This window comes from Pseudomonas sp. MD330_10 (assembly GCF_042610415.1).
GTDB classification, from domain to species: domain Bacteria; phylum Pseudomonadota; class Gammaproteobacteria; order Pseudomonadales; family Pseudomonadaceae; genus Aquipseudomonas; species Aquipseudomonas rhodesiae.
Genome location: NZ_JBHGZU010000003.1, coordinates 337,209 through 392,227 on the forward strand (window position 1 = coordinate 337,209; position 55,019 = coordinate 392,227).

The 55,019-nt window shown below is 58.1% G+C and carries 58 protein-coding genes, 1 tRNA gene and 2 pseudogenes (1 of these 61 only partly in view); 41 read left to right on the forward strand and 20 right to left on the reverse strand.

What is annotated here, in order from left to right:
- Both ACFZPT_RS07040 and ACFZPT_RS07045 read right to left on the reverse strand, forming a co-directional pair.
- On the reverse strand, positions 1–116 hold the 5' end (the start) of the coding sequence (locus ACFZPT_RS07040; RefSeq protein WP_379555017.1) for a hypothetical protein. Its footprint begins 502 nt before the window's first position; 116 of the gene's 618 nt are visible here — the first part of the coding sequence; the start codon lies at positions 114–116; the stop codon falls past the left edge of the window.
- A gap of 54 nt (positions 117–170) precedes the next feature.
- Positions 171–398, reverse strand: a complete 228-nt coding sequence (locus ACFZPT_RS07045) for a helix-turn-helix domain-containing protein (protein WP_379555016.1) — start codon at positions 396–398, stop codon at positions 171–173.
- A gap of 43 nt (positions 399–441) precedes the next feature.
- On the opposite strand from ACFZPT_RS07045, the gene ACFZPT_RS07050 reads away from it, so the two are divergent.
- The 9 genes and pseudogenes from ACFZPT_RS07050 to ACFZPT_RS07090 form a co-directional block, all read left to right on the forward strand.
- Positions 442–1,149 (forward strand): LexA family protein, encoded by a 708-nt coding sequence (locus tag ACFZPT_RS07050; protein ID WP_379555015.1) that lies wholly within the window; start codon positions 442–444, stop codon positions 1,147–1,149.
- A 327-nt stretch (positions 1,150–1,476) separates the two neighbouring features.
- Entirely contained in the window at positions 1,477–3,246 is a 1,770-nt protein-coding gene (locus ACFZPT_RS07055) for an AAA family ATPase (RefSeq protein WP_379555014.1), read from the forward strand.
- Between the two features lie 66 nt (positions 3,247–3,312).
- A complete protein-coding gene (locus tag ACFZPT_RS07060; RefSeq protein ID WP_379555013.1) occupies positions 3,313–4,191 on the forward strand; it encodes a DNA adenine methylase in 879 nt (292 codons plus the stop codon).
- Positions 4,192–4,414: 223 nt separating this feature from the next.
- On the forward strand, positions 4,415–4,927 hold the full coding sequence (locus ACFZPT_RS07065) for a hypothetical protein (protein ID WP_379555012.1): 513 nt from the start codon (positions 4,415–4,417) through the stop codon (positions 4,925–4,927).
- Between the two features lie 168 nt (positions 4,928–5,095).
- Positions 5,096–5,347, forward strand: a complete 252-nt coding sequence (locus tag ACFZPT_RS07070; RefSeq protein WP_379555011.1) for a DUF1654 domain-containing protein — start codon at positions 5,096–5,098, stop codon at positions 5,345–5,347.
- 462 nt (positions 5,348–5,809) lie between these two features.
- Positions 5,810–6,571, forward strand: coding sequence for an SAM-dependent methyltransferase (locus ACFZPT_RS07075; RefSeq protein WP_379555010.1), 762 nt, complete (start codon positions 5,810–5,812; stop codon positions 6,569–6,571).
- 381 nt (positions 6,572–6,952) lie between these two features.
- Positions 6,953–7,390, forward strand: coding sequence for a hypothetical protein (locus ACFZPT_RS07080; protein WP_379555009.1), 438 nt, complete (start codon positions 6,953–6,955; stop codon positions 7,388–7,390).
- On the forward strand, positions 7,387–7,578 hold the full coding sequence (locus tag ACFZPT_RS07085) for a hypothetical protein (protein WP_104503097.1): 192 nt from the start codon (positions 7,387–7,389) through the stop codon (positions 7,576–7,578). Before ACFZPT_RS07080 ends, ACFZPT_RS07085 begins: the two co-directional genes overlap by 4 nt.
- Positions 7,575–7,766 (forward strand): annotated as a pseudogene (locus ACFZPT_RS07090) (hypothetical protein); the annotation flags it as partial. The gene ACFZPT_RS07085 and the pseudogene ACFZPT_RS07090, both read left to right, overlap by 4 nt.
- 105 nt (positions 7,767–7,871) lie before the next feature.
- On the opposite strand, the gene ACFZPT_RS07095 reads toward ACFZPT_RS07090, so the two are convergent.
- Positions 7,872–8,138: a hypothetical protein gene (locus ACFZPT_RS07095; protein WP_305436783.1), complete on the reverse strand. Its 267-nt coding sequence runs from the start codon at positions 8,136–8,138 to the stop codon at positions 7,872–7,874.
- A gap of 133 nt (positions 8,139–8,271) precedes the next feature.
- On the opposite strand from ACFZPT_RS07095, the gene bet reads away from it, so the two are divergent.
- From bet to ACFZPT_RS07120, 5 genes are all read left to right on the forward strand, one after another.
- Positions 8,272–9,078 carry a phage recombination protein Bet gene (gene bet, locus ACFZPT_RS07100; protein ID WP_379555081.1) on the forward strand — a complete coding sequence of 269 codons (807 nt, stop codon included), beginning with the start codon at positions 8,272–8,274 and terminating at the stop codon, positions 9,076–9,078.
- Complete coding sequence (locus tag ACFZPT_RS07105; protein ID WP_379555008.1) at positions 9,075–10,703, forward strand: YqaJ viral recombinase family protein; 1,629 nt, start codon at positions 9,075–9,077, stop codon at positions 10,701–10,703. The genes bet and ACFZPT_RS07105 overlap by 4 nt, the downstream gene beginning before the upstream one ends.
- On the forward strand, positions 10,700–10,942 hold the full coding sequence (locus ACFZPT_RS07110; protein ID WP_379555006.1) for a hypothetical protein: 243 nt from the start codon (positions 10,700–10,702) through the stop codon (positions 10,940–10,942). The genes ACFZPT_RS07105 and ACFZPT_RS07110 overlap by 4 nt, the downstream gene beginning before the upstream one ends.
- A complete protein-coding gene (locus ACFZPT_RS07115; protein WP_379555005.1) occupies positions 10,939–11,409 on the forward strand; it encodes a hypothetical protein in 471 nt (156 codons plus the stop codon). The genes ACFZPT_RS07110 and ACFZPT_RS07115 overlap by 4 nt, the downstream gene beginning before the upstream one ends.
- A 69-nt stretch (positions 11,410–11,478) precedes the next feature.
- Positions 11,479–11,961, forward strand: coding sequence for a hypothetical protein (locus ACFZPT_RS07120; RefSeq protein ID WP_379555004.1), 483 nt, complete (start codon positions 11,479–11,481; stop codon positions 11,959–11,961).
- An 88-nt stretch (positions 11,962–12,049) separates the two neighbouring features.
- On the opposite strand, the gene ACFZPT_RS07125 is transcribed toward ACFZPT_RS07120, so the two are convergent.
- Entirely contained in the window at positions 12,050–12,964 is a 915-nt protein-coding gene (locus tag ACFZPT_RS07125) for a hypothetical protein (protein WP_379555003.1), read from the reverse strand.
- 97 nt (positions 12,965–13,061) lie between these two features.
- On the opposite strand from ACFZPT_RS07125, the pseudogene ACFZPT_RS07130 reads away from it, so the two are divergent.
- Positions 13,062–13,623: pseudogene (locus tag ACFZPT_RS07130) on the forward strand (hypothetical protein).
- A gap of 11 nt (positions 13,624–13,634) precedes the next feature.
- Here the strand turns inward: ACFZPT_RS07130 and ACFZPT_RS07135 are convergent.
- Positions 13,635–13,937 carry a hypothetical protein gene (locus tag ACFZPT_RS07135; protein ID WP_253491452.1) on the reverse strand — a complete coding sequence of 101 codons (303 nt, stop codon included), beginning with the start codon at positions 13,935–13,937 and terminating at the stop codon, positions 13,635–13,637.
- Positions 13,938–14,017: 80 nt separating this feature from the next.
- Here ACFZPT_RS07135 and ACFZPT_RS07140 point away from each other — a divergent pair, with 80 nt between their 5' ends.
- Complete coding sequence (locus ACFZPT_RS07140; RefSeq protein ID WP_379555002.1) at positions 14,018–14,968, forward strand: phosphoadenosine phosphosulfate reductase family protein; 951 nt, start codon at positions 14,018–14,020, stop codon at positions 14,966–14,968.
- Here the strand turns inward: ACFZPT_RS07140 and ACFZPT_RS07145 are convergent.
- Complete coding sequence (locus ACFZPT_RS07145) at positions 14,950–15,789, reverse strand: hypothetical protein (protein WP_379555001.1); 840 nt, start codon at positions 15,787–15,789, stop codon at positions 14,950–14,952. The genes ACFZPT_RS07140 and ACFZPT_RS07145 overlap by 19 nt on opposite strands.
- An 86-nt stretch (positions 15,790–15,875) precedes the next feature.
- Positions 15,876–16,073 (reverse strand): hypothetical protein, encoded by a 198-nt coding sequence (locus tag ACFZPT_RS07150; RefSeq protein ID WP_379555000.1) that lies wholly within the window; start codon positions 16,071–16,073, stop codon positions 15,876–15,878.
- 238 nt (positions 16,074–16,311) lie between these two features.
- On the opposite strand from ACFZPT_RS07150, the gene ACFZPT_RS07155 reads away from it, so the two are divergent.
- The 3 genes from ACFZPT_RS07155 (at position 16,312) to ACFZPT_RS07165 (ending at position 17,970) form a co-directional block, all read left to right on the forward strand.
- Entirely contained in the window at positions 16,312–16,647 is a 336-nt protein-coding gene (locus ACFZPT_RS07155; RefSeq protein ID WP_379554999.1) for a hypothetical protein, read from the forward strand.
- Complete coding sequence (locus tag ACFZPT_RS07160) at positions 16,640–17,041, forward strand: hypothetical protein (protein ID WP_379554998.1); 402 nt, start codon at positions 16,640–16,642, stop codon at positions 17,039–17,041. Before ACFZPT_RS07155 ends, ACFZPT_RS07160 begins: the two co-directional genes overlap by 8 nt.
- A gap of 224 nt (positions 17,042–17,265) precedes the next feature.
- Positions 17,266–17,970 (forward strand): hypothetical protein, encoded by a 705-nt coding sequence (locus ACFZPT_RS07165; RefSeq protein WP_379554997.1) that lies wholly within the window; start codon positions 17,266–17,268, stop codon positions 17,968–17,970.
- A gap of 90 nt (positions 17,971–18,060) precedes the next feature.
- On the opposite strand, the gene ACFZPT_RS07170 is transcribed toward ACFZPT_RS07165, so the two are convergent.
- On the reverse strand, positions 18,061–18,636 hold the full coding sequence (locus ACFZPT_RS07170) for a hypothetical protein (RefSeq protein WP_379554996.1): 576 nt from the start codon (positions 18,634–18,636) through the stop codon (positions 18,061–18,063).
- Between the two features lie 113 nt (positions 18,637–18,749).
- Between ACFZPT_RS07170 and ACFZPT_RS07175 the strand changes: the two genes are divergently transcribed.
- From ACFZPT_RS07175 to xerC, 4 genes are read left to right on the forward strand one after another with little or no spacing between them, the layout of a single operon-like run.
- Positions 18,750–19,181 (forward strand): hypothetical protein, encoded by a 432-nt coding sequence (locus tag ACFZPT_RS07175; RefSeq protein ID WP_379554995.1) that lies wholly within the window; start codon positions 18,750–18,752, stop codon positions 19,179–19,181.
- Between the two features lie 42 nt (positions 19,182–19,223).
- A complete protein-coding gene (locus tag ACFZPT_RS07180; protein WP_285421710.1) occupies positions 19,224–19,451 on the forward strand; it encodes a hypothetical protein in 228 nt (75 codons plus the stop codon).
- Positions 19,448–19,657, forward strand: coding sequence for a DUF4224 domain-containing protein (locus ACFZPT_RS07185; protein WP_181079718.1), 210 nt, complete (start codon positions 19,448–19,450; stop codon positions 19,655–19,657). Before ACFZPT_RS07180 ends, ACFZPT_RS07185 begins: the two co-directional genes overlap by 4 nt.
- Position 19,658: 1 nt before the next feature.
- Positions 19,659–20,690 (forward strand): tyrosine recombinase XerC, encoded by a 1,032-nt coding sequence (gene xerC, locus ACFZPT_RS07190; protein ID WP_379554994.1) that lies wholly within the window; start codon positions 19,659–19,661, stop codon positions 20,688–20,690.
- A gap of 82 nt (positions 20,691–20,772) precedes the next feature.
- On the opposite strand, the gene ACFZPT_RS07195 is transcribed toward xerC, so the two are convergent.
- Positions 20,773–20,859, reverse strand: a tRNA-Leu gene (locus tag ACFZPT_RS07195).
- 276 nt (positions 20,860–21,135) lie between these two features.
- On the opposite strand from ACFZPT_RS07195, the gene ACFZPT_RS07200 reads away from it, so the two are divergent.
- Both ACFZPT_RS07200 and ACFZPT_RS07205 read left to right on the forward strand, forming a co-directional pair.
- On the forward strand, positions 21,136–22,629 hold the full coding sequence (locus ACFZPT_RS07200) for a basic amino acid/polyamine antiporter (protein WP_379554993.1): 1,494 nt from the start codon (positions 21,136–21,138) through the stop codon (positions 22,627–22,629).
- A gap of 75 nt (positions 22,630–22,704) precedes the next feature.
- A complete protein-coding gene (locus ACFZPT_RS07205; protein WP_034097617.1) occupies positions 22,705–23,247 on the forward strand; it encodes an Hsp20/alpha crystallin family protein in 543 nt (180 codons plus the stop codon).
- Positions 23,248–23,316: 69 nt separating this feature from the next.
- On the opposite strand, the gene ACFZPT_RS07210 is transcribed toward ACFZPT_RS07205, so the two are convergent.
- Positions 23,317–24,111 (reverse strand): universal stress protein, encoded by a 795-nt coding sequence (locus tag ACFZPT_RS07210; protein ID WP_034113569.1) that lies wholly within the window; start codon positions 24,109–24,111, stop codon positions 23,317–23,319.
- A gap of 329 nt (positions 24,112–24,440) precedes the next feature.
- Here ACFZPT_RS07210 and fnr point away from each other — a divergent pair, with 329 nt between their 5' ends.
- Entirely contained in the window at positions 24,441–25,187 is a 747-nt protein-coding gene (fnr, locus tag ACFZPT_RS07215) for a fumarate/nitrate reduction transcriptional regulator Fnr (protein WP_379554992.1), read from the forward strand.
- Positions 25,188–25,203: 16 nt separating this feature from the next.
- On the opposite strand, the gene ACFZPT_RS07220 is transcribed toward fnr, so the two are convergent.
- The gene (locus tag ACFZPT_RS07220) at positions 25,204–26,121 is read right to left on the reverse strand and encodes a universal stress protein (RefSeq protein WP_034113567.1); all 918 of its coding nucleotides are present in this window, start codon (positions 26,119–26,121) and stop codon (positions 25,204–25,206) included.
- 196 nt (positions 26,122–26,317) lie between these two features.
- Between ACFZPT_RS07220 and ACFZPT_RS07225 the strand changes: the two genes are divergently transcribed.
- The 3 genes from ACFZPT_RS07225 to ACFZPT_RS07235 all read left to right on the forward strand — a co-directional run bounded on the left by ACFZPT_RS07225 (position 26,318) and on the right by ACFZPT_RS07235 (position 29,554).
- Positions 26,318–26,707: a DUF2946 family protein gene (locus ACFZPT_RS07225; protein ID WP_034097612.1), complete on the forward strand. Its 390-nt coding sequence runs from the start codon at positions 26,318–26,320 to the stop codon at positions 26,705–26,707.
- An 87-nt stretch (positions 26,708–26,794) separates the two neighbouring features.
- Positions 26,795–28,864, forward strand: a complete 2,070-nt coding sequence (locus tag ACFZPT_RS07230) for a TonB-dependent receptor (RefSeq protein ID WP_379554991.1) — start codon at positions 26,795–26,797, stop codon at positions 28,862–28,864.
- A 168-nt stretch (positions 28,865–29,032) separates the two neighbouring features.
- Positions 29,033–29,554, forward strand: coding sequence for a sterol desaturase family protein (locus ACFZPT_RS07235; protein ID WP_034097611.1), 522 nt, complete (start codon positions 29,033–29,035; stop codon positions 29,552–29,554).
- Here ACFZPT_RS07235 and ACFZPT_RS07240 read toward each other — a convergent pair.
- Entirely contained in the window at positions 29,551–30,087 is a 537-nt protein-coding gene (locus ACFZPT_RS07240; RefSeq protein ID WP_034097609.1) for an ester cyclase, read from the reverse strand. The two genes, ACFZPT_RS07235 and ACFZPT_RS07240, sit on opposite strands and share 4 nt — an antisense overlap.
- Before the next feature lie 32 nt (positions 30,088–30,119).
- Positions 30,120–31,130, reverse strand: a complete 1,011-nt coding sequence (locus ACFZPT_RS07245) for a polysaccharide deacetylase family protein (RefSeq protein WP_034113565.1) — start codon at positions 31,128–31,130, stop codon at positions 30,120–30,122.
- A gap of 99 nt (positions 31,131–31,229) precedes the next feature.
- On the opposite strand from ACFZPT_RS07245, the gene ACFZPT_RS07250 reads away from it, so the two are divergent.
- From ACFZPT_RS07250 to ACFZPT_RS07270, 5 genes are all read left to right on the forward strand, one after another.
- Positions 31,230–32,126 carry a LysR family transcriptional regulator gene (locus ACFZPT_RS07250; protein WP_034113563.1) on the forward strand — a complete coding sequence of 299 codons (897 nt, stop codon included), beginning with the start codon at positions 31,230–31,232 and terminating at the stop codon, positions 32,124–32,126.
- A gap of 201 nt (positions 32,127–32,327) precedes the next feature.
- Complete coding sequence (gene mexE, locus ACFZPT_RS07255; protein ID WP_034097603.1) at positions 32,328–33,569, forward strand: multidrug efflux RND transporter periplasmic adaptor subunit MexE; 1,242 nt, start codon at positions 32,328–32,330, stop codon at positions 33,567–33,569.
- A gap of 15 nt (positions 33,570–33,584) precedes the next feature.
- The gene (locus ACFZPT_RS07260; RefSeq protein ID WP_094065600.1) at positions 33,585–36,764 is read left to right on the forward strand and encodes an efflux RND transporter permease subunit; all 3,180 of its coding nucleotides are present in this window, start codon (positions 33,585–33,587) and stop codon (positions 36,762–36,764) included.
- Positions 36,761–38,176, forward strand: a complete 1,416-nt coding sequence (locus ACFZPT_RS07265; protein ID WP_034097600.1) for an efflux transporter outer membrane subunit — start codon at positions 36,761–36,763, stop codon at positions 38,174–38,176. Before ACFZPT_RS07260 ends, ACFZPT_RS07265 begins: the two co-directional genes overlap by 4 nt.
- A gap of 212 nt (positions 38,177–38,388) precedes the next feature.
- Positions 38,389–38,913 (forward strand): hypothetical protein, encoded by a 525-nt coding sequence (locus ACFZPT_RS07270; protein ID WP_034113560.1) that lies wholly within the window; start codon positions 38,389–38,391, stop codon positions 38,911–38,913.
- Between the two features lie 56 nt (positions 38,914–38,969).
- Here the strand turns inward: ACFZPT_RS07270 and ACFZPT_RS07275 are convergent, their stop codons facing one another.
- A complete protein-coding gene (locus ACFZPT_RS07275) occupies positions 38,970–39,353 on the reverse strand; it encodes a hypothetical protein (RefSeq protein ID WP_135948274.1) in 384 nt (127 codons plus the stop codon).
- A 497-nt stretch (positions 39,354–39,850) separates the two neighbouring features.
- On the opposite strand from ACFZPT_RS07275, the gene ACFZPT_RS07280 reads away from it, so the two are divergent.
- Positions 39,851–41,059 carry an MFS transporter gene (locus ACFZPT_RS07280; protein ID WP_379554990.1) on the forward strand — a complete coding sequence of 403 codons (1,209 nt, stop codon included), beginning with the start codon at positions 39,851–39,853 and terminating at the stop codon, positions 41,057–41,059.
- 114 nt (positions 41,060–41,173) lie between these two features.
- Here the strand turns inward: ACFZPT_RS07280 and ACFZPT_RS07285 are convergent, their stop codons facing one another.
- The gene (locus ACFZPT_RS07285; RefSeq protein WP_034113558.1) at positions 41,174–41,698 is read right to left on the reverse strand and encodes a hypothetical protein; all 525 of its coding nucleotides are present in this window, start codon (positions 41,696–41,698) and stop codon (positions 41,174–41,176) included.
- A 26-nt stretch (positions 41,699–41,724) separates the two neighbouring features.
- Positions 41,725–42,741, reverse strand: a complete 1,017-nt coding sequence (locus tag ACFZPT_RS07290; RefSeq protein ID WP_034097595.1) for an AraC family transcriptional regulator — start codon at positions 42,739–42,741, stop codon at positions 41,725–41,727.
- 168 nt (positions 42,742–42,909) lie between these two features.
- On the opposite strand from ACFZPT_RS07290, the gene efeU reads away from it, so the two are divergent.
- Genes efeU through efeO (ACFZPT_RS07310) form a run of 4 tightly spaced genes read left to right on the forward strand, consistent with a single transcriptional unit; the run spans position 42,910 to position 47,133 of the window.
- Entirely contained in the window at positions 42,910–43,755 is an 846-nt protein-coding gene (gene efeU / locus ACFZPT_RS07295; protein ID WP_034113556.1) for an iron uptake transporter permease EfeU, read from the forward strand.
- Positions 43,756–43,765: 10 nt separating this feature from the next.
- The gene (efeO, locus tag ACFZPT_RS07300; protein WP_034097592.1) at positions 43,766–44,968 is read left to right on the forward strand and encodes an iron uptake system protein EfeO; all 1,203 of its coding nucleotides are present in this window, start codon (positions 43,766–43,768) and stop codon (positions 44,966–44,968) included.
- Between the two features lie 13 nt (positions 44,969–44,981).
- Positions 44,982–46,286 carry an iron uptake transporter deferrochelatase/peroxidase subunit gene (gene efeB / locus ACFZPT_RS07305; protein WP_034114286.1) on the forward strand — a complete coding sequence of 435 codons (1,305 nt, stop codon included), beginning with the start codon at positions 44,982–44,984 and terminating at the stop codon, positions 46,284–46,286.
- Positions 46,287–46,314: 28 nt separating this feature from the next.
- Positions 46,315–47,133, forward strand: a complete 819-nt coding sequence (gene efeO, locus ACFZPT_RS07310) for an iron uptake system protein EfeO (protein WP_034113554.1) — start codon at positions 46,315–46,317, stop codon at positions 47,131–47,133.
- 10 nt (positions 47,134–47,143) lie between these two features.
- On the opposite strand, the gene ACFZPT_RS07315 is transcribed toward efeO (ACFZPT_RS07310), so the two are convergent.
- Both ACFZPT_RS07315 and pssA read right to left on the reverse strand, forming a co-directional pair.
- On the reverse strand, positions 47,144–50,596 hold the full coding sequence (locus ACFZPT_RS07315; protein WP_379554989.1) for a hypothetical protein: 3,453 nt from the start codon (positions 50,594–50,596) through the stop codon (positions 47,144–47,146).
- A gap of 294 nt (positions 50,597–50,890) precedes the next feature.
- Entirely contained in the window at positions 50,891–52,234 is a 1,344-nt protein-coding gene (pssA, locus tag ACFZPT_RS07320) for a CDP-diacylglycerol--serine O-phosphatidyltransferase (RefSeq protein WP_034097586.1), read from the reverse strand.
- 124 nt (positions 52,235–52,358) lie between these two features.
- Between pssA and ACFZPT_RS07325 the strand changes: the two genes are divergently transcribed.
- Positions 52,359–52,922, forward strand: a complete 564-nt coding sequence (locus ACFZPT_RS07325; protein WP_034097585.1) for a TetR/AcrR family transcriptional regulator — start codon at positions 52,359–52,361, stop codon at positions 52,920–52,922.
- Between the two features lie 54 nt (positions 52,923–52,976).
- Complete coding sequence (locus tag ACFZPT_RS07330; protein WP_034113550.1) at positions 52,977–53,456, forward strand: nuclear transport factor 2 family protein; 480 nt, start codon at positions 52,977–52,979, stop codon at positions 53,454–53,456.
- A gap of 61 nt (positions 53,457–53,517) precedes the next feature.
- On the opposite strand, the gene ACFZPT_RS07335 is transcribed toward ACFZPT_RS07330, so the two are convergent.
- Positions 53,518–54,675, reverse strand: coding sequence for a PQQ-dependent sugar dehydrogenase (locus ACFZPT_RS07335; protein ID WP_034113547.1), 1,158 nt, complete (start codon positions 54,673–54,675; stop codon positions 53,518–53,520).
- An 11-nt stretch (positions 54,676–54,686) separates the two neighbouring features.
- Positions 54,687–55,001: a hypothetical protein gene (locus ACFZPT_RS07340; protein ID WP_034113545.1), complete on the reverse strand. Its 315-nt coding sequence runs from the start codon at positions 54,999–55,001 to the stop codon at positions 54,687–54,689.
- Positions 55,002–55,019 lie beyond the last annotated feature (18 nt).

Consider the following 55,019-nt stretch of genomic DNA (forward strand, 5'->3'; position numbering starts at 1 on the left):
AATGCCTGGGCGAAGTCGTCCTGGCTCAGGCTGGTGCGTGCGATCTGGTTTGCAGCGTGTGCGACCAGCACCTGATCACGGGTTTGTAAGGTGTGTCTGGAACTGGACGTTTGCATGGGGACTGCTCTCTTCTAATCTGTCTTCAATGGAACGGCGGACAGGGATGTCGCTTAGGCAGCCCGAACATACGCAGAAGATTGCTGCGGAAAAACGCGATCCAAAGTGCATTTCGCACCTAGTTCATTCAGCGCCCAGACGATCTTCCGGGCGTCTTCAAGCTTCAATGGGCGTGCACCCGACTCGTAGTTAGCGAGCCGCGACTGCTTCCAGTCGAGCTTTCGGTGTAAGGCTGCCTGGGTGATCCCGGCCTCCTCACGAAACTCTGCTATGAGGTTCATTGCGCTGCTCCTGCGGTCAATAAATCAAGGATAAACACATAACGTGTTATTGGCAAACACAATAAGTGGGCGGAATTTATTTCACTCCGTGATTAAAATTCGATGCATGAAAACACTCGGATCGCGCATCGCTCACTACAGAGAAAAAGCAGGGCTTTCTCAGGCTGCCTTGGCAAAGGCGTGCGGGTGGAAATCCCAATCGCGCATAGGAAACTATGAGAAAGATGCTCGGGAGCCAAATCTTGACGATATCGCCAAGATTGCCCATGAACTGAAAATCGATCCGGCAGCGCTGCTTTTGCCTGGCGAAAGCCCCTCGAATATTTCAATCGCCGCCCAGCCCACCAAATCATTCCGCTACCCGGTAGTCAGCTGGGTTGCCGCCGGCGCCTGGGCGGAGGCTGTTGAGCCCTACCCGGCGGGATTCTCCGACAGCTATGAGTTTTCGGAGTACGACTCCAAGGGCACAGCGTTTTGGCTGAAGGTGAAAGGTGACTCAATGACGGCGCCCGCCGGCCAGAGCATCACTGAAGGCACGCTGATCCTAGTGGATACCGAGGCCGAGGTTGCGCCAGGTAAGCTAGTCGTGGCCAAACTCCCTGACAGCAACGAAGCCACATTCAAGAAGCTGGTCAGCGACGGCGGTCGACTGTTTCTGAAGCCGCTGAACCCGAGCTACCCAATCGAGGCGGTCGACGAGAATTGCCGGATTGTTGGCGTGGTTGTCCAGGCGCTGCAGAAGTTTTACTGATGCCATCCGCCCTTGGAAAGCCATCGACCTCATGGCGAGAGCAGAGCTTTTGGAACAAGATGTGGACCTATGCTCTGCTGGCGCTCATGTTGGTTTTCACAAGAGAAGCTGGCATTTGGCCGGACGGCGGTTCATCCCATCGCAAGCGGGTCTTCAGCCCTTGCTTCCTTGTGGTCTGCTCTCTGGTAGCTGTGTTTGAGATAATGGCTCTGAGCTATTACTATGGCCTGAATGGATAGGGTTAGGGATTGGTCATAGCTTGCCGTACGCCTGACTACAGAGATTTACCCGAAAATCTAAAACGTACCGAATAATCACGGGATGACTATGACGGATCGTCGCACGAGCAAAAAAAGCTCCGCAGCCGCGGTGGCAAATAACAGCAAACAAAGCTTGTCTCTTCTTAGTCTTCGAATAGAAACCCCCGCATTCCGAAAGCTTAAAAATATCTCCATTGATTTCGCTGAAAGAATTACTTTAATAGCAGGACATAATGGAATAGGAAAATCAACAATACTCGGCTTAGTTGCAAACGGTTCCGGAATCACGTCAAAAACTGCGAAAGCCCTAAGCATTGTACCGACTTATACCGGAAAGCTATTCAATGGCGTACTTAATGAAATAGTACATATTGATTATGAAACTGAATACCTTGTAAACAAGGAAGCAGACAAGTTGGCCAGTCCACACCTTGACTATCGCGTGAATGGTGATGAAATATCCATGAGATGTGGATTCACGCATCGCGAGGTGAAAAACAGTGATAAGGTCACAAGCCGGATAGAACCTAGAGTCGTGGCGAGGATTTCAAAAAAATATGTAGATCCCACCGGAAAGGTCACGATCGGCGTTGCGTCAAAGATGCCACTACCTACAATTTATCTAGGTATGACGCGAATGATCCCGATTGGAGAGAGCAATCCAGAGTTAGTTGAAAGCACACGTGACAACACTATCACTGAGGATGACGGAAAATTCATTGAGGATTTCATCCAAGACATTATTAATGTCACTGGGCGAAAACAGAAAAACAGTGGCGTGATCACGACCCAGTCGATCCGCGGCACCAACAAAATTGCAAATCATCCCGAATACCCTCACAGTCCCAAAAGTGTTTCGCTAGGTCAAGATAGTTTAAGCGCCATAGCCACCGCCTTGGCGTCCTTCAGACGTCTAGAGAGAGAATGGCCAGATTATCCAGGCGGACTGCTAGTTATCGATGAGATTGATGCTGGCTTCCACCCGCACGCACAGAAAGCGCTTATAGACGGGTTAAAAAATGTTGCAAAAAAACTGAGACTGCAAGTTATAGGTACAACTCATTCACTGTGCATGATAGAGGCCATTCATCCAGATACAAATCCAATTCCGGAACAAGGAATTAGAGTTGACTCTGTTGTTTACCTGACCGATTCCATAGCGCCTCGTTTCGTGCGAGATATGTCTTTCGTACAAATAAAAAACGACATGTCGTTAACTCCACCCGAGCCACCAGAAAAGCCAACAAAAATTGATAACACCCTTAAAATTTACCTTGAAGATGCAGAGGCAAACTTTATGCTTGGCCTGCTGCTTACCCAAAAGCTAAAGAGACAAATAAATACCGCCACTGGAAGAACGCTTAAGGCGATACCGATAAGCGTTGGCTGCAACAACTTGCAAGGCCTCCAAAGCTTCGACAGATACTTTAAAACCGTTCTGATAGTTGTTGACGCAGACTCAGCAATAAACGCAAGCCTAAAAAATGTGGTGAAGCTTCCAGGGGGGTCAGATAAGGCAGGAAATGGCTTTTCTCCGGAAAGGACTATTTATGAGTTTTTACAAGAGCTAATGGAGGATAACGAGAAGTACCCCACTGCTCGATCAGCGTTAGAAAAGATGCATGTCAGCCGCGACCAAATTGGCACTCACCTTCTTAAAGGTGATGTAAACATTACAAATCGGATCTCATCAAAAAGCTGGATGAAGGCCAAGTTACAAAAAATTAAGGATTGGAAAATAGTTGAGCTTTGGTTTCTGGAGCATCCTGACCTGGTCAAAAAATTTGAAACTGACCTGATTTTGGCCGCTACCAGGACCGCAAAGCTGACGAAATAGCGGCTGGCCAAGTATACTGCACGCCGTTAAACTGAGGCTCAGAGACCTCAAAGGATGAGATAGAAAATGTACTCCAACAAGCTATACAGCCCCTTACGCTACCCCGGTGGAAAGGCTCGCTTTGCGCCCTTCATTGCTGAGGTGATGCGGGCTAACGGCCTGGCAGGCGGACACTATCTCGAACCATTTGCTGGCGGAGCTGGTGTTGCCCTTGAGTTGCTTTTCGACGGGCATGCGACTCATATCCATATCAATGATCTCGATCCGGCAGTATTCGCGTTTTGGTCAGCCGCCACTAGCGATCCGGATGGAATCCTCAAGCTGCTAAGAGACACTCCAATAAATATGGAGCAATGGCATCACTGGCGTTCCGCGATGCTTGGCCAAGACGCTGCCTTATCCGTTGCAGAAAAGGGTTTTGCAACGCTTTTTGTCAACCGCACCAATCGCTCGGGCATCCTCAAGGGCGGAGTCATTGGCGGTAAGGCGCAGACTGGCGCCTACAAACTCGACGCACGATTCAGCAAAGAGATGATTGCGGCCAGGCTTGAACGAATCGCACTGAATGCAGATCGAATCTCGGTATATTGCGAGGACGCCTTTCTTTTACTCAGCCGCGCAGCGGAGTTTCTACCAGACCAATCGCTTATTTACCTTGACCCACCTTACTATGTGAAAGGGCGAGGCCTATACCGAAACTTCTATAAGCACGATGATCATCTGCAAATTGCTCAACTGCTGCAGGCCCCTGACTTCGAGAGGCCATGGGTTGTCTCGTACGATGACGCGCCAGAAATCGGTGAAATGTACAGCAAGAACGAAGCACTGACTTACGGGCTGCATTACACCGCCCAAGCGCGATATGTGGGCGACGAAATCATGTTCTTCAAACAAGGCATCTCTGTGCCTGATGCGAAAATCCCTAGAGCCACTGTAGCCGCCTGACTCTATGCCCGGCCCAGCGCCGGGCTTCTTGTATCCGGGGTTTCACAACCTTTTCACAGCTGATCGCTTACGGTTACCCCTGCTCCTAGTGAACATCCCTTTAAGCCCGCCCTCCCTATCGTGGGCTTTTCTTTGTCTGCGATTTGACCGTTCGGCTTTTCCCGCCAATGGTGGCTGTACGCCACGAATGGTAAAGTTCTGGCTCGATTACGGGAGGGATACCATGCGCTTGAAAACCTACGCTCTGCTTTCTGCTTTGACGATAGCCTTGGCTGGCTGCGTAGCACCGCAACAAAGAACTCCAAACGCATCTGCCGTTGCCGGCCCCGCCAAAGCGCCGCATGTGTTCAAACCCATTGATTTCAAATATGACCCCAAGTCGCCAGAAGCCATCAACTTCTCGCGCCAGCTAGATCTGCCGGCATGGCAGTGTGATCTTGAGGCAACGACAGGTAGCTATGCGGTTCGGTACAGCAATCGCCCATTGATCGCCGAGTACAGCAATTCGCTTATCGAATGCTTCAAGCATGCCAGGGCGCAGGGCGACGAAGCAGTGAACCGACTTAAAGCCGCCAAGGTGCCCACCAGGCAAGCGGAACTGAGCAAAGATCTTTATGCAAAGTGGTCAGCCTATCTCTCCACCATGAGCCCGTATCGCACCACAGACCAGCAAGCCAAATCCGCGTACCAGGCCTCGAAGGAAGCCCTCGCGACAGAGGTGAAGTTTTCTAACTGACCGTTATCCATAGCACCTAAGCCCGCCACGCGCGGGCTTTTCCATGCGCGCCAAAAAGCTCCCACCAGCTCAAATATGCATTTGTGCATGAAACTCCTCGGCACCCTATTGCCAATATATATCACCACCAATACTGTATATAAATACAGTAATAGCAAGGAGCGAAGCATGAGCCAGACACCCTACCCGACGTCGAAACCCCGGAATTCCTACGAACTCGTCGGCCATCGCCTGCAACGCATAATTGCCTCTCCTCGAGTACAGAGGATCCAGCTAGTTGAGGTTTCCAGGCGTGACGACGAAAGCCCTGAAGCTTGGCGTCAGGTCATCCAAGACATCGGCGACACCGCCGGCATAAGGATCGAGCATTTGGATGATGGCGCCGTAAGGATCGGCTGGCGCGAGTACTGCGATTACTAAATGAGCCCGCCGGCAGGCGAGTTCAGCGCCCCGTCCTTCTCAATCTCCCTATAAAAACCACACAGCGTGATCCAATCATGAGAAATACAAACACGTTACGTGTTGACACAACAAACACACTCTGTGATTATCGCCTCAAGCCAGCAATGAAAGATGCCGGCCAGCAGCAAGAGCTGCACCGCTCTTTAGCGACACCCCTTGCCGGATCACAACCGGCCTAGATTCAAAGGCAGCGATGAACCGGCCTCAACGGTTCAGAGGGTTGGCAACTGACCCGGGCGTGCAGCGTAAAGCGCCAAGAACAGTTATCCAGCGGGAGAACAAGCCGAAAGGCCCGCGGCTGGAAGGACATTTGATTCAAGCCGATGACCGACGCCAGAAGCGGGTTACGGCGGAAGTTTTCACTGATGCACCCAACTGCAGCTCGGTCGGGTGCATTGGGAAAACAACCGGGAGTCACACATGAAAGTCGATAACGAAGTGATGGCGCTGCTCAGCGCTTCTCGCACCGAAGACAACAAGCTGTTCATCACCGCCGGCCAGCTCGATAAGAGTCTGTATCAGCGCCTCGACAAAACTCTGAAGGCTGCGGGCGGCAAGTGGAACACCAAGGCAAAAGCGCACTTGTTTGCCGGTGACGCCGCCGACGCAATCGAAAACATCCTGATGACCGGCGAGGTTACTGTTCCTCAGGACTTCGGCTTCTTCCCCACTCCGCCACACGTTGCAAAACATGCGGCGGACCTCGCAATGATCAGCGACGGGATGATGGTGCTGGAGCCGAGCGCCGGGCGTGGTGCACTGGCGGTGGCCGCCAACTCCGCAGCGGTAGGCGTAATGGTCGACATGCACGAGTTGCTACCGGACAACCACAAAGCGCTGACCGAACTGAAGCTGCCGCTGTCGGGTGTTTCCGAACCTGGCGACTTCTTGCAGGTCGAGCCTAAACCCATCTATGACCGAGTGCTGATGAACCCGCCCTTCGACAAAAAGCGCAGTGATATTCACCACGTTGTTCACGCACTGAAGTTCCTGAAGCCCGGCGGCCGACTGGTGGCGATCATGCCTTCCGGTGTGACCTTCCGCGATGACGCTCTGACCCGGGGCTTTCGCGGGATCGTAGAGCAGCGCGGCGGGAGTATCGAAACCCTTCCAGAAGCCTCATTCAAGCAAGCCGGAACGATGGTCAACACCGTGTTGGTGGTGATCCCGGCCGCAGCCTGACAACCAGCGCCACGACAGCCTGTCGTTAACTGCCCGGTCACCTGCGCGCCGAAGCGCAGGCTGTATCGGTAAGCAGTCTGCCGGCCTGGCGCGGTCGGTTGGGCGCCACCATTGAGCTGTGTATCTCGCTTGCGTGTATCTCACCTCAAAGACTGCTTTCCGATGCGGACGAAATCGCGGGCTCTAACCGCCTACCTGCATCACCACCGTCCTTTTCGACCTGGCCTCGGCCACACAGAGCGCAGGAGCCGGACTGCGTAACCGGCACCCCCCATCCCACCTCTATTACGTCAGCACTCCTCCCCCGCGCCCATCGGCAACCAGCGGGAGGCATAAGTGTTGACGAATACAGGTGAACAACCCGCCACTTTGGAGGCGCCCATGAACGCAGCATTGAATATTTGCCAGGAGCGTTACGACGCTCAGTTGCCTCCAGAGGTCAGCGAGAGCGACGAGGTGACGGACTGGCTTGAGCATTCGGCAGAGCGCCTGGTGTGCGGCGTCGACATCAAGTGGAAGCGCCGCTACGGCCAGCCGCACGTGGTGACGTTCGACCGGTTCTGCACGGCCCTGCAGGGCTACTTGAACCAGCGTCAGATCGACGGCCTGGACGAGCGTGATTCGTTTGCCCGCCTACTGCTGTCGGCGATGCTCGGCAGCCAGAGCGATGCCCGGGCTCACGCAGCCGACCTGCTGGGCCATCAACGCCCGATTGAAGCGGTCGAGAAGATCGCTGTAGCGCTGCTGAGACCGTATGCCGAAGACGCTGTAGCAGCAGGACGGGAAGAGCGCGAAGACGATGTGGATGCCGACCTATGAGTCCGCACATCCTGATCGATGAGGCGCTTGAAGCGCTTGAGCATCCCAGCAGCGAGCCAGGCGCGCAAGCCGTCGTAGTGCGGATGATCACAAACATGCTCACCGGCGACGCAATCACCGTCGACGAATTCAACCACTACTGCCAGCGCCTGCTGAAAATCACCAGGCTCCGCAAGGAGGCCGCATGACCACCGCACCGGTTAAATCACTGATCGACGAGCAGCTCGATGAAGTTGAGCGCCGCATCGCCATTTTGGGCTTCGGCCTTCCCTTCAACGAGCTGATAGGTCGCAAGCGTGAGGACCTGGTGCGGGATCTGCCGCAGCGCCTAGCGCCAACCATGAAAGGTGCTCGGATTGCGGTGAGGATTCGGCCTTTACAACCCGCCAGCGCAACCAGCGCCTGCTCATCTGGCACGGCTCCTTTTCTGCCCTCGCACTCTTCACCTTCCTGATGTTGCTCAGCGCACTCGCTGATCGAATCACTCAGTAGGGTCGAGTTTCTTCGCTAAAGCCTTCAGTTGTTTGGCCAGCTTTCGTAAAAACTCAGGTTCGCTCGGCATTTGGATCAAATTGTAAGCATCTTCCGCGATATCACCGGCGTATTGAATGGACGCCACGCCGTGCTCGGTCCGAATATAAAGTGAATCAGCTTTTCCAAACTTACTCCCTTTCCCGCGATGTTCGATTGAAACCCGCATCGGTTCAAATTTAATTAGGAAGGATGGAGGCGCCTTTTTCTTGGCCATGACAAGTCCCTTTGTGAGTTATCGGCCTGTGATCCTACCAACCTCGTATATCTGAATACCAGCAGTCTTTTCTCACTAGTTTTCATCTCGATCGCTGCGAGCATCGCGGCAAGGATTCCCCATGTCAGCAGTAATGAAGCAGGACGAAAACTTTCCTGCACTGTCGGAGGCCGCGCTCGTTGAAGTGCTGAGCAGCAGCCTCTACCCCGGCGCAGAAAAGAACTCGGTTGTGATGGTCCTGGCCTACTGCCAGGCCGCGCATCTGGACCCGATGTTGAAGCCGGTGCACATCGTCCCGATCTGGAACTCGAAGACGAAAAAGATGCAGGACACGGTGATGCCCGGCATCGGCCTGTACCGCATCCAGGCAGCGCGGACCGGTCAATACGCAGGGATCAGCGAACCAGAATATGGCCCTCCAGTGACTGCGCAGTTGAGCGGTGTAGAAGTCACGTATCCCGAATGGTGCCGCGTGACGGTCAAGCGGCAGATGAGCAACGGCCTGGTGGCCGAATACACAGCCAACGAGCGCTGGATCGAAAACTACGCAACAGCCAGCAAGGACACTGCGGCGCCCAACGCCATGTGGAAGCGTCGAGCATTTGCCCAGCTCGCCAAATGCGCCGAGGCACAGGCCCTGCGCAAAGCATTCCCTGAAGTTGGATCGGCGCCAACGGCGGATGAGATGGAGGGCAAGGCATTCGAGGAGCCGGTGCGCGATGTCAGCCCACGACAGCAAGCCCAGTCTGAACCGGAAGCGCTGCCCGCCTACTCCGACGACCTGCTGACCGAGAACATCGTGAAGTGGCAGCCATTGATCGACTCGAACCGCACCAGCCCAGAGCACCTCATTGCGACCATCAGCAGCAAGTACACGCTGAGCCCGGCGCAGATTGAAAAAATCACCAACCTCAAAGCCCTCGATGGAGACGCAGCATGAAAATTCACAACGTAGCTCAAGGCTCCGCCGAGTGGCTTGCCCTTCGCGCTCAGTACCGCACCGCTTCAGAAGCACCAGCAATGATGGGCGCCTCGAAGTACCAAACCCGCACCGATTTGCTCGCAGCCAAAAAGACAGGCATCTCGCCCGATGTCACGCCGTCTCAGCAGTTCATTTTCGACAAAGGCCACGCAACCGAAGCCATGGCTCGCCCGCTGGCCGAAGCACTTATCGGCGAAGAGCTTTATCCGATCGTTGCCACCGAAGGCGACTTGCTCGCCTCCATGGACGGCGCCACGATGCTCGGAGAGACCCTGTTCGAGCACAAGCTGTGGAATGAGTCGGTCGTGGCCCAGGTGAAAGCCGGCGACCTGGCTCCGCACTACTACTGGCAGCTTGAACAGCAACTGCTGGTGAGCGGCGCTGAGCGGGTTATCTTTGTTTGCTCGGATGGCACGCCGGAAAACTTCGTGCACATGGAGTACCGACCTGTCGCCGGGCGCGCGACCCAGTTGATCGAGGGTTGGAAACAGTTCGAGGCAGACCTGGCCAACTTCGAAATAGTCGACGCTCCTTCAATCGTAGTCGGCAAGGCGCCTGATGAGCTGCCAGCCCTGCGCATCGAGCTGACCGGCATGGTCACCGCCAGCAACCTGAAGGTGTTTGAAGATTCGGCCCTGGCGGTCATCGACTCGGTGAAAACCACACTCTCTACGGACCAGGACTTCGCCGACGCGAAGAAGGCGGTCAAGTGGTGCGGTGATGTTGAAGAGGCTGTCGCGGCCGCCAAGAAGCAGGCCCTGTCGCAGACCCAAAGCATCGACGAGCTTTTTTCGTCGCTGGACCGCATCAGCGCCCATGCTCGCGAGACTCGCCTGAAGGTCGACAAGCTGGTGAAGGCTCAAGAGCTGCTGGTGAAGACCAACATCAAACAAAAAGCCGAGCTCGCGCTGGCGGATCACATCGCCGCAATCAACAAGACCCTTGGCAAAGTCACGCTGCCTCATGTCGTTTCGGACTTCGTCGGCGCCATGAAGAGCAAGCGCACTATCGCCAGCCTTCAGGATGCAGTTGATACCGAGCTTGCCCGGGCGAAGATCGACGCTAGCCAAGCAGCCGATAGCATTCGTTTGAACCTGACCAGTTTGGCTGAGCTCGCCGTTGATCACGCCTTCTTGTTCAGCGATGTGCAGCAACTGGTTACCAAGGCCAATGACGACCTGGTGACGCTGATCAAATTCCGAATCTCCGAACACCAGAAAGTGGAGCGAGAAAAGGCCGAAGCGAAGCGTATCGCCGAAGAGCAGGAAGCCCAGCGACTGGCAGCCATCAAGCCAGAGCCAGTCGTGGAGAAAGTGGCGGCGCCCGAGCCAGTCCGCGCCGCGCCAGTTCAGACAGCGGCACCCGTCTCCCAAGCTACAAAGCCAGTAACGAGCCACGTGGTCGAGCAGGTAGCGCTGCAGGCCAACGTGACGGACTTCGAGGCACTGATCAAAGCAGTGGCATACGGTCAGGCGCCGGTCACGCTGCTTTTGGTCAACTGGGAAGCGCTCGACGCGATGGTCGCAGCGCAGGGTGCAAACTTCAGCATGGCCGGGGTGACACTCGGCAAGGCGGCAGCATGATCAGCAACCTCAGATCTGATATCGAGTTCCGACGCGAGAAAGCGCTGGAGCTTTCCAGTCAAGTCCGGCGGCACCTGGCCGCCGGCGGCGAGCTCACCATCGGCGATAGTCCGCCGATCAATCCAGACCCGGCGAAGCGTTCGGAATTCATCGACCCGACAACCGTCCTCAAGCGCCGCAAGCCGCCCATGACCCGGGCCGAGCGTGAAGCGCTGCGCAAACTCGCGGAGGCATTATGAGCAAGCGCAAACCGCATAACCTGCAGGCGCGCATTGCCCGGTCGTGCCGCTCGCTGCTGGCCGCCGACCACGTCGCGGTGGTCAACATCGACCCCAGCGGCCGCCAGGGCATGATCAATTACAAGTCGCTCAAGTACATCGCGCCCGGGAAAATTGGCCAGGCCGTCTGCGGCATCCCGCACCGGTGGACGATCTACCTCAGCGCTCTTTGCATCGACGCCCGCGGCGACCGGTACAGCAAGTCCATGGAGGTGGCGCCCGATGGCGTTTACCTCTCCGACCACTTGGAAGACGTGATCGAGCATTGCTACAAGAAGTTGCGCGACGAGGCAAACCAAAGCCAGATGGTGGCCTCGGGCTGGATCGCCATTCCCGACACCCTGTCGCTGGACGAGGCGCACGCCGCGCGAATCTTCGAGGCGGTCGGCGCCTGGCACCAGGTGAAGGTCGATTCATGCGCCGCATAGCACGTCCCCAGCAACGCAAACGTCAAACCTGGCTCGCACTGCCGGCCAGCGGAATAGAAGAGGTAGGCCATGGCTGTGACCCAGGAAGAACGAACGGCTAAGCTTGCCGAGAAGCGGCAGGAACTGGGCGAGCAGGAACTGCGGCACACAGTCCCGTACGGAACCAGGCAGATGCTCGACGAGTTGATGCGCTGGCATGAGATCGAGGAAGTCAGTGAGGCAGTGCAGCTACTGGTGCTGAATGGCCGGGACGAGGATCTTCCTCCGGCGCCACCGAAAGTAAAAGGATCGTCTGACATCATCCGTCACTACTTCCGCCAAGGGATGCGTGACCGGTTGGCAGCACTCACCGAGGAAATGGGCGAAACGAAGGACCGATCCACTATCAGGCGGTTGATCGCACATGCACACTCGATGGGCGCCGAGAAGTCCGCCACTTACTTCGAAATTAAGCGCCACGGATTCGAGATATCAGAAAACGTGGCGCGCAAATTACGGCAAGCAGGTTTCGCCGAATCGCTTAAAATGAACGCCTGGGATGACGCCAAGTAATTTCTTGCATTAAAAAATTTGAGCAAAATGCAGCTAACAGTGTCAGCTACACAAAGCTAGTCTCGCAAATATCGACAATCATAAAATTTTAGAATCGGTTTTTTGGGTAGTAAGATTTAGTTCCCGCACGCTTTTTCAGAAGTTTTGCTTGAACCTTGAAATGCTTTTCAAGAACTTCAATGTCTGACCATTCTATCTCACGATTAGCAGACACAATAAACGCGATCTTTGCACTTTCGCTATTTACAGATCTTACACTGGTCACCCCTGGCATTAAAGCCAAGAACTCCTTAATCAAGACATTGTCAACGCCTGAATCCTCTATGTTAACCAAGAAGTCCAATTGCGCGTCATTCAATATCGGTAATGAGGGCGGCGTAGGCACGACGCCACGGAGCTTAATCTCGCCAATGAATGACTCAATATAGTCCAGCTTCCTAATCAAAAACGCTTGGGCATCATCGGGTTCAACCGATTCTCTCAGGACTCTACTTTGAGTTACCCTGTATACTGGATTATCTGGCTCGCCTCCTATTAATGCTGCGTCTATAGCAGCCTCAAGACGAGGACTCAAATCAACAGCACCGTACATATCATTTTGAAAAAATACGGTACGTTCGTCAGAAATATCAAATGGGAGTCGCGTGCCATTTTCCGCTAAAACAACGATAGGTAGCCCCACGCAGTGCCTTACCGCAAGTTCATACATGACATTGGGATTAAGTTCACTTAGATTTGCAATCACCAAATCGTCATAAATTATATGTTCGATCACCTGGCGAGTAATTGATCCGGGGCTTGCAATTTCATGAGCGACAAATGTCTCAAACCCCATTTTCTCTAAAACAGGCTTCATAACTGCATTTATCAGTCCATCGGCAGCTCTTCTGGTTGGCGACGCATCTGAGCCAATCGGGGTGACAATGAAGCACTTTTTAGTCACCCCCTCCTCGAGCCCAATAACAGCCTCTTTTACCACCCTGCCTGTACCTTGCTTCGCCATTCCCTGCTCCTCTCTCTCGCTGCCTGCGCACATAAAAGCGAAATATAGACAAATTGCCACCACTCGTCACGTGGTGGCGCCTGACTGGAGATAATCCATGAGCAACTACATGTACAAGACCACCGCGCCTGCCGTGGTTGCTGCGGTGAAGGCCTGGGACACCAAGCGAGCCGCCTGGAACGCGCAGCGCGCCAAGCTGGGCCAGGTTTTCGGCGGCGAGACTTCGCCAATGCGCTCCGGCAGCCGCAGCTACGTTGGCGGCGTGAAGCTCAGCTCAAGCCGTGATCTGGATGTGCACTGGTGCCGTCCGGCACCAGTACGGTTACCGAGCGCTACGCTCAAGCGCCAAGCCTGCGAAAGGGACGCCGAAGGAAGCACGCGCCGCCCTGGTCGCCGAGCATGAGCGCCTTTCGGCCCTGTGGAAAGAGCATTGCCCGGCCAGCATCGACATGGACGAAGCTTGGGAGGCGATCGGCTTGAACCCAGGCGCCCTGTGGATGTGCGGTGGTGTGTTCTTCGAGCTTGATGGCGTCGTGTACCTGAATCTCGGCATCCGCCTTGAGGATGGAAACGAGAAAATCGAGGGCGCCGCCGAGATCCTCGGCAGCGAATTTGAAGCGGCACGCCAGACAGTGCTTGGTCAGCGCAAAGCGGCCTGACCTGCCTTCACCTATTGCGCTGAACCTCGCAACGCAGCATCCCTTGATGCCGAGACTGATTTGTAAAGCGCCCAAATGTTGCAAAGAAGCCGCTTCAATCCTTCTTCGGAAATGTTGCCGGATCGAAGCTGCTTTGCGAAACCTTCGATCTGGCCGAAGTTAGATGCCTCAAGGTGCTCTGGAAAGTCCTTAGCCTTGAGCGGCCCAAGCTCACGTATCGCGCTCTCAGCCCTATCGCGCTCCGTTCCTGTGTGTGTAATGAAGGCCTCAACGGCGTTTTGCAGCAAGTAATGCTTCTCGTGAAGACCGTTCATAACTCTGCCTTTTTTTGAAATTTCTAGCCGATCACAAATACCCCATATCAACGAATCACGCCAGCCGGCGAGGATCCCCTATGCCTACTCACAACATCGTCAGCATGAGCGGCGGTAAAGACAGCACGGCTACGCTGCTGGTCGCCCGCGAGCTGGAGGTGCCGAACCTGAGTGCCGTTGTTGCGGACACCGGGCATGAGCATCCAGAGACGTACGACTACATCCACTACCTGGCTGAAGCCACGGGTGTTCCCATTCGCTGGGTGAAGGCAGACTTCTCCAGGCAGATCGCCGGAAAGCGCAAATTCATCGAGACCAAGTGGCGCGAAAAGGGTGTGGCGGAATCGGTGGTGCTGGGTGCTCTGGAAGTTCTGCACCCAACTGGAAACCCGTTTCTGGACCTGTGCCTATGGAAAGGTCGATTCCCCAGCACCAAAGCCCGCTTCTGCACCGACGAGCTCAAGCGCAATCCGATCATCGAGCAGGTATATCTGCCGCTCATGGACGGCGAGAACATGCTGTTGTCCTGGCAAGGCGTTCGGGCCGATGAATCGCCGGCCCGCAGGTACCTTGCAGAGTGCAATGAGGTTGGAGGCGGCCTGTTCAACTACCGGCCAATCTTGAAGTGGACAGTTGATTCGGTATTTGAGGCTCACCGGGCAGCCGGTATCAAGCCGAACCCGCTGTACTTGCAAGGCTGCAATCGCGTTGGCTGTATGCCATGCATCATGTGCGCGAAAGACGAGCTCCGGCAGATCGCGGCCAGGTGGCCAGAGGAGGTTGACAGGGTTCGTGAGTGGGAGCGACTGGTGAGCATAGCCAGCAAGCGCGGTGCCGCCACGTTCTTCGCCACCGTCACCGACCCCACCGTCCGGTCAGATGACAAGGTGAGCGCAGTCACGCACGGAATTGACAGGATCGTCGATTGGAGCAACACCGCGCGCGGCGGCCGCCAGTTCGACATGGTAGACCTGATCGCTCGAAACGACAGCCAGAACAGATGCTCTTCCGCTTACGGTCTTTGTGAATGATTGAATTTATTCGCGGAACTAGTTTTCAATTTCCCCTTCGCCTCCACTTCTAATTGAACTCTGACTGCCAACTTCTGAAATGAGGCCGATTTTTTAAGGTCTGAAGAAACAAACATGATCTGCGTTTTATGAATTTCAAATGGAGCTCGGGTCGCAGAGCTTATTGATCGACCAACATACATGGTGAATTTGAAGCCAAGCAGACTGAAGGTGTGAAGTCGATCCGCGCCGCTTCTCCCTGAAAGAGGAAACGTCATAACGGCCGTAGTATCTGAGTCGGAATTCACATTGACGAACAACAACACGTTATCCAGCGTTTCTCTACCTAACAAAAACTTCCTGAACTTCGATTCATAATGTTCTCCGAGCGCACGTTTGTAAGGATCCTCCTCATAGCCCCAGTCCCAGACCTGCGCCCTCCAAAAGATACTCATTGCAAAGTAGAAAATCGAGCTCACAACGCCTGCATCCAGCAAGCGACCGTCGTACATGTCGAATCTCTCACCCTTGGAGATTGTGGCCTTTGAATTTAACAAGTCCAGTAATGGGAATCCTGACGCAGTAGCCCAAAGCTGCCCCATCATCCTTTCCCCTTTTTTCGAGAAAAGATCCTCACAATCGCTGCAGAGCAGTGGGCGCTTAATTTGTTTATCTGTTTGGATTGCACTTTTCCTTCGAAGGGAAATCAGCACGGGCGGTCCATTACCCGTTTCTTCTGTTCCTCGAACATGCTGATAAGCCGCTGCTGGCATAAAGTGGCTGTCGATAAGCGTTCCTTTCTCTTCTTTGCAAAGTGCGCACACCATAACGACCATCTCCAAATCAACTCGACCGAATACACCGACTAGATGCCACCATGCTTACAGAAGGCCTATAGGTCTGCGCCAGCAATCAACCGGGCCCCGACCTAACGCCCGGCAACCTGCGCCAGGCCACGGCCAACATAGGTTCGGTCACCGGCAACAACCGGAACCACCACCTCACCACTACGCTTTACCTCGACGTTGATACGCCAGGTCTCCCGGCCCTCATCGGCCTTGTCGCACTCCGTGTAGTTCCAAACCTGAAAGCCGTCGATTTCATCGTAAATATCGTGCTTGGTCATGGGCCTTCCCACTTCAGAGAAGGCCCATCGTATCACCTCGGTTCATCGGTCCCCGTCTTTGTCACCTCCGTCTTGGTCGAGTTCATCGATGAGCCGCAGGATGGTTAAGACCAGCCCCAGAAGGCGCTTCAATCGTCGCATATGCAAAAACCTCAATGGATGAAAGAGGTAATGCGCACCAGCAACTTATAAATGCCCCCACTCCACCGCCCGGGCATGGCCCGGCAAGGAATACCGTATGACTACTGAATTCAAGCTGGTGCCGGCTGATCTACTGGAAAGCCTTTTGGATGATCCAGCGCTAGTGGTTCGCATGTCTTCGGACAAGATTGTAGCGATCAAGGAAGCGCTATATTCACCTGCGCAACCGCAATCCATCTTCGACGAGGCTAAGGAGCGGCAGCTGTTTGAAGACTCAATGATCGAAGCTTCGGAAGAAGCTGGATTCGGAGAGCCTGATCTGTATCGCGACTCTGCTGGGTGCTATCGCCAGGAATATCATCAGGCGGCATGGGGCGGCTGGCTCGCCTGCGCTCAGTCCCGCGCCAAAGCTAGGGAGGTGGGTCATGAGTGAAGTGAAAGAGCATTCGGTAATTTATCTTGCTCCCGCATGCCATGAAGAACACATGCAGCGAGAGTGGTGCGAAGACGATGTATGGCATGCGTGCGAAGAGTGCGGAAGTGGAGATGCATCGGTTCGCTACAACCTTGGCACCGACTTCGACCGTGTCACTGCCGAGCGCGACCAACTCCAGCGCCAACTCGACCAAAAAGAGCAGCAGCGCGAATCAGAGCTTCGCAACGGTCAGGCAGGGGATAGGCTGGTGGGTGAGCTGCAACAGCGCCTGACCGCAGCGGATGAGCGGAATGACGCGGCAATAGACCTGCTTCGACGAGCCCGTGCAGTCATTGAGGATGGCGGCTGGGCGGATCTTGAAAGGGATATCGCCAAGTTCCTCAAGCCATGAAAGCCCAACTCCCCGCCTACTGCTGGTGCCTGCTGGCAGTGGCACAACTGATTTGCTGAGGTATTTATGAGTCACGTAATTGAGGTAACGCAAAATCCTGACGGTTCATGGACTGCTCGCGGCGGCTCAAGCATCACTGTCGTTACCGTGACATGCCTTACGCGCCAGCGAGCGGCCGTATGTCTCAGCGCTGCATTGACAGCCATCACTCAGGTGCAAAAGCCATGACCACCAGCCAAACGATTGACGGTGTGCCGCGTGAGCTTATCGAGTGGCTTGTAACGCCTGGGAATGTGATGGACCTTGGCGGAAGGCGTGAAGAGCTGCGCGCCCTGCTGGATGCGCCTGCTATTCAGTGGCTCGCGATGGAAGTGAACGGCAAACCCTGGGGTATCAAGGAGGGGCCGAACGCAGACAAGTGGCGAGCCATGGGCTACGAGCTATTGCCGGTCGAGCCAGCCGCCCTGCCCCAGGGCGAGCCGGTGGAGTACCAGTCACGCACACGACCGCTCTGGCGTGCAGAAGATGGTGAGCGCGCTTGGTTCCCGTGGGAGAAGTGTTCGGCAGAATCGTTCGCAAACTACCAGAAAAATCCACTCATAAACGAATGGCAGTATGAGGTTCGCGCGCTCTACGCCGACCAGCCCGCGCCGGTAGCGGTGGTGCCCGATGGCTACTGCATCATGCCTCGCCAGCTTACCGCCGAGAATGGTGCCAAAGCCCTGTTACTTGGCGAGTTCAAGTTGCTGGTTACCAAAGAATGCCCTGAATGCTGCGAGCTTGAAGAGCCAACCGAAGGCTGCTCAATCTGCGACGGTGAAGGTGAGTACGGGCAGAAACACACCATCCCGTGGGATCAGATCAAGTACATCTACAGCAAGGCCGTATCTGGCCTCGCCGTGAAGACTCAGTTAGCCACATCCCGATAGGAGTACATCCGTACTCCAGCCGAAAACCTGTAACCCCTCCCCCTTTAAAGTCAGCCGCTATAGCGGCGAAGGAGCTGCCGTGACGAACTACTAGTTACTACTTGATTTATCATCTTCATGAAATTTTAGTTCTCCATTAAACTGCTTTTGAAGGAGCAACTTATTAACCTTCTGATCTTCGATTAACTCTTCAGGAGATGCTTGAGCATTAAAAGCAAGACGCTCATTCGAAACATGAAACTCCAACATAAACTCAGAGATATCGCTGACCAGCTCAATTCTAGCCTTACCGCGCAACCCCGGTCCTTCGAGTTCAAAAAACGACCTATAACCGCGAACTATTTTTTCCATCTTCATTGCCTGTCCATAATCTAGATATGGCTCAAGCATTCCTGCAGCGGAGTCGAGGCCGACCCAAGCAGCCTCAAAATCTTTTAAAGTAGCACCCTCGATTAACGCAACTCTGTTCATTACGCGCAACGCAGAAAAAAACGGTACGGACTTCTCCTTATTAGTTTGTGCAAGCGCTAACGAATTCTGTGACCTTGCAGTTTCTTTAACTGCGGTTACTGCGAAATATCCTGATATTCCAGCACCTACCAACCCCCCAAAAACCGCCGCCAAGCCAGCTATTATTGAAACACGCACCCCTTCTGAGACCGCCATTCCTTCAAACCTCAATAAATTCCTAAACATATCTTACAAGTTAAGAAGCGTTAGGCCTCTCGTTTTTTATCAACCCATCAAGCCTGCCGGTGAACGACGGGCGAGGAATTCGCATGTCTGAGAAAACTGTAAAAGCCATCATGGAACAAGCCCAAGTATTCGCCAGCAGCTGGTCGATGGTTGGCGGGCCATTCGCCGCCGACGACCAGCTCGAGCGCGCCGAAGTTGAAAAAATGGAGCTGGAGAAACTCGTCAAAGGCGCGCTGGAGGGCTCAGTAGGCGCCCCGCAGGATGTCGGCGAGATGATCGAAGCGCTGCTTGCCTGGCATAAACGGCAGACCGATCAGCTGCAGATCATTATCGACAATTCCAAGGAAGGCACGACCCTTTCCCTTGGCGCCGATGATCCAGTCGACATCATGCTGACAAAAGATATGGCTAAGGGCTTGCGCATCGGGATCGTCCTGGCAATGGATCGCCTTGGCAAACTGCCCATCAGCGTCAGCCATGGCGATGATGAAGATCCTGACTCCGACGACGAATAACCCTAACCCACCTTCTGCCGCCCAGCGCGGCAAGGACACCCCATGTTCGCAATAAAACTCACCCTGATCCTGCTGGGCGCTTTGCTGTACCTGGTCGCCAGCGGCTGCTGGATCTTCTGGATTGGCCCTGACTTGGTTTTCACCGGCACCACCGAGGCACTGCTTTATGCGTTCGGCGGCACTTGCGCGTGGATGCTGACCAGCTTCGGCCTGATCATTCACATCATCAAGACAGCGCGGCCCACTACGGGCGCACGGAGCGATCCATGAGCGGAGTTCAATTCCTATCGCATGAAGAGGTTTGCGAGCTGACCGGCGCTCGGACAAAGGCTGGGCAGATCCTGAACCTCAAAAGAAACGGCATCCGGCACACCATCAAAATGAACGGTTGGCCGAGCGTGACAGCCATGGCAGTTACTGCCGTCGGCATATCCGAGCCAGAGAAACTCGTATGGAAACCACGCAAGGCAAGCTGAAATGGGAAGAAGACCAAGTAAACCGGGCTCCATAGCGCGGCTAAGAGAGCGCAAGAAGGCCAGCGGCCGGGTTTTTTACTATTACGACACCGGCGGAAAGGACCGCAAGGAAATACCCCTGGGCAGTGACTACGGCTTGGCCATCATGGCGTACGCAAAACTGGAGCGTGATCGCACTTCAACCGAACTGGTCACCAGGGTGATCACCTTTCGGTACGTCGCAGAAAAGTACCTGGTTGAAGTTGTGCCCACCAAGGGCGCAGCGACTCAGCTCGACAACCAGCGCGAACTGAAAAACTTAATGGCGTTCTTCGATGATCCGCCCGCACCACTTGAGAGGATCGAGCCCCTTCATGTTCGCCAGTATCTGACCTGGCGAAAGTCAGCGCCGGTAAGAGCCAATCGAGAAAAAGCCCTGCTCAGCGCGATATGGAACTACGCCAGGGACAAGGGCTATACATCACTTGCGAACCCTTGCGCCGGAATCAAAGGCAACAAGGAGACTGGGCGGGACACCTATGTTGAGGACGAACTGTTCAAGCGAGTTCACGACAAGGCTGACGCGGGGTTGCGTGATGCAATGGACCTCGCCTACTTGACTGGTCAAAGAGTCACGGACACACGGTTGATGGACGAAAGAGACGTAAGGGATGGGCAGATCTGGGTCCTTCAGGGGAAAACCAAGGCAAAACGTCGAATCGAGGTCACCGGCGAACTGAAGGTTTTGATTGATCGAATAATGTCCCGAAAGTCAGGGCACAAAGTCCGCTCGACGCGGCTGATCGTTGCAGAGGATGGCACACCGATGACGGTGGCAATGTTGCGTAGGAGATTTGATATAGCGAGGGAAGCTGCCGGTGTGGCTAAGCCTGAGTTTCAAATGCGGGATCTGCGCGCCAAAGCCGGTACGGACAAGGCCGAATCCAGTGGCGATATCATGCAGGCCAAGGATCAACTTGGGCATACCACCGTAGTCATGACTGAGCAGTACATCCGCAACCGGAAAGGCAAGAAAGTCTCACCAACGAAGTGAATTGCGGACCAGTTATATTATTGCGGACCGGAAACAAACAAGGGCTTGCATCAGCTTTCGCCCGCAAACCCTTGATTCTAGATGGTGCCCGAAGCCGGAATCGAACCGGCACGCCCTTACGAGCGGGGGATTTTAAGTCCCATGCGTCTACCAGTTTCGCCATTCGGGCGGTAGCGCGGTGCAGCAGGGTTCGGAATATATAGACCCGAGCGCGTCGATGCAAGGTCGAGTGGCGGCTTTATGAAACAAACCCCGAATGAAAAAACCTGACAGATCAGTGATCTACACCCTCCCCCAGGCACGTCCACAGCGGTAGTTCAATCTGCGTTTGCGTTGTTCTTGATATATATCAAGCAGGCCCTGGTCATTCACTCACACATTAGAGCCAGCAGTCGCGCCATCGCCCTCGATGGCTGCAGAAACGTTGGTTTTTGTGGAGGCTTCCATGGCTACGCACCTGCAAGACACTCAACCCATCGCGCCGACGACTGCCCCACAACCGCTTGCGGGGGCTTTGCAAAAGGTCGAGCCAAAGCGCTTATCCCTGAGCCTGTTGATCGCTCTGGTGGTCGGGTCAATGATCGGCAGCGGCATATTCAGCTTGCCGCAGAACATGGCCGCCAGTGCCGGGGCCGCGGCGATTCTGATTGGTTGGCTGATTACTGGCATCGGCATGCTGTCATTGGCGCTGGTCTACCAGACGTTATCCAACCGCCAACCGGCGCTGGACAATGGCGTGTTCGCCTACGCCCGCGCACTGGGCGGTGAATACCTGAGCTTCAATTCCGCGTGGGGCTACTGGATCAGTGCCTGGATCGGTAACGTTAGTTATCTGGTGATTCTGTTCGCTGCGCTGAGCTACTTCTTCCCGTTGTTCGGCGAAGGCAATAATAAAGCGGCGATCCTTGGCGCCTCGGTAGTGCTGTGGGCCTTGCATTGGATGATCCTGGGCGGCATGCGCACCGCCGCGCGGGCCAATGCGCTGACAACGGTGGCCAAGATTGTGCCGTTGCTGCTGTTTATCGGCCTGGTGATCGCCGCCTTTCAGCGCGAGACATTCAGTGTCGATTTCTGGGGCGCGCCAGCGCTGGGCAGTACCCTCGACCAAGTCAAGAGCACCATGCTGGTCACGGTGTGGGTGTTTATTGGCATTGAGGGGGCCAACGTGTTCTCTGCCCGCGCGGCGGAGCGAGCGAATGTCGGTCGCGCCACGGTCTTGGGGTTTCTGATCACTCTGGTTCTGTTGATTGCCGTGTCGCTGCTGTCGCTGGGCGTTCTGAAGCAGCCTGAGTTGGCGACCCTGAAAAACCCATCGATGGCCGGTGTGCTTGAGGCTGCGGCTGGGCCCTGGGGCGCGGTGCTGATCAGTGTCGGTTTGATTATTTCGGTGGGTGGCGCCCTGCTCGCCTGGACGCTGCTGGCAGCGGAATCGATCTTCACCCCAGCCAAGGAAAAGGTCATGCCGGGTGCGCTGGCGGTGGAAAACAACCAAGGCGTGCCAGCCCATGCGTTGTGGATCACCAACGGTTGCATCCAGCTGTTCCTGCTACTGACGCTCTACTCAAGCGCGAGTTACCTGGCGCTGATTTCCCTGGCCACCTCGATGATCCTGCTGCCGTATCTGTTCAGTGGTCTGTATGCCCTGAAGATGGCCTGGCAAGGCCAGACCTATGCCGGGCACCGCGCCCTGCAACTGCGCGACATGGCCATCGCGGCCGTGGCCACGCTGTATTGCCTGTGGCTGCTGTACGCGGCCGGGCCCAAGTACATGTTGCTCAGCGCGTTGCTGTACGCCCCGGGTTCGTTGATCTACCTGGGCACTATGAAAGCGCGCCAAGGCCAACCGCTCAACGGCCCCGAAACCGGGCTGCTGATCATCATCTGGGCGGCCGCTGCGTATGCGGGCTGGATGCTGTGGTCCGGAGCGCTGAGCTTATAGCCGCTTGTGTTCTGTCTTGGTAAGCCGTGGGCAGGTTGCCCGCCGCTTACCGTTCATTCGAAGAGGAGTACCGCAATGAGCAATTCCGCGAAGAAAATGCCGGTAACTACCGAAAAGAAAGGCACCCAGCATCCGTTGTCCGCCGACCTTTGGCGCCCGCTGGAGAAACTGCGCCAGCAGGTGGACCACTTGTTCGACGACTTCAACCGTAGCCCCATGCCGTCCCCCTTTGGGCGCGGGCTGTTCGATGTCGAACCGTTCTGGCGCCGCGAGCTGATCGGTCACGGCACGCCTGCCGTGGATATCACCGAGAAAGACAAAAGCTACGAAATCACCGCCGAACTGCCCGGCATGGATCAGAAGGACATCGAGATCAAACTGTCCAACGGCAGCCTGATCATCCGGGGTGAAAAGCAGGCGGTCAAGGAAGAAAAAACCCAAGGCTACCACCTCAGCGAACGTCACTACGGCGCCTTCGAACGGGCGTTCAACCTGCCCAAAGGGATCGACGCCGACAAGATCGACGCACGCTTCAGCAAAGGCGTGCTGAGCATTTCGTTGCCGAAAAAAGCCGAAGCCATGAAGGCCGATAAAGTGGTGCCGATCAAAAACAACTGAGGTTTAGCCACGGTGCCCCTTGCCGATCTCTCGCCAAGGGGCTTTTTTTTTGCACGGTTACAGGCTCGATCAGCGGCACCGTGACGGCGGTTGGACCAACAGCAGGTTGCACGGCGTACGGTTAAGCACGCGTTCGGCGGTGGAGCCCAGCACACCGTCGGTGCCGAGCGCCGCCGCGCCCAGTACCAGTGTGTCGAAAGCATTGCAACGGGCGAACCGAGTGATCTCCTGGTGCGGCACACCGTTGAGGTCATGTTGACGCTCACGCTCGATGCCGTAACGCTCGGTCAGCCCTTCCAGCGCTTCGTGCTGGGCGTCCCGCACGGCTTTTTTGAAGTGCGTGTCCAGGCTACGGGTCGGTACGCTCATGGGACTGTCGCCCAGAACGGTCCAACCGCTGACATTGCACAGGTGCAACGCAGCACCACATGGCGCCGCCACGGCCTGGGCCAATTCGAGGATGCGTTCGTTCAGGCCCCAGGTCATGTCTTCGAGATGGGACAGGTCGACACTCGCCAGCACCTTCATAGGTTTAGGTGGCGTGGCCTGGGTGACCAGATACAACGGCGCCGAACCCCTGCGCAGCAGCCAGCTATCCAACGGGCGATGAAACGCACGGTCCAGTGCGGGCACATACAGGCAGTCGGTAAGTACCAGATCGGCTTGGAAGCAGTTCACATATTCAACGACCCGCGCCGCATCTGCGGCGCTGCCCACGTCATGCTTGAACGCGTCAACACCCTCCAACCTCAGGATCTGCAACGTGGCATGGGTGGCATGGGCCAGCGAATGGGCGCGTAAAAAGGCAGGTGTGTGGGCCGTGTCGGTCGATGCAAGCAACAGAACTCGACTAAGCGTGAGCATCCCATACTCCGGCAAACCAAGACCTGAGCAGTGCGTGTGGTGGGCTCGCTCTGCCGTTGAACAGGTGTATCCGGCAAAGCGCCAACCTCAGTATCGAGTGCTCGTTCGCGCAGGTGCTGATTTTTATCAAGTAAACCCACCGAACTGACTGGACGGGTGCATAGGAGTTAACCCAGCCACTCGAGCGAATTCGCCGATAGCTTCTCCTCAATCCATTCGGCCGGACTTCTTTTCCGCTCGTCGGTTTATCTCAGGAATGACAGCAATAGGCTGGCAAGGCATGACGCAGTACCTAGACTTGATCGGTGATCATTGGGGAGGCACGCCACTTGCCGGATACTCAGCCCATCAGCGTTCAGCACCTCAAGTCAGCCTGCTCCCAATGCAGCGTCGTTGAGCTGTGCCTGCCGATCAGCCTCTCCAGCCAGGAAGTCGATCGCCTGGACGAGCTCATCGTGCAACGCTTCAGAGTCAAAAAAGGCACGGCCTTGTACCGCGCCGGCGACCCCTTGCGCTCGCTTTACGCGATCCGCATCGGCTCATTCAAGACCAGTATTGTTTCAGTGGACGGCCGTGAGCAGGTTACCGGTTTCCAGATCCCTGGAGAGATGCTGGGCCTGGACGCCATCAGCGCCGACGAACACGCATGCAGTGCCGTCGCCCTCGAAGACAGCGAAGTCTGCCCCATGCACTTCGCGCAGTTGGAAAAGCTCGCACAAACCCTGCCCTCCCTGCAGCACAACCTCAATCGGTTGTTGAGCCGGGAAATCGTGCGCGACCACAGCATGCTCATGCTGTTGGGCAACATGAATGCCGACGAAGGTCTGGCCGCTTTTTTGCTGAACTTGTCGCAACGCCTGAGTGCGCGCGGTTATTCCGGCACACGCTTCGTGTTGAAGATGCGCCGCGAGGAGATCGGCTCCTACCTGGGTCTGCGCCTGGAAACCGTGTGCCGCAGCATCGCCCACCTGCGCGACTTGCGGCTCGTCACGATCAACAGCCGCAATGTCGAGGTCCACGATCTGTGCGGGCTCACGCAGCTCGTTGCCGGTTGTCATCGTCCACCGACGTTCTGAACCCACCTGCGCTGCGCTACAACGTTTTGCCCGGTTTGATCGCCAACACGCTGCACGGCGCCCGCTGCAAGAGCAATTCGGCGGTGGTGCCCAGCAGTTTGTCCAGGCCGCCATGCTGCACGGTGCCCATCACAATCACATCGGTGTGATGGGCCTCGGCGAATTCACAGATGCGCGGTACGGGGGTGCCTTCCAGGAAATGGCGATGTTGCGGCGGCACACTGTGGCGTTCGGCCAACGCCGCGAACGCCTCCTCCTGCGCCGAACCCAGTGCCTCGTAGATCCCGGTGGCCAGGGGCAATACGCCGACGCCCATGTCCATGGCATAGGCGGCTGTCCAGTCATACACATGCACCAGTTCAAGGGTGGCCGCACATTCGACCGCCAGTTTTCGCGCGGCGGCGACAATCTGGTCGTTGAACACGATGTCCTGCTCTTCACTGCGCAGCACGTCGACAATTGCCAAGACTTGGCGAGGTCGTGGTCGCGCATCCCCGGTGACCAAATGCACCGGCACCGGGCAATCGCGCAGCAATTGCCAATCCAGCGGGGTGAAGAACACCCGCTTCAGCCCGGAATCGTCCTCGGCGTCTTTGATAATCAACGCCAGCGACAGCTCTTTGACGAAATGCAGGATCTCTTCATAGGGATGCTGCACCCACACCACTTCGCTGGTGACTGTCAGGCCCTGTTCACTCAGCGCCTGCGCCTGGGCTGCCAGCCATTGGCGATGGGTGTGCAGATAGCCTTCGCGCGCCTGGCGAACCTGCTCGGGAGCGAACAGCCCGGCAAAGGCCAAGGCCTGCAGGTAATCGAACGCGACGATATGCAGCGGTAATTGCATTGCCTTCGCCAGCGCCGCGGCACGCTCGAACGCAGGTGTGCGCGTCATGGTTTGGGGGGCGATCAACAGTAAACGGGCGGACGCAGACATAAAGCACCTCGGCACGCGGCCAGTGGGTGAGTGATAGTCCAAGGGTGCGCGTTCCCAGCGGGGACACCTTGACCTTTATCAGTAACGCTGCGGTTTTCTGGCGCGCGAGCCCATGCGGCAAAATGGCACGGCGAAGCGCTTTTACTTCGTCGCCAGACTGCGGCTAAATATCCGCCCCCTTTGTGCGACTGCTGTGATGGCCACGTTCCGACGCCTCAGCCCCTGGATCGCCTGCCTGGCATTGCTGCTGAACCTGCTGGCCATGCCGCTGAGTCGCGCCATGCAGCCGCCGGACATGCGCCTGATGCTGTGGGGCGGATTCTGCTCCGGCGGCACCGCGAACACCTTGCCGTCCGGCATCGACAAACTGCTCGCTCCGCTCAAGTCTGGCCCCGCGACCAGCCCCATGCACCACGCCGACTGCTGCTGCGGGCACGCGGGCCTGGCCGCGTTGCCGTCGGACTACTACCGCCACTACCTGCCACGCTTCGCGCCGGATATCGCCTTCGACGCGCCGCTGTTACCTTCGCTGCACCCCAGGGTGCGCTGGCCGAGCCTGAGCCCGCGCGCCTCCCCTGTCGCCTGATCGCCGTCGTACTCCCTGTACTCAGTCGCGCCTGCGCGCGCGGCTCCACGTCTTTGAGAATTTTCCGGTTATCAGGAAGCTTGCCCTATGCCTGCTCCATTCATGCTGCTGCGCGCCAAACGCAGGGCTTTACCGCGCCCGTCCTGGCCATTGCTCTGCATCGGCCTGTTCGCCTTCAACCCGCTGGCCGATGCCAGCGAAACCTCAGCCCTGACCCTGGGCACCGTTACCGTGCAAGGCGACAGCGTTGCCAGCGGTCCCCTGAGCACCAGCAGCGTGCTCAGTTCGGTGGATATCCTGGGTGGCGACATACTTGAAAAAATGCCGGTCAACTACAGCTGGGAACTGTTCAACCGCGCCCCGGGGGTGCTGCTGACGCCGTTCAACCAAGGCACCACCTCGGGGAAAATCTCCTTTCGCGGCTTCAACGGCGAAGGCGAAGTCAATGCGGTCAAGCTGCTGATCGACGGCATCCCCAGCAACAGCAACGACGGCAACATGCCGTTTATGGACATGATTTTCCCCCTGGAACTGGACAGTATCGAAGTGGTGCGCGGCACCAGCGATGCGCGCTATGGCCTGAACAACATTGCCGGCAACGTCAATATGTTCACCCGCACCGGCGGTGACTACACCAAGGCGCGTCTGCGCTACGGCAGCTACAACACCCAGGAAACCCAACTGGCCAAAGGCATCGAGGGCAGCAACTGGACCCAGAACTATTTCTTCGCTTACCAGAAAACCGACGGCTTTCGCGATCACGCCAAGGCGGACAAGTTTTCGCTGTCCGGCAAGTGGTTCTACACCCCGGACGACGACCGCTACCGCCTCGGCCTGATCGCCCGTCACTATGAAACCGAGGCCCAGGAGCCCGGCTATTTGAGCGAACAGGACGCGCACCATCACCCGTCCATGACCAACCCCTACAACGCCAGCGACAAAGGTACGCGGCGCATGAATCAACTGAGCGTGCATCTGGATACGGAGCTGAGCGAAACCCTGGCCTGGTCGGCGAAAACCTACCTCAACACCTTCGACGACCGCCGCTGGACCCAATACTGGCGCACCAGCCCCCAACAGGAACGCGACGCCTACGAAACCCAGTACGGCGCCCTCACCTCGCTGACCTGGCGGCCCGATGTCAGCTGGCTGTATGACTTCGCCCTTGAAGGCGGCAGCGACTTCCAACAGCAACGCAACACCAGCGAGCGTTATCGCACCCGGGACCGCGCGCGCCTGGCCCAGACCCGCGACCAGCAGTTCGACTTCGACACCTATGGCGCTTACCTGCAGGCCGAGATCAAGCCGTTCGAATCGCTGAAAATCATCCCGGCGTATCGCGTCGACAAAATCCGCGGCAGCTTCACTAACGAAATGACCGGCCTGGACTACGCCATCAATGACTATGGGTTGATCAAGCAGCCCAAGCTCAGCGTGGTCTACTCGCCCTGGTCAGTCGCCAGCCTGTACGCCAACTGGGGTCGCACCTTCCAGGTGGGCACCGGGGCGGCGGCGTATAAGATCCCGCCACGGGACAGCGACCTGGCGCCTTCCATCAACGACGGTTGGGAAACCGGCATCAAGTTCACCCCCACCGCCTGGATGGACGGGCGTATCGCCTATTGGCAACAGGAAGCCAGCGGCGAAGTCAGCCGGCGTTTGAACGACCCCAGCGGCGAGTCGGACAATGTCGGCGAAACCCGACGCTGGGGCTATGACGCGCAGCTGAATCTGCACCCGAACGACCGCACCGAAATGTGGCTGACCTACGCCTGGCAGTACTCCAAAATTCTCAAACCCAGTGCCACCTTGCCCAATAGCAAGGGCCGGGAAATCGACCACGTCCCCCATCACCTGTACAACGCCGGCGTCAGCTACCAGGCCACCCCGGCCTTGCAGTTGAGCGCGTGGATGAACGGTCAGACCCACTACTATCTGGAACGGGAAAACATCCAGGGCACCTACGGCGGCTATGTATTGATGAACCTGGGTGCCACCTACCGCGTGAGCGAGTCCGTGAGTGTCGACCTGCAGCTCAAAAACCTTACCAATCGCTACTACGAGTACGCCTGGTACGACCCGGACGGTGCCCGCGCCGCTTTGCACTCCCCCGGTGACGGACGTGCGGTGTACAGCGGCGTGACGCTGGATTTTTGAGCAGCGGCGGCGGCGCCATTGTGTGGATGTGTCACACCCCACAAATGCCGCCGATATACGCGGGAGCCATGGTGACTTAGCGCCAGCGCACCTGCATGATGGCGCGCGTGGTAGCCCCACGCCCCCATCGCTTGCCTTTCCATCGCGCACTACAGGGATATTCCGCACATGGCCGTTTCGAATAAATGGTTGATGTCTTCGCTCGCGTACTACCTCGATTTTTTCACCGTTCCCGCTTTCGTGATCTTTGCGCTATGCCTGGCGCCCTTCGAGCCAGGGCTCGCCCTCGTGGGCCTGCTGGCCTGGACACTGGTGGAGTATTCAGCGCACCGTTTCCTGTTTCACTCGCTGTACCGGCGCGAACACTGGACCCACCATGTGGATGTGCTGGCCTATATCGGCGTGTCGAGCTGGAAAACCAGCTCGACCTTTGCCGCACTCTTGCTGTTGGCCTGGTACACCGGCCTGGTCTCGGTGTTTATCGGCGCGGTGACCGGCTACTTCTTCTATATCTCGGTGCATTACGTGATGCACCGCCCGCAGCATTGGGCTTATGGGTGGATGCCCGGGCTGGTGGCCAATCACGACCTGCACCACCGCCAGGGCATCGAGAAGAACTTCGGGGTCTCTTCGCCGTTATGGGATCACGTGTTTCGCACCTACATCCGCGTCGATCCCGCCCAGCACTAGAGCGCGCCCAACTGCTTCATCAAGGTCAGGTTATCTTCGATATGCCAGTTAGCGGCGATTTTGCCGTTGTCGATCTGATAGATATCGGTGGCAATAAAATCCACCGCCTGGCCACTGCCCTGGCGCTGACCAAAAGTGCCGGTGAAGTGCCCGCGAAAATGCAGATGTACCACCGCGCGGTCGCCGGCGATGATCAGTTGTTCGATTGCGCAACTCAGGTCCGGCACCGCCGCGCGGAAGGCCCGCGACGCCAGCAGCGGACCTTCCGGGCCCTGTTTGCGCCCCTCGGGGGGTGTTTTGTCGACAAAATTATCCGCCAACGCTTCGCGCGCCAGGCGTTCCTCACCGGTGTGCCAGAAGGTGTCGTAACGGCGCGCGACGGTTTCCATCATCGCCTGTTGCTTCGGCGTAAGGCTCTTATCCACCACCAACACAGAGGGTTCGACCAACTCGGTCGTGGCAGCCGCAGCCGCTCCCGAGAGTAGCAACGCGGTAACGGCGATGGCGCAACGCGAACGGGCAAAAGGTTTCATCGGTTATGTCCTTGAATGAAGGGGTTGGCGCCTTAGATCGTCTCGGTTTCCCGAAGGCTCTGCGGGCTATTGAGGGTGTATTGAGCAATCGCGTCCTTGCGCATAAAAGCAACGCCGGGATGGCTGTTGGCGTAGCGCAGGAATTCATCCCACACCTTGACCATTTGCGGCGTACCGCTGATGCGGTCGTGGGCGCTGATGGACATCATGCGGCGCCGGGTGCCGGCCTCTTCGTAGAGTTGATCGAAGTCCAGCTTGACCTGCTCCAGGAACTGGGACGGCGAATAGTTGCGGCCTTCAATCAGCACAATGTCGTTATTGCGCAGGGTGTAGGGCACCACCACGAAATCCTTGCCGTTGACCTGCTCGATAAAGGGCTCATCGCGGCTCACGTCATCGATGTGGTAGACGTAGCCCAGCTCTTGCAGCAGCGACAAGGTGTTGGGGCCGCGCCGCAGCCAGTTGCAGTTGTAGCCCGTGACGGCCTGGCCGGTGACCGCCTGTAGCATGCTTGCGGCCTGGCGCAAAAAGGTGCGCTCCTGATCGCGGCTCATGGCGAACTGGGAACTCCAGCGCGGGCCGTGGCCCGCCGCTTCGTGGCCACGGGCGACGATCTCGCGGGCCAACTCAGGGTGACGCTGCACCGCGTCGCCGATCATGTGGCTGGTGACCTTCACGCCGTGCCGGTCCCACAGGTCAAGCATGCGCGGGATGCCCTCGCGGTAGCCGTAAGCAAACCAGGTGTTGGTGGCCACATCCGCCGGCACGCTGTCGGGGAAATCCACCTTGGGGAACGGGCTGTCGGTGCCCTTTAGCGGCTGCCCACCCGCTTCGAACTGCATGGAAATCGACACCACCAGCCGCGTGTCGCCGGGCCAGAACCGTCCGCTGCGCTGACTGGACGCCGTCGTGGCGCGAGTTGCCTGGCCCGTTGGCGCGGCTGCGGCGCCGGCCGGGTTGAGTATCGAACCCGCCGCCAGCACCGCTGCGCCTGCGCTGGCCTGGGCGAGAAAGGTACGCCGTTGCGTGTTGATCAATGACATCGCATGACTCCGTTGGATAAGCACGATGCAACCCTAAGACTTTTGGATTATTTTGATAATTGAGCCATTTTCAAAAACCCCTTTCGGAAACTCCGAACAATGCCGCTGAAAAATCTTGAGCTGTTTTTGTTGATCATCGAGAAAGGTGGGCTGTCCGCCGCCGGGCGCGAGTTGGGGTTGTCACCGGCCTCGGTGTCCGAACGGCTGGCGCAATTGGAGAGCTTCTACGGCGCCAGCCTGCTCAACCGCACCACCCGCGCTATTCACCTGACCGACGAAGGGCGCGTGTTGGCTGAAGGCGCGCGGCGCCTGCTGGATCAGGCCGAGGCGTTGCACAGCAGCATTCGCCTGGGTACCCAGACGGTTTCCGGGTTGATTCGCTTGAGTGCGCCGCAGGATCTGGGGCGTCAGTACCTCGAACCGATCCTGGAGCAATTCATGGAGGAGCATCCGCAGGTCAGCATCGACCTGCACCTCAGCGACGGTTATGTCGACCCGGTCGGCCAGGGTATCGATTTCGCCGTGCGCTACGGCGCCCTGGTCGACAGCAGCTTGCACGCCAAACCCTTGGGCGAGAACCGCCGCGTGGTGTGCGCCGCCCCCGCTTACCTGGAACGCCACGGCACGCCGTTGCAGCCTGCGGACCTGGCCGAACATGAATGCCTGGTAATGCGCTTCGGCATCAATCTGGCGCGGGAGTGGACCTTCAGCCAGCACGGGCATACCCAGCGCATTCTGGTACGCGGCCGGCGTGTGGCGAACGACGGTGCGCTGGTGCGCCAGTGGTGCCTGGACGGCCATGGCCTGTGCTTGAAATCGGTGTGGGACGTGCGCGACGACCTGCACGCCGGACGGCTGGTGGAGCTGTTCAAGGATTACGACCTCGGGCGCACCGCGCTGAACATCGTCTACCCGGCCAGTCGGGCCCAGCCGCGCCGGGTCAGCCTGTTGATGGAACGCATCGCAGCGCGGCTAACCGCCGACAGTGCGAGTTGAGAAATCGCTTCCTTGCACGCCACGCAAAACACTCTTGCCATCAAGGGCATTGATAGCTCCCTAACGAAAGCCCCATGCTAGAGGGCTTAATCGGCGCTTATATCATTCCGAATGATAGTTACCTTTGCTTCATTCGATTCGTGACATACCGCGTCCCCGCGCATGATCCGCCCATCTCAAATACATTGGCGGATGCACCCTATGGAACAGTCACTCAAACCTTTGCGCGTGCCCCTGGCGATTTTGGCCATGGTGGTGATGAGCGCGTGCGGCAAAACCCCGGAACAAGCGGCCGCCATGCCGGCGCCGAAAGTCAGCGTCGCCAAGGTGCTGGAGCAACCGGTCAACGAGTGGGACGAATTCACCGGCCGTCTCGAAGCGCCGGAAACCGTACAGATTCGTCCACGGGTGTCTGGCCAGATTGACCAAGTCGCTTTCACCGAAGGCGCTTTGGTCAAGAAAGGCGACCTGCTGTTCCAGATCGACCCACGCCCATTCCAAGCCGAAGTGCGCCGCCTTGAAGCGCAACTGCAACAAACCAAGGCCGCCGCCACCCGCAGCGAAAACGAAGCCCAGCGGGGCGAGCGCCTGCGCCAGAGCAATGCGATCTCCGCCGAACTCGCCGACTCGCGCACTACCGCCGCTCAGGAAGCCCGCGCCGCCGTCGCCGGGATCCAGGCGCAGTTGGACCTGGCCAAGCTGAACCTGAGTTTTACCCGCGTGACCTCGCCGATCAGCGGCCGCGTCAGCCGTGCCGAAATCACCGCCGGCAACCTGGTCACCGCCGACGTCACCGCGCTGACCAGCGTGGTCTCCACCGATAAGGTCTATGCCTACTTCGACGCCGACGAACGCGTGTACCTCAAATACACCGAACTGGCGCGCCAGGGCCGTCGCGGCGCAACCACCCCGGTGTACCTGGGCCTGTCCAATGAAGCCGGCAACCCGCACCTGGGCCAGATGAACTTCATCGACAACCAGGTCAACCCGGCCACCGGCACCATTCGTGGGCGCGCGGTGTTCGATAACAGCAAAGGCGAATACACCCCTGGCCTGTATGCGCGCTTGAAGCTGGTAGGCAGCGGCACCTACTCCGCCGTGCTGATCAACGACGAAGCGGTCGGCACCGACCTGGGCAAGAAGTTCGTGCTGGTGATGGAAGGCGACAAGCCGGCCTACCGCGCAGTGGAACTGGGGCCAAAGATCGAAGGGTTACGCATCGTGCGCAACGGCCTGAACAAGGACGACACCATTATCGTCAAGGGCCTGCAGCGCGCGCGCCCCGGTGCACCGGTCACCCCGGAAACCATTCCGATGGCCAGCAAAGAAACCCTCGCCGCCTTGGCCCAACAACGACAAGCGCTTGAAGCCAGCAACCTTGAGCAAGTGGCGCCGGAAAAAACCGCGCCCAAGCTCGCCAGTGTTGCGACTCCACGCGGTTAAGGGATACGACTCAAGATGAATTTTTCCAAGTTCTTCATTTCGCGGCCGATCTTCGCAGCGGTGCTGTCGCTGCTGATCCTGATCGCCGGTGCGATCTCGCTGTTCCAATTGCCGATCAGCGAATACCCGGAAGTAGTGCCGCCTACCGTGGTGGTACGCGCCAACTTCCCCGGCGCCAACCCCAAGGTCATCGGCGAAACCGTAGCCGCGCCGCTGGAGCAGGCGATCACCGGCGTCGAGAACATGTTGTACATGTCTTCGCAGTCCACCGCCGACGGCAAGCTAACCCTGACCATCACCTTCGCCCTGGGCACCGACCTGGACAACGCGCAGGTGCAGGTGCAGAACCGAGTGACCCGGACCCAGCCCAAGCTGCCGGAAGAAGTGACGCGCATCGGTATCACCGTGGACAAGGCCTCCCCCGACCTGACCATGGTGGTGCACTTGACCTCCCCGGATCAGCGCTACGACATGCTGTACCTGTCCAACTACGCGATCCTCAATATCAAGGATGAGCTGGCGCGCCTGGGTGGCGTCGGCGATGTGCAGTTGTTCGGCATGGGCGACTACTCGCTGCGCGTCTGGCTGGATCCGAACAAGACCGCCTCGCGCAACCTGACCGCCACCGATGTGGTCACCGCGATTCGCGAGCAGAACCGTCAGGTGGCCGCCGGTGCCCTGGGTGCCCAGCCCGCGCCGTCCGATACCAGCTTCCAGTTGTCGGTCAATACCCAGGGCCGCCTGGTTACCGAAGAAGAGTTCGAGAACATCGTGATTCGCGCCGGCGCCAACGGTGAAATCACGCGTCTTAAAGACATTGCCCGGGTCGAACTGGGGTCCAGCCAATACGCGCTGCGCTCGCTGATCGATAACCAACCGGCGGTGGCGATCCCAATCTTCCAGCGCCCCGGCTCCAATGCCATCGACATCTCCAACGATGTGCGCAGCAAGATGGCCGAGTTGAAAAAGAGCTTCCCGGCCGGCATGGATTACCGCATCGCCTATGACCCGACGATCTTCGTTCGCGGCTCCATCGAGGCAGTGGTGCACACCCTGTTCGAAGCCCTGATCCTCGTGGTGCTGGTGGTGATCCTGTTCCTGCAGACCTGGCGCGCCTCGATCATTCCGTTGGTGGCGGTGCCCGTATCGTTGATCGGTACGTTTGCGGTGATGCACCTGTTCGGGTTCTCCCTCAACGCGCTGTCGCTGTTCGGATTGGTACTGGCCATCGGCATCGTGGTGGACGACGCCATTGTGGTGGTGGAGAACGTCGAACGTAATATCGAGCTGGGCTTGGAGCCGTTCCCGGCAACCGAAAAAGCCATGAGTGAAGTGACCGGGCCGATCATCGCCACGGCGCTGGTGCTGTGTGCGGTGTTCATTCCGGCTGCCTTTATCAGCGGCTTGACCGGGCAGTTCTATAAGCAGTTCGCCTTGACCATTGCGATCTCGACGGTGATCTCGGCGTTCAACTCGCTGACCCTGTCCCCTGCCCTGGCGGCTGTGTTGCTGCGCGGCCACGATGCGCCGAAGGACCGCTTCTCCAAGTTCCTCGACAAGCTGTTTGGTGGCTGGTTGTTCCGCCCGTTCAACCGCTTTTTCGAAAAGGCCAGCCATGGTTACGTCGGCACTGTGCGCCGAGTGATCCGCGGCAGTGGCATTGCGTTGTTCGTGTACGCCGGCTTGATGGTGCTGACCTTCTTCGGCTTCGCCCACACCCCGACCGGTTTCGTCCCGGCCCAGGATAAGCAATACCTGGTGGCCTTCGCGCAATTGCCTGACGCCGCGAGCCTGGACCGTACCGAAAGCGTGATGAAGCGCATGTCGGAGATCGCCCTGAAACAGCCTGGCGTGGAAGCCGCGATTGCCTTCCCGGGCCTGTCCATCAATGGCTTCACCAACAGCCCGAACAGCGGCATCGTGTTTGTGACCTTGAAGCCCTTCGATGAGCGCAAAGACCCGAGTATGTCCGCCGGCGCGATTGCCGGGGCGTTGAATGGCCAATACAGCGGCATTGAAGAAGCCTATATGGCGATCTTCCCGCCGCCGCCGGTCCAGGGCCTGGGCACCATCGGTGGGTTCCGCCTGCAGATCGAAGACCGTGGCAACCTGGGTTATGACGAGCTGTACAAAGAAGTGCAGAACGTGATCGCCAAGAGCCGCAGCGTGCCGGAGCTGTTCGGCCTGTTCACCAGCTACACGGTCAACGTGCCCCAGGTCGATGCCGCCATCGACCGCGAAAAGGCCAAGACCCACGGCGTGGCGATCAGCGACATCTTCGACACCCTGCAGGTCTACCTGGGTTCGCTGTACGCCAACGACTTCAACCGTTTCGGGCGCACTTATCAGGTCAACGTGCAGGCCGAGCAGCAGTTCCGCCAGGACGCCGACCAGATCGGCCAGCTGAAAGTGCGTAACAACAAAGGCGAGATGATCCCGCTGGCGACCTTTATCAAAGTCAGCGACACCTCGGGCCCAGACCGCGTGATGCACTACAACGGCTTTATCACCGCAGAAATCAACGGCAACGCCGCACCGGGCTACAGCTCCGGCCAGGCCCAGGCCGCGATTGAAAAACTGCTGAAGGAGGAACTGCCCAACGGCATGACCTACGAGTGGACCGACCTGACCTACCAGCAGATCCTCTCGGGCAATACCGCGCTGTTCGTGTTCCCGCTCTGCGTACTGCTGGCGTTCCTGGTACTGGCCGCCCAATACGAAAGCTGGAGCCTGCCACTGGCGGTGATCCTGATCGTACCGATGACGCTGCTGTCGGCCATCACCGGGGTGATCATCTCGGGTAGCGACAACAACATCTTCACCCAGATCGGGCTGATCGTACTGGTGGGCCTGGCGTGCAAGAACGCGATCCTGATCGTCGAGTTCGCCAAGGACAAACAGCAGGAAGGCCTCGACCCGCTGGCGGCAGTGCTGGAAGCTTGCCGTCTGCGTCTGCGGCCGATCCTGATGACCTCGTTCGCCTTCATCATGGGTGTGGTGCCTCTGGTGTTGTCCAGCGGTGCCGGTGCCGAGATGCGCCATGCCATGGGTGTGGCGGTGTTCTCGGGGATGATCGGCGTGACCTTCTTCGGACTGTTGCTGACCCCAGTGTTCTACGTCCTGATCCGTCGCTATGTGGAGCGCAGCGAAGCGCGCAAAGCAGCCAAGGCTTTGAAGCTGGAGACACAGCAATGAGTGTAAAAGTATTCCTGCCGAGCTTGCTGGTACTGGCGCTCGCCGCCTGTGCCGTGGGCCCGGACTACAAGACCCAGACCCCGGAGGCGGCGAACATCGCCGCCGCCGCGGACGCCAAACAATACGACCACGCCAAGTTCGAAGGCATCTGGTGGCAGCAGTTCGACGACCCGACCCTCAACCAGTTGGTGACTCAATCGTTGCAAGGCAACCGTGACCTGCGCGTGGCCTTCGCCCGTCTGCGGGCAGCCCGGGCGATCCGCGACGACGCCAGCAATGACGCAATGCCGACCATCACCAGCCGCGCCAGCAGCGACCTGGGCAAGGGGCAGATTCCCGGCCAGACCACCAAACGGGTCAACAGCGAGCGCTACGACTTGGGCCTGGACATGGCCTGGGAGCTGGACCTGTTCGGCCGCATCCAGCGCAACCTGGAAGCCAGCGACGCCGATCAGCAGGCGGCCGAAGCGGACCTGTACCAGTTGCAAGTCACCTTGATTGCCGAACTGGTGGACGCCTACGGCCAACTGCGCGGCGCGCAACTGCGTGAACGCATCGCCCTGGACAACCTGAAGAATCAGCAGGAGTCGCGCACCATCACCGTCAGCCTGCGGGATGCCGGGGTGGGGGATCAGCTCGATGTAGAACGGGCCGACGCGCGCCTGGCTTCGGTGGAAGCCAGCGTGCCGCAACTGCAGGCCGAACAAGTGCGCGAGCGTAACCGCATCGCCACCCTCCTCGGCCAGCGTCCGGACAAGCTGACCGTGGACCTGAGCCCGAAAGACCTGCCGGCGATTGCCAAAGCCTTGCCGATCGGCGACCCAGGCCAACTGCTGCAACGGCGCCCGGATATCCTCAGCGCTGAGCGCAAATTGGCCGCCGCCACCGCGCGCATAGGTGTGGCCAAGGCTGACCTGTTCCCAAGAGTGAGCCTCAGTGGCTTCCTCGGCTTTACCGCCGGGCGTGGCTCGCAGATCGGATCGTCCGCCGCCAACGCCTGGGCCCTTGGCCCGAGCATCACCTGGGCCGCGTTCGACCTGGGCAGCGTGCGCGCCCGCCTGCGCGGTGCCGACGCCGACGCCGACGGCGCCCTGGCCACCTACGAACAGCAAGTGTTGCTGGCCCTGGAAGAATCCGAAAACGCCTTCAGCGACTACGGCAAACGCCAGCAACGCCTGGTCTCGCTGATCCGCCAAAGCGAATCCAGCCGCGCCGCCGCCGACCTCGCCGCCATCCGCTACCGCGAAGGCACCGTGGACTTCCTCGTCCTGCTTGATGCCCAGCGTGAGCGTTTGGCCGCCGAAGACGCCCAGGCCCAGGCCGAAGTGGATTTGTATCGCGGGATTGTCGCGATCTACAAAGCCCTCGGTGGCGGCTGGCAGCCGGAGACCGTCGTGGCGACGGCCAAGTAATTTAAAGAGCTCCTTTGGTTGGTCGCATCCAGCCAATTTTTAGCCCCATGGTCCATTCGGTCATGGGGCTTTTTTTGCGCTGATAGTAATGAATAACACTTTCCTATTGGTAATTGCATCTGTCAGACACTTCCCAAATTTTCCAACAGCCTAAATATCGTTTATGCGAAGTCGATAACGGGACGTAACCTTTATCCAATAAGGAGACGGATATGGACATGAGAGTGACTATACCTAATGTACGTTCCATGCAGACGAATGCGATCGTAATCAAGAACCCGGACAAGGTGACGAACGCGTTCACTATCACTGATGAATCGAAAGCCGTTGATGAACTGAGAATGTGGCGTCAAGACGAGTTAGCGGACTTAAAGGACTTCTTGAAGAAATATGATATGACGTCTATCAGTACCGATGAGCTTAAGCAGGTGGGTAGTCGATTATTCAACAGTAAAATAATAGATGATCAGGCTTTTCGGATGTTTATATCGGGAGATGGTGCGTCTGATGCTAACGGCCGGCAAACGAACACGCACGTCAAGTTCAACGCAATTGCGCTGTTCGACGAAAAACTGGAGGACTATCTTGCTTTTGTGGATAGCAGGCCTGATGTTGCACGTTCGCAAGGTATTCCCGAGTACATACGAGGCATGGTAGACGCCAATCGAGCAATTAATGCGCTCGCGTATTTTGCAAACTCATCAAAAAGTGATTTATCGGTGGAGGAACGAGTCTGACCATCAGCAAGGTAGCGGTGTGCCAGAGTTCCCTGGCACACTGCGTCCAAATCTAATCAGCGTCCATATCTGACAGTCCCCGAGTAGGCCTTGGATTGCTCGTCAGGATTATATACCCTCACTCGATAGGTACCTAAAGGGCCGAGCCAAGACGCACGAGGCGACAGTGGGTTGGCCGCTACCGTTCTCCAGGAAGAACCCACTTCTTGCTCAATAGAAATTTGCGGAACTCTCCCCACACCGCCAACTGAAATCATTGCTTCAATATTTGCACTGGAGCACCCGTTACTGCCCGTTATTGTGAACGGACCTTTAACGGTAATTTCCTCCTTTGGTTCCACAATCCCGCCAAAACTCTCAGAAACATTCAGGCACAGTGCAGACGCCTGAACCGACACCAGCATCAACGCCGCAAAAGGTAACGCAATGAAATTTTTCATAAGTTCACCGTCAGAGTATTGATTGGAGACTTAACGTATGAAGGCAATCACGCCACGCTTTCAATCCTCCGCAGCAAACCTTCGCAGTTAAGTGAGCGATCCTTTACAGATCCAGCGTCTGGCTTGCTTAACCCGACGCCCAAGTAGGATCACGGTTAAAACCATGCACGATTTTTTACTGCGCGTATGCCAGGCGCGTCCTAAAAACATTAAGGAAGGTTCTGTAATACTCAGGAGAAAGATGTTGTGAGTTAATTCCTAGTGCCTGACCATTACTACATTCCATGCACTATTTCATACAAAATCGTGACTCGCTTTCCTCAAGATTTTGATGCTGACTACTTACTAAACTGCTGCTGGAAAGAGATCGCATCGGTAAACTCCTGCCGCAGGAAGACCTCGTCAACGCTCATCATTCTATCCGGACAGCCAAAGCCGCCTGTTTTTTTTAAAATTACGAAACATCAGCATTAAAATAAAAAAGAGCATGGAACGCCTTGAAAAACAACAACCCATATTACACGCTGTCAATATTTATTAATCTGGATGTCCAGAGAGGCTTATTTGTACTCTATCTTTTGCAACTCGGTATAACCCAAGGACAAATAGGCATTCTTCAGTCTTTTTTATTCTTTTCTTGTGTAGCCTTGGAAATACCATCCGGTCTACTTGCAGATCGCTACGGACGTAAACACTCTCTAATACTTGGTTTTTTGGGATTATTTATAAGCGGCATTGGGTTTTTATTGTTCTCCGATTTTATTCCTTTCGCGCTTATCTTTTGCCTCTTCGGCGCCAGTATTGCTATGGGCTCCGGTGCGGACAGAGCGTTGTTATATGACAATCTACTGGCCGAAAATAGAACAGAGGAATACCCAAGGATAATATCCCGCGCCCGTGCTATCGGTGCAGTTTCATTAGGCTTATCCATGCTTCTTGGCGGCGCCTTGCAAGAGGCTATGTCGTGGAACAGCGTTTATATATTTTTTGCGATATCCAAACTTATCGGAGCCATCATGGTTTCATTCATGACCGAAAAAAATCCTCTTTCCACCTCCCTCAATCCCAGTGCAAAAAGTAGGGTGCCCAATAGGGAAGCAGAAGGCGTTTTCAATTCACTGGTATGCTTTTTCCGCTCAAAAAACGGCGCTTTCCTTATACCCTTGTTCATTGGGTTCGCTTTATTTGAGCTTTCAACCGTACCTTTATTTATCTACGGCCAACCTTTTTTCTCGCTGCAAGGCTTAGATGTCACTTTGATTGCTGGAATATATGCTGCAGTAGAAGCCATATCGGCTGCAGTGTTTATAGTTGCGGGTTATGTTTGCTCAAGATTTTCTCTCGGCATTGTTGCATTCACCACAACATTTATCATCACCCTACTTCTTTTAATCTTATCAATGGACATTGGCGTGAATGCCTCAGCAGCAAGTTTCCTCCTGATAATGTCGCTCCCCGCCATCTATGAGACGTCATATGAAACATATATTCACGACAATGTCGATTCCCGCATCCGAGCCTCATGCCTGTCCGCTGCAAATCTAGTCAACTCGGTTATTATCGGCGCCTCCTACACTGTCTTCGGAGGATTAGTTGATAGATACGGCTTTTCGTCGACTTTGGTTATTGTTGCAGTCTTCTGCCTTATTGGCTTATTGGGTGTTATCACGACGCTACTGTTAGGCGCACAAAAAAGCCGTCAATAAGGCTAGAAGCCTGAGCTTTATATTTCAGAAACTTACCAAACAATATTTAACAGCGATGTAGGCCAGCGGGGACATGTAGTTTTAAACGTTTCTCTACCCCCAGCCCTATCTTTGCTACTTGAATGCCCTGACCTGTTGATCTACGTGGGCACGCATCGGAATATTAACCTTCGACGCGGCCCTGTCGGCGATCTCCACGACTGTCCACCCATAGGGTTGCGACACGTAATAGGTCAACTCGCCATCACTGTTGAAGAGTTCATGACGTCCTTGGGTGTCGGGCGCCAGCCGTGCCTCGTGCATAAGCGGTATCAGCGCCTTGATTCGTTCGGGGTCGGTGATATCGAAATTGATGCTCAGTTGCTTGAGCCGGTCAGCCTCGTCGAAATAGGCCGCTACGGTATGGATCGGTACATCCTTTAAAAGATACGGACGGGACGGTTCGCGCGCGCGGTAGTAAGGCATAGGCACCGGATAGGAGAGGTTGTGTTCCAACTCCACCGAGGGGAAGTGGCGATGCAGGATGTCCATGACCTGCTGGCGCGGCATGCCCAGCGTGAAATCACCGATCCCCAACTGCGCCCAACTGTTCAACGGGAAAAGCGCGCAGCAAATCAACCATAACCATGACGTGCGCATTACCTATCTCCTTGTACGCCTGAAGTTCAGCCAATATCGTTAAGAATCAAACTCCGATAATGCCCCGGATTCGACCCAGACCACTTACGAAACGCCTTATAAAAAGAACTCACATCCGCAAAGCCCAGCCGCACGGCGATTTCGGCAAAGCTGATCTGCGGTTCGGCCAGCCAGACAATTGCCAATTCCTTGCGCACGCTGTCTTTGAGGCCCTGGTATGTCTGCCCCTCCTCGGCCAGGCGACGACGCAAGGTGGATGCGGAGATGCACAGACTGGCGGCCAGGCCTTCGGTTTCCGGCCAGGTGTCGGGGGGCAGTTGGCGCAGGTCGTGTTTGATACGGGTGGCCAGGCTCTCGGGGTCGCGGTATTTGACCAGGATGTTCGCGGGAGCGTGGGCGAGGAAGCGCTGAAGCTCCTGGGGGCTGCGCTTGATCGGCAGGTCCAGGCAGTCGGCGGAGAAGATCATGCGCGTGCGTGGCCGATCGAAGCGCAGGTTGTCGGAGAACATCACGCGGTAGTCGTCGCAGAAATCCGGCGGCGGGCAACGCAGTTCGATGGCCAAGATCGGAATGCGGCGCCCGGCCAGCCAACAGGCGACGCCGTGCACGATCATCCAGTAGGTGAAATAGGTGAACGCCCGACGCGGCTCGGTCTCGGGCTCTAGCAGGACGATTTCCGCCAAGCTTTGTTGGCGCACCAGCTGCGCGGGTAGATGCTCCAGCATCAACGAGAGAAACCCCAGGCCGGTTTCCAGGCCGGCAGCCAATGTGGGTTGCGCCATGCAGGCGCGGCACAAAAACGCCAGGCTGCCTGACTTGAGCTTGCGCGGGTCCATACCGAAGAACTCGTCGTCCGAGCGCCTGGCCAGCAGCCGCCACAGCCGTGCATAGGTGGTGGCCGACACCCGTGCATCGGGCTGCGCCAGCAGCGCTGGGTCGATGCCAACCTTGGTCAGCACCTGTGCACTGGCCGCTCCGGGGGGGCAGCTTTGCAGCAGCGCTTCGCGCACAAGGTGCAGGGAGATGGTGTCTTTTTCGGACATGGGGCTTCAGGCAATCCGACAGCTGTTGAGGTGGCCTGCATCATAAGGGTCGCGAGGATTCGTCACCACCGTTCAGCGAGCGTTCAGCTAATGTCAATATTTGCTGTTTAGCAATGAGTATCATTATGTTACAACTTAGCTTCCTATCTAGTTACCCTGTGGTGCGCGATGCTTGTCCCTTTTCTCATCATGCTGCGCGAAGGCATCGAAGCAGCGTTGATCGTTGGCATCATCGCCAGTTACCTGCAGCAGACCGGTCGGGGTCAATGGATGCCGGCGGTGTGGATCGGGGTTTTCCTCGCTGCGGCCCTGGCACTGCTGGTGGGCGGTGGTCTGGAATTGATGAGCGCCGAGTTTCCGCAGAAACAACAGGAGCTGTTTGAAGGCATCGTCGGCCTGGTCGCCGTGGGCATTCTCAGCTCCATGGTGTTCTGGATGCGCAAGGTGGCGCGCTCCATCAAGCATTCTTTGTATGCCTCCCTCGATCAGGCGCTCACCGGCTCGAAACACCAGGTCACCGCGCTGATCCTTATGGTGTTTTTCGCCGTGGCCCGTGAAGGTTTGGAGACGGTGTTTTTCCTGCTGGCGGTGTTCCAGCAGAGCGAAGGCCCGGGCGCGCCGATCGGTGCACTGCTAGGACTGGTGCTGGCGATCATTGTGGGTTTCCTGATTTACACCGGGAGCATGCGCTTGAACCTGGCGGCGTTTTTCCGCTGGACCGGGCTGTTTATCCTAGTGGTCGCCGCTGGCATCCTCGCCAACTCGGTGCAGGCCCTGCATGAAGCCGGGGTGTGGAATCACCTGCAAACCGTGCTGTTCGATTTCAGCACTACCTTGCCGATGGACAGCCCGCTGGGCTCGGTGCTCGCCGGCATGTTCGGTTATCAGGAAGCACCGACCGTGAGCACCCTGGGTGCCTATCTGATTTACCTGGTGGTGGCGCTGGTGATGTTCTTCCTGCCCGCCGCCGCGGCCAAACCGGTCGCCGCGCCCTCTTCCGTTTCCAGCCAGTAAGGACCGTCTCTTGACCAACCCAACGCCTCAACCCGCCTCGCCACCCCGAGCCCTGCGCTGGGCGGTGGCCGGCTCGGTGGTCGTGATGATCGCCGCCGGCGGCCTGTTCTACTACGCTTCGCAACTGGCCGCCGCCAAGCGCCAGACCCACAGCAATGAAATTGCGGTGACCATCCATGCCCACGCCTGCGAACCCAATGCGCTGACCGTGCCCGCCGGGCCGGCGAGTTTTCGGATCATCAACCGTTCCGACCGGGCGGTGGAATGGGAAATCCTCGACGGCGTGCTGGTGGTCGAGGAGCGCGAGAACATCGCCCCCGGCTTGAGCCAGGTGATCAATGCCAACCTGCAACCCGGTGACTACGCGATTACCTGCGGCCTGCTGAGCAATCCACGCGGCACTCTGCATGTAACGCCAACCGCCGAATCCGAAGCCCAGGCCAAAGCCAAGCCGTCGATGGTGGCCTTTATCGGCCCGCTGTCGGAGTTCCGGGTGTACTTGAGTAGCCAGGGCAGCGCGCTGATCAAGGCCGTAACCGCACTGCAACAGGCCATCGACGCCGGCGACCTGACGCAGGCACAGGCGTTGTATGCCACCGCTCGCGTGGCCTATCAGGGTTTGGCCCCGGCCGCACAACGCCTGGCTGAACTCGACAACGCAATCAATGCGCGGGCCGATTATTTCGAAAAACGCGAACAAGACCCGGCCTTCAGCGGCTTCCACCGCATTGAGTACAGCCTGTTCCAGCAACGCAGCCTCGACGGCCTGGCGCCGGTAGCGCAGCGCCTGCTCAGTGACGTCACCACCCTCAAGCAGCAATTGCTGGCCCAGTCGCTGCCGCCCGAGCAATTGGTCGGCATCGTGGTGCGCAACCTCAACAGCCTGGCGGATGTACGTGCGCTCAGCGGTGAGGAGGAACGCTACAGCCATCTGGACCTGAATGGCTTCGCCGCCAACCTGGCCGCCGCTCACAAGGTGGTCGAGCTGATGCGTCCACTGCTGGAAAAATCCGCCGCCGACCTGCTGCCCAAGGTCGATAACGCGCTCGGCGCATTCGACAGCCAGTTGGACAGTTTGAAAGTCGACGGCCAGTACCGCCGCTACGACAGCGTCACCGACGGTCAGCGCAAGCAGATCGCTGACAAGGCCAAGGCTCTGGCCGCCGTACTCGATGGAATCGACCCCGCCCTCGGCCTTTCCGGCCTGCAGTGAAGACAACCGCCCCATGAGTGATTCAGAACAGCTTAACCTTCAGCGTCGCCGTGTCCTGCTGGGCATGGCCGCCACTGGCGCGGCGATTGCCGGCAGCAGCTTGACCTGCCCGGCCATGGCCGCCGCTGCGGAACAAGTCACCACCGCGCCGCGCAGTGACAAGACCCAGGACCACCACGATTTTTACGGCCAGCATCAGACAGGCATCGTCACCCCGCGCCCGGCCTGCGGCATGCTGGTGGCCTTCGATGTATTGGCCAGCGATCGCCAGGACCTGGAGCGCCTGTTCCGCACCCTGAACGAGCGTATCCATTTCCTGATGACCGGTGGCCCGGTGGCCCAAGTCGACCCGAAATTGCCACCCACCGATTCAGGAATTCTGGGCCCGGTGGTGACGCCGGATAACCTGACCATTACTGTGTCGGTGGGTGAATCGCTGTTCGACGAACGCTTCGGCCTCGCCGCCGCCAAGCCCAAACGTCTGATCCGTATGGTGGGGTTTCCCAACGATGCGTTGGAGCCGGCGCAGTGCCATGGCGACCTCAGCCTGCAATTCAGCTCCAACACGCCGGACACCAATATCCACGCCCTGCGCGACATCGTGAAGAACTTGCCGGACTTGCTGCTGGTGCGCTGGAAACAGGAAGGCAGCGTGCCGCCTCAGGCCCCTTCCCGTCCCGGCGAGCCGGCGCAGAGCGCGCGTAACTTCCTGGGTTTCCGGGATGGTTCGGCCAACCCCGACTCCAATAACGACCAAGCCATGAACCAGATCGTGTGGGTGCAGCCCGGTAGCGATGAACCGGCCTGGGCCGCCCATGGCAGTTACCAGGCGGTGCGCATCATCCGCAACTTCGTCGAACGCTGGGACCGCACGCCCCTGCAGGAACAAGAAAGCATCATCGGCCGCATCAAAACCACCGGCGCGCCGATGGACGGCCACAAAGAAACCCAGGTGCCCGACTACAGCAAAGACCCGGAAGGCAAGCTGACCAAGCTCGATGCCCATATCCGCCTGGCCAACCCGCGCACCCCGCAGACCCAGGCCAACCTGATCCTGCGCCGGCCCTTCAACTATTCCAACGGCGTCAATAAGAACGGTCAGTTGGACATGGGGCTGTTATTCATCTGCTATCAGGCCGACCTGGAAAAAGGCTTTATCAGCGTACAAACCCGACTCAACGGCGAACCCCTGGAGGAATACCTCAAGCCGGTCGGCGGCGGGTATTTCTTCACCTTGCCGGGGGTCAGCGGGTCCCAGGATTTCCTCGGCCGCACGCTGCTGGCCGCCACGCACCCACACACCTCTGCCAATACCTGAAACCCACCCCCACAGCGGAAACTGTCCCATGAAGAAGTCGACTCTCGCGTTGTCGTTGTTGCTGACCCTCTCGCCCCTGGCCGCCTTCGCCGCCACCGCACCGCTGGACCTGGTCGGGCCGGTGTCGGACTACAAGATTTATGTCACCGAAGAGATCGGTGAACTGGTGACCCAAACCCAGGCCTTTACCGACGCGATCAACAAAGGCGACCTGGCCACCGCCAAGAAGCTCTATGCGCCTACCCGCGTGCACTACGAGTCCATCGAGCCGATTGCCGAGTTGTTCAGCGACCTCGACGCCTCCATCGACTCCCGCGTCGACGACCACGAAAAAGGCGTAACCGCCGAAGACTTCACCGGCTTCCACCGCATCGAGTACGCGTTATTCTCGCAGAACTCGACTCAGGGCCTGGAGACGCTGACCGCCAAGCTCAACACCGACGTCAATGACCTCAAGACCCGCGTGGACGGCCTGACCTTCCCGCCGGAAAAAGTCGTCGGCGGTGCCGCCGCGCTGTTGGAGGAAGTCGCCGCCACCAAGATCTCCGGCGAAGAAGATCGCTACAGCCACACCGACCTGTATGACTTCCAGGGCAATATCGACGGCGCGAAAAAAATCGTCGACCTGTTCCGCGGCCAGATCGAGAAGCAGGACAAGGCCTTCCTGGCCAAAGTCGATAAAAACTTCGCCACCGTGGACAAGGTGCTGGCCAAGTACAAAACCAAAGACGGCGGCTTCGAGACCTACGACAAGGTCAAGGACAGCGACCGTAAAGCGCTGGTGGGTCCGGTCAACACCCTCGCTGAAGACCTGTCCATGCTGCGCGGCAAGCTGGGCCTGAACTGAGGATCAGCACTCACGGGGTGGCATCGGCGACAAACTCGCTCAGGGGCGTGCCAACCGGCCGCCCGTTGAGCGGGTCCAAGGCGTACCAGTGACCACCGTAGCGCACGCTTTGAACCTCGGCCCCACGGTAGACGCCAGTGCGGCTCCCCACGGGCGACTGACCGCCGGGCTCCTGCCGGTCGATCTGCCCGGCCGCAATGATCAGGTAACTGCGCAGTTTTTCTTCGGCCGTCAGCAAGTGCGGAGCGACTTTGCCCGAATTCATCGTTCCTTGCAGGATCAGCTTAGGCACGTTAAATAAGCCTTTGGTCGCCGCCCGGATCATCTGCGGGTAGCCATCCAGCGGATTCAGCGCGGCATTGGCGAACAGCCCCGAATGCTTGAGAAAATCAAATGCGCGATCACTGAAGGTGGCCGCCGGTTTGACCCTGGCTGTTGTCGACACCATGGGGCTTACCGTGGCCGTCAAACGCCTGGCAATCCCCTTCAAAGGCTTGAATGCCAGGGCTTTGGCTGAGCGAATCAACCCCCGCGCCGAGCCCGCGGCACCAATGGCCACCCCGACGGTGTCCACGGCCAGGTTGGCCAAGCCGCTGCCGATATTGCCTGCTTTGAATTCCTGATAGGCACCGACAAAGGGCACGAAGCCCAGCAAAAAATTGTGCGCACGGGTGCGTGCTTCGCGACTGCGTTCCAACGGCACCTGTTCGGTCGCTCTTTGCAGCAAGGCCTCTGGAGACTCGTAGAAATTCCCCTGCGCGATCGCCTCCACGATGCGCGCGGTTTTGCGCGAACCGTAAGTGTTCGGCACATAGTTCTGCGGGGTGTAGCTGGCTGGTAAAGCGCTGGCGGCGAACGGCGTGCCCAGTTGCTCGATGATCATGGCCGGCGAAGCGACGTCCGACCTCGGTGCCGTCCCTAAGGTATAGGCGTCGGCATCGAACGGGACCGGCGTGCCACGGTTGACTGGCAAGTACACATGACCGTGCGGGGCGGGAAAGCGCTCGTGCTTGATCAGCCCCCCCAGTATCAGATCCTGCGGCAAGTCGGTGCGTCGCACGACATTGCCGTTGGCAAACAGCTCGTAATACGTGACTTGGTTGTTGTGCTCCAGGCGCATCACCGTGCCTTGGCGACCGCGCTGTGCCAGCCTGCTGCTCGCCGTTTCGCGGGCTTGGGTGGTGCCGGTTTCCCCGCGTAAGGTGAACAGCTCGACAGTGCCGAGTTCCAGCGCTTGTCGATCCGCCAGCGGCAACTCGGCAAGCATCAACTTCAAGCGGGTGGCATAGGCGTTCTGCAACGCGTGCCGATGCCGGTCGACCGCGCTGTTGAGCAGCCCATCCAATGCGGGCAAGCGCCGAATACGTTGATCCAACTGAGCGCGCGCCTCAGGGGAAGCCTGCGGGGCCTGGCCCTGCTGATAAGGGGTGCTGCCGCTACGGTAAGTACCACGTAAATCGCTGCTCAGCGCCCACTTGCCCGGTGTCAGATCGCCGGTTATGTACGCCTCGATGATCGGACGCGTCCTGGGTTCGCCCGACGCCATGTTGCGACGCTCCGAAGCCTCGGCGATGTGTACGGTCATGGCCTCCAGACCCGCCGGGGTAGTGTCCGGAAAGACCCGCAGCAGCTCTTTAATGGCCAGCGTCCTGCGGGTAGGCAGCTCGGCGCTCGCGTCGGTGAAGGCAAGGCTGGCCTCTTCGCGCTGTTTGAAGAACGCTTCGGAGGCGGTCTGGATATCCGTACGAGAATATTCTCCATCGCTGCGCAAACGGACGACCCCATTGAGCACGCCCCAATCGGCCATGATTTTCAACGCCGACAATTGCATCAACTCGGCCTGGGCATCGCTGGTGGGGCCCAGCGTGGTGAGGTGGGTGACCTGCTCTTCATTCATCGCCCGGGACGTGCCGGGTGCATGTTGATCGGCCATCGCACAGCCCAGACGCAACTCCATCCAGGCCGGCGTACCGATGTGCACCGTGCCCGGCACATCTTTGACCAGAAATTCCGGTGCTGCCTGGGCCAAGCCCAGGTGTGCCGCCAGCACGGCCAACTTGGGGTCGACGCCCTTGTGCGCGATCAGATGCTGTTCGATGTCGCGGCGCACGGCACTGAATGTGCGCCCCATGTTCGCCGGCTGGTACACCGAATACCCGGCCACATGCCCAGGCTTGTCCGGAGCGTCGATACCGGCGTGCAACTTGATCGCCGCCACCACCAACTGTTGGCACACCGTTTTGGGCAATTCGTAGCCTGCGCCGCTCGCGCCAAACCAATTCAGCGCTCTGGCCAATTGCGCGCCAAACGCCAACGCCTCGGGGCTTTCAAGCAGCGCGGTCAAATGGGCCTGGGGGTCGGTGTGCAGTGCCTGTGGAGTGCTGTGCGCCAGTGCACTGAAGCCTCTGGCGCTGCTGCCGCCCAAGCGGGCTTGCGCCAGATCGGTCAAGGTGAGGCGATCTTCGGGCGTCAGGGTGCCGGGGGCCCACTCGCGGCGCATCAGACCGTTGTAATCGCCCAGTGGCGGTGCCGGCGGCAAGTACGTACGCAACCAGTGGATGACATTGCGGGTTTCGCCGGCGGTTGCCATCGAGCCCAGCCCCAGGTATTCGACCAGTTGGCGCACGTCATGGCGGGGAGTGGAATAAACCGCACCGCCCAAGGGCTCGCTGAGCCCGACCAGCGCCTGGCGCTCTGCCTCCAGGGCGGGGTGCTGTTCGACATAACGGGTGAGATCGACCCAGCCGCCCACGGGGCTCAGACGCTCCAGCCTGCCCTCGGTTATCCGAAACGGCTTGCCGGGCCAGTCAAAGCCTTCGCGTTCGAGCAGCGCCGTCATACTCGGTTGCGCCACCAGGCGCTGCAGACGCTCGCGCGCGGCCTGGCTGGCTTCTCCCAAGGTTAACGCCGGGCTCACTTCGCAGGGGTGTTCGGACCAATTCATGGGCGTGGCGTCGGGCCAATCTCCCAGGGCCGCCTCCAGTGTGTCCGCCAAGTAGCGACGCTGCTCGATTTGACCGATCACCCGCCAAGCGCTGTCCACATCGCCGACGTGAAAGCTATGGCGGGTCTTCGCTTGCTCGACCACCGCCAACGGCACCCACCCGTCGCCCTCCCCCATAAAGGTCAGGCCTTTATCGCCGGGGTCCAGCAGCTGCAACAACGGGCGCAAACTGGCCGAGGCCTCTAACCACCCCGACGCGTCGGTGTAGGTAAACCTGACGGCACTGCGCACACCCTCGTGGGTGACGAACCCTTCGATAAAGTCGTGATGCAGGGTCAGCGTGGCGGTTTCTAGCCCCTGGTCGTTGAGCCAGGTTTGCAACGGCGGTTGGTTCAGCAGGTGCCGGTACAACGCCAGCAAAGGGGTCAGCGTGCTGCCCTCAGGCACCTCGACCATGCCGTGGCCGCTTTGCGTGGCTGACGTGAGGCGTTGTTCCAGCAGCGTGTCGGCAGCCGCCACGCCGTTACTGCTGGGGACCGGTTTGCGGGTCCAGGGATAACTGAGTGCGGCGCTTGAATCAGCGGTTGAGCGTCGAGCCCGCGACAGCGTGGGGGAAGGCGTTGAAGCGGATGGACGATCCGCCATGGGAACAACGCTACTGGGCACCTCATAAAAAGTACCTGAGGCGATCTTCGACATATCCACGCTCGCTCTGAAAACAGTGAGGGGCTATGTAAGAACAGCGTCGGGCGCCTGGATGTAAGCCTGATCCGACGACCGCCCGATGGAGCATTTCCGTTAGTTTCAGGCGACTTACAAAATCCGATACAGCAGACGCTCAATCCGCACCCGGCTCACACGGCGCAGGAATTTGCCGACCGCTGCCGGATAATCCGGCAGCGTCTGCAATTGCGTGTAAGCCTCGATCCGCGTGGTGTGCTGAAAAATCTGCTCCAGTTCAGCCTGGCGCGGCGCGAGCCATTGGCCCTGGGGATCGTCGATCAGCAGCGCGTTTTCCAAGTCGAGCCGGAACGCCCGGGGGTTGAGGTTGTTGCCCGTCAGCAAGGTGTAACGCTCGTCGATCCACATACCTTTGAGGTGGTAGGTGTTGTCGCCGTCGCGCCACAGGTGCAGATTTAACTGGCCGCTGTCGATGTTGCGCTGATGGCGCTTGGCAAAGCGGCGCAGGCTGATTTCATACAGGTATGGCAGCGCCGCGATCACCTTGAATGGCTCGCTGGGCGGAATGTAGAAATCGTTGGCGGTCTTGTCGCCCACAATGATGTCGATCTTCACCCCACGGGCCAGGGCACGGTTGATTTCCCGGGTGACGGGCAGTGGCAGGTTGAAGTACGGCGTGCAGATAGTCAGTTGCTGCTGGGCGCTGGCGATCAGTTCCAGGATCACCCGGCTCAACGGGTTGTTCTTGCCGACGCCCAGCAACGGGCTGACCGACAACTGGCCATTGGGCAACTGCCCCGCCGTGGTGTCGTAGGTGGCGTGCTTGAGGCGGCTGCGCAGGTCGCCGATGTCGTTGCGCAGGCTGCGGGTAGTCGGCGGGTTCGGCAGGTCCAGGCGATGCACGGCCTTGGACGCCACCAGTCCATGTTCCACCAGATGCTGCATGGAATCGGCCAGCGCTTGGCTGTGGATCAGGTGGTAGCGGTCGAAGCGGTATTTGTCGAATTTGTGCAGGTACACGTTGTTCAGACTGGCACCGCTGTAGAGCACCGTGTCATCGATCACGAAGCCTTTGAGGTGCAGCACACCGAACAGCTCGCGGGTCTGCACTGGCACACCGTATACCGGCACCTCAGTGCTGTGACGCTGAGTCATTTCCTGGTACCAGGCGCTGTTGCCCGGCTGCTTGCCGGCGCCGATCAGCCCGCGCTGGGCACGCAGCCAGTCGACCACCACCACGATCTCAAGCTCCGGCCTTGCGGCTTTGGCGGCGTGCAAGGCGTCGTAGATCTCCTGCCCTGCTTCGTCCTGCTGCAAGTACAGCGCAACGATGTAGATACGCCGCGTGGCCTGGGGGATTTTCTCCAGCAGGCAACGGCGAAACGCCGCAGCGCCTGACAGCACCTCAATCGCCTCGGGAGTGAGTGGAAAACCGCGCAGTTTGGGCAACAGGGAGCGTTTGAAGAACGACGGCATAAGGCTCGCAAAGGGTCGAATCCGAAGAGGTCCCGAGCTTACACCATGAAGATGCTCAGGTCTCGCTGTGACAGATGGAAAAAATTAATTGACCAAGGAGAATGATCGTTCTACTGTTTGCCCCATGAACGAAATCATCAGTAATGAAACCCGCGACATTATCCTCGACGTCACCGAGAAGTTGATCTATCGCCATGGCATTGCCGCCACCGGCATGGACTTTCTGGTAAAAACCGCCGGCGTCTCGAGAAAAAGTATTTATCGCTACTTCGCCAATAAAGACGAATTGGTGATCGCCGCGCTGCAACGCCGCGATGCGCGCTGGCTCCAATGGCTGCGCAGCGAAGTGGAGCGCCAGGCCGACAGCGGCGAGCGCCTGCTGGCGCTGTTCAGCGCGCTCAAGGCCTGGTTTGGCTCTGAGGACTTTCGCGGCTGCGCCTTTATCAACACCAGCGGCGAGACTGGCGACCCGCACAACCCCGTCCGCCTGCTGGCCAAAGCTCATAAACAGAAACTGTTCGAGTACGTACTCGAACTGTGTCAAGCACATGGCACCCCCGACCCCGAGCGGCAGGCCGCGCACCTGCTGATCCTGATCGATGGCGCCATTACCGTTGCCCTGGTAATGGGCGATTCAACGGCTGCCGATAATGCGCAATGCATGGCGCGAACGTTATTGGGACTGTGAACGCACAGGCTGAGCAACTTTCGATAAACCTTAATGAGTTAAAGGAGTCGCAGCATGTCATCTACAGAACAACCGCGCCCGCCCCTGCCGCCGTTTACCCGCGAGTCGGCGATCGAGAAAGTGCGCCTGGCCGAAGACGGCTGGAACTCCCGGGACGCAGAACGCGTTTCCCTGGCCTACACCCTGGACACCCAATGGCGCAACCGCGCCGAGTTCGCTCACAACCGCGAAGAAGCCAAAGGTTTCCTGACACGCAAATGGGCCAAGGAACTGGACTATCGGCTGATCAAGGAATTATGGGCGTTTACCGATAACCGCATCGCCGTGCGTTACGCCTATGAGTGGCACGACGATTCCGGTAATTGGTTCCGCTCTTATGGCAACGAGAACTGGGAGTTCGACGAGAATGGCTTGATGGCCCATCGGTTTGCCTGCATCAACGACATGCCGATCAAGGAAAGCGAGCGCAAGTTCCACTGGCCGCTGGGTCGCCGGCCGGATGAGCATCCGGGCCTATCGGCGCTGGGCCTGTAAACCTCACCCGCGTAAAGAAGTGGGAGTGGGCTACCCCGCTCCCACCTACGGCTCAACCTTGTCAACCCGGATTCAGCCCCACCCGGTACAACACGCCCTCTTCCTCATCCGTCAGCACGTACAGATAGCCATCCGGTCCCTGCCGCACATCGCGAATCCGCGCTTTCAAGCCGCCGAGCAAGCGCTCCTCATGCACCACCTTATCGCCCTCGAACTGCAAGCGAATCAGCTCCTGACTGGCCAGTGCACCAATAAATACGTTGTGCTGCCACGGTTTGAAGCGATCGGCGTCGTAGAACGCCATGCCGCTGATACCCGGTGATTTTTCCCATACATGGCGCGGCGCGACAGTGCCTTCGACAGTCTTGCCTTTGGCTTCGGGAATCGGCGTCAGCGAATAGTTGATGCCATGGGTTGCCAGTGGCCAACCGTAGTTCTTGCCGCGTTCGATGACATTGATCTCATCGCCGCCACGGGGGCCGTGCTCGTTTTCCCACAGCGTGCCGCTCCACGGATTCAGCGCCAGGCCTTGAGGGTTGCGCTGGCCGTAGGACCAGATCTCCGGCCGTACGCCTTCCTGACCGACGAACGGGTTGTCGTCCGGCACGCGGCCATCCGGATAGATGCGCACGACCTTGCCTTGCAATTTGTCCAGATCCTGGGCGGTGGGTCGGTCGTTGTTTTCGCCCAGGGTCACGAACAGGTAGCCGTCACGGTCAAACGCCAGGCGCGAACCGAAGTGGTTACCGGTGGAGAGCTTGGGTTCCTGGCGCAGGATCACCTGAAAGTCGGTCAGGCCGCTCAGGTCGGCGGCCAAACGTCCGCGCCCGACCGCCGTGCCGGCCGTCCCGCCCTTGCCGCCGCCTTCGGCGTAGGACAAATACACCATGCGGTCTTGCTTGAAGTCCGGGGACAGCACCACATCCAGCAGACCGCCCTGCCCCTTGGCCCACACCTGCGGCACACCGCTTAACGGCGCCGACAGCCTGCCGTCTGCACTGACGACCCTCAGGTGTCCCGGCCGCTCGGTCACTAGAAAGCCTTGCTGGTCCGGCAGGAATGCCACCGCCCATGGGTGATCCAGCCCTTGGGCTATCGGCGTGGCCGTGATACTGCCTTGTTCACTGGGGAACTGTTGAGCCCCGGCGGCATGCGCCGCAATCGAGGGCAACAGGGTCGATGCGCACAGCGCAGCCAGCAGGGTTTTGCGTAGCAACATAAGACAGGTCCTTACCGGCGATTGCCGTTGGCATCATACGTGGGGGCTTTGGTTTCAGTGGCCGGGCGGCTGGGGGCGGCCTGGCGCTGCGGATAACGGTTGCCGATGCCGCCGTTTTCCAGCGTCGGCGTACGCGGGGTCGGCACAGTCTGAATACCGCGCGTCGCCGGGGCATTGGGCTGGGTGCCCTGCATGCTGTTGGGGTTGGCCCGGTGAATCGGGCTGTTGTTGCTATTGCTTCGCCCGGGCAGGTCTTGCGCCTGGGCCAGGGGTATCAGGGCCAGGCCCAACACCAGCAATGCGAGATAACGCCTGCAACTGATCATGAGCAAACCTCTCTGAAA

Bases quoted from the DNA above. Each gene is read 5' to 3' on its own strand.
- ACFZPT_RS07045 (WP_379555016.1), bottom strand. From the start codon at position 398: ATGAACCTCATAGCAGAGTTTCGTGAGGAGGCCGGGATCACCCAGGCA.
- ACFZPT_RS07205 (WP_034097617.1), top strand. From the start codon at position 22,705: ATGAGCAATTCCGCGAAGAAAATGCCGGTAACTACCGAAAAGAAAGGC.
- ACFZPT_RS07240 (WP_034097609.1), bottom strand. From the start codon at position 30,087: ATGAAACCTTTTGCCCGTTCGCGTTGCGCCATCGCCGTTACCGCGTTG.
- ACFZPT_RS07110 (WP_379555006.1), top strand. From the start codon at position 10,700: ATGATCAGCAACCTCAGATCTGATATCGAGTTCCGACGCGAGAAAGCG.
- ACFZPT_RS07085 (WP_104503097.1), top strand. From the start codon at position 7,387: ATGAGTCCGCACATCCTGATCGATGAGGCGCTTGAAGCGCTTGAGCAT.
- ACFZPT_RS07285 (WP_034113558.1), bottom strand. From the start codon at position 41,698: ATGCGCACGTCATGGTTATGGTTGATTTGCTGCGCGCTTTTCCCGTTG.
- ACFZPT_RS07225 (WP_034097612.1), top strand. From the start codon at position 26,318: ATGGCCACGTTCCGACGCCTCAGCCCCTGGATCGCCTGCCTGGCATTG.
- ACFZPT_RS07135 (WP_253491452.1), bottom strand. From the start codon at position 13,937: ATGAACGGTCTTCACGAGAAGCATTACTTGCTGCAAAACGCCGTTGAG.
- ACFZPT_RS07065 (WP_379555012.1), top strand. From the start codon at position 4,415: ATGCGCTTGAAAACCTACGCTCTGCTTTCTGCTTTGACGATAGCCTTG.
- ACFZPT_RS07070 (WP_379555011.1), top strand. From the start codon at position 5,096: ATGAGCCAGACACCCTACCCGACGTCGAAACCCCGGAATTCCTACGAA.
- ACFZPT_RS07265 (WP_034097600.1), top strand. From the start codon at position 36,761: ATGAGTGTAAAAGTATTCCTGCCGAGCTTGCTGGTACTGGCGCTCGCC.
- ACFZPT_RS07220 (WP_034113567.1), bottom strand. From the start codon at position 26,121: ATGTCTGCGTCCGCCCGTTTACTGTTGATCGCCCCCCAAACCATGACG.
- ACFZPT_RS07150 (WP_379555000.1), bottom strand. From the start codon at position 16,073: ATGACCAAGCACGATATTTACGATGAAATCGACGGCTTTCAGGTTTGG.
- efeB (WP_034114286.1), top strand. From the start codon at position 44,982: ATGAGTGATTCAGAACAGCTTAACCTTCAGCGTCGCCGTGTCCTGCTG.
- xerC (WP_379554994.1), top strand. From the start codon at position 19,659: ATGGGAAGAAGACCAAGTAAACCGGGCTCCATAGCGCGGCTAAGAGAG.
- ACFZPT_RS07245 (WP_034113565.1), bottom strand. From the start codon at position 31,130: ATGTCATTGATCAACACGCAACGGCGTACCTTTCTCGCCCAGGCCAGC.
- ACFZPT_RS07340 (WP_034113545.1), bottom strand. From the start codon at position 55,001: ATGATCAGTTGCAGGCGTTATCTCGCATTGCTGGTGTTGGGCCTGGCC.
- ACFZPT_RS07060 (WP_379555013.1), top strand. From the start codon at position 3,313: ATGTACTCCAACAAGCTATACAGCCCCTTACGCTACCCCGGTGGAAAG.
- ACFZPT_RS07330 (WP_034113550.1), top strand. From the start codon at position 52,977: ATGTCATCTACAGAACAACCGCGCCCGCCCCTGCCGCCGTTTACCCGC.
- ACFZPT_RS07105 (WP_379555008.1), top strand. From the start codon at position 9,075: ATGAAAATTCACAACGTAGCTCAAGGCTCCGCCGAGTGGCTTGCCCTT.
- ACFZPT_RS07175 (WP_379554995.1), top strand. From the start codon at position 18,750: ATGTCTGAGAAAACTGTAAAAGCCATCATGGAACAAGCCCAAGTATTC.
- ACFZPT_RS07055 (WP_379555014.1), top strand. From the start codon at position 1,477: ATGACGGATCGTCGCACGAGCAAAAAAAGCTCCGCAGCCGCGGTGGCA.
- ACFZPT_RS07230 (WP_379554991.1), top strand. From the start codon at position 26,795: ATGCCTGCTCCATTCATGCTGCTGCGCGCCAAACGCAGGGCTTTACCG.
- ACFZPT_RS07270 (WP_034113560.1), top strand. From the start codon at position 38,389: ATGGACATGAGAGTGACTATACCTAATGTACGTTCCATGCAGACGAAT.
- ACFZPT_RS07170 (WP_379554996.1), bottom strand. From the start codon at position 18,636: ATGGCGGTCTCAGAAGGGGTGCGTGTTTCAATAATAGCTGGCTTGGCG.
- ACFZPT_RS07235 (WP_034097611.1), top strand. From the start codon at position 29,033: ATGGCCGTTTCGAATAAATGGTTGATGTCTTCGCTCGCGTACTACCTC.
- ACFZPT_RS07160 (WP_379554998.1), top strand. From the start codon at position 16,640: ATGAGTGAAGTGAAAGAGCATTCGGTAATTTATCTTGCTCCCGCATGC.
- ACFZPT_RS07250 (WP_034113563.1), top strand. From the start codon at position 31,230: ATGCCGCTGAAAAATCTTGAGCTGTTTTTGTTGATCATCGAGAAAGGT.
- ACFZPT_RS07200 (WP_379554993.1), top strand. From the start codon at position 21,136: ATGGCTACGCACCTGCAAGACACTCAACCCATCGCGCCGACGACTGCC.
- pssA (WP_034097586.1), bottom strand. From the start codon at position 52,234: ATGCCGTCGTTCTTCAAACGCTCCCTGTTGCCCAAACTGCGCGGTTTT.
- ACFZPT_RS07075 (WP_379555010.1), top strand. From the start codon at position 5,810: ATGAAAGTCGATAACGAAGTGATGGCGCTGCTCAGCGCTTCTCGCACC.
- ACFZPT_RS07210 (WP_034113569.1), bottom strand. From the start codon at position 24,111: ATGCTCACGCTTAGTCGAGTTCTGTTGCTTGCATCGACCGACACGGCC.
- ACFZPT_RS07095 (WP_305436783.1), bottom strand. From the start codon at position 8,138: ATGGCCAAGAAAAAGGCGCCTCCATCCTTCCTAATTAAATTTGAACCG.
- ACFZPT_RS07120 (WP_379555004.1), top strand. From the start codon at position 11,479: ATGGCTGTGACCCAGGAAGAACGAACGGCTAAGCTTGCCGAGAAGCGG.
- efeU (WP_034113556.1), top strand. From the start codon at position 42,910: ATGCTTGTCCCTTTTCTCATCATGCTGCGCGAAGGCATCGAAGCAGCG.
- ACFZPT_RS07185 (WP_181079718.1), top strand. From the start codon at position 19,448: ATGAGCGGAGTTCAATTCCTATCGCATGAAGAGGTTTGCGAGCTGACC.
- mexE (WP_034097603.1), top strand. From the start codon at position 32,328: ATGGAACAGTCACTCAAACCTTTGCGCGTGCCCCTGGCGATTTTGGCC.
- ACFZPT_RS07140 (WP_379555002.1), top strand. From the start codon at position 14,018: ATGCCTACTCACAACATCGTCAGCATGAGCGGCGGTAAAGACAGCACG.
- bet (WP_379555081.1), top strand. From the start codon at position 8,272: ATGAAGCAGGACGAAAACTTTCCTGCACTGTCGGAGGCCGCGCTCGTT.
- ACFZPT_RS07290 (WP_034097595.1), bottom strand. From the start codon at position 42,741: ATGTCCGAAAAAGACACCATCTCCCTGCACCTTGTGCGCGAAGCGCTG.
- ACFZPT_RS07155 (WP_379554999.1), top strand. From the start codon at position 16,312: ATGACTACTGAATTCAAGCTGGTGCCGGCTGATCTACTGGAAAGCCTT.
- ACFZPT_RS07125 (WP_379555003.1), bottom strand. From the start codon at position 12,964: ATGGCGAAGCAAGGTACAGGCAGGGTGGTAAAAGAGGCTGTTATTGGG.
- ACFZPT_RS07325 (WP_034097585.1), top strand. From the start codon at position 52,359: ATGAACGAAATCATCAGTAATGAAACCCGCGACATTATCCTCGACGTC.
- ACFZPT_RS07335 (WP_034113547.1), bottom strand. From the start codon at position 54,675: ATGTTGCTACGCAAAACCCTGCTGGCTGCGCTGTGCGCATCGACCCTG.
- ACFZPT_RS07260 (WP_094065600.1), top strand. From the start codon at position 33,585: ATGAATTTTTCCAAGTTCTTCATTTCGCGGCCGATCTTCGCAGCGGTG.
- efeO (WP_034113554.1), top strand. From the start codon at position 46,315: ATGAAGAAGTCGACTCTCGCGTTGTCGTTGTTGCTGACCCTCTCGCCC.
- ACFZPT_RS07275 (WP_135948274.1), bottom strand. From the start codon at position 39,353: ATGAAAAATTTCATTGCGTTACCTTTTGCGGCGTTGATGCTGGTGTCG.
- ACFZPT_RS07080 (WP_379555009.1), top strand. From the start codon at position 6,953: ATGAACGCAGCATTGAATATTTGCCAGGAGCGTTACGACGCTCAGTTG.
- ACFZPT_RS07180 (WP_285421710.1), top strand. From the start codon at position 19,224: ATGTTCGCAATAAAACTCACCCTGATCCTGCTGGGCGCTTTGCTGTAC.
- ACFZPT_RS07115 (WP_379555005.1), top strand. From the start codon at position 10,939: ATGAGCAAGCGCAAACCGCATAACCTGCAGGCGCGCATTGCCCGGTCG.
- ACFZPT_RS07165 (WP_379554997.1), top strand. From the start codon at position 17,266: ATGACCACCAGCCAAACGATTGACGGTGTGCCGCGTGAGCTTATCGAG.